The 56436-nt window shown below is 73.6% G+C and carries 44 protein-coding genes; 16 read left to right on the top strand and 28 right to left on the bottom strand.

Features of this window, described 5'->3' with window-relative positions; all coding sequences use genetic code 11:
• The 4 genes from AB0K80_RS02340 to AB0K80_RS02325 form a co-directional block, all read left to right on the top strand.
• The coding region (locus AB0K80_RS02340) for a UTRA domain-containing protein (protein ID WP_365664913.1) at positions 1-246 on the top strand (246 nt) is incomplete at its 5' end.
• Positions 247-579: 333 nt separating this feature from the next.
• The gene (gene ettA, locus AB0K80_RS02335) at positions 580-2244 is read left to right on the top strand and encodes an energy-dependent translational throttle protein EttA (protein ID WP_365664911.1); all 1665 of its coding nucleotides are present in this window, start codon (positions 580-582) and stop codon (positions 2242-2244) included.
• Between the two features lie 2 nt (positions 2245-2246).
• Positions 2247-2669 (top strand): thioesterase family protein, encoded by a 423-nt coding sequence (locus AB0K80_RS02330; RefSeq protein WP_365664909.1) that lies wholly within the window; start codon positions 2247-2249, stop codon positions 2667-2669.
• Complete coding sequence (locus AB0K80_RS02325; protein ID WP_365664908.1) at positions 2666-3334, top strand: hypothetical protein; 669 nt, start codon at positions 2666-2668, stop codon at positions 3332-3334. The genes AB0K80_RS02330 and AB0K80_RS02325 overlap by 4 nt, the downstream gene beginning before the upstream one ends.
• Before the next feature lie 32 nt (positions 3335-3366).
• Here AB0K80_RS02325 and AB0K80_RS02320 read toward each other — a convergent pair whose 3' ends face one another.
• From AB0K80_RS02320 to AB0K80_RS02265, 12 genes are all read right to left on the bottom strand, one after another.
• The gene (locus AB0K80_RS02320) at positions 3367-4323 is read right to left on the bottom strand and encodes an ABC transporter ATP-binding protein (RefSeq protein WP_365664907.1); all 957 of its coding nucleotides are present in this window, start codon (positions 4321-4323) and stop codon (positions 3367-3369) included.
• Positions 4324-4372: 49 nt separating this feature from the next.
• Positions 4373-7081: an FtsX-like permease family protein gene (locus tag AB0K80_RS02315; protein ID WP_365664906.1), complete on the bottom strand. Its 2709-nt coding sequence runs from the start codon at positions 7079-7081 to the stop codon at positions 4373-4375.
• A gap of 76 nt (positions 7082-7157) precedes the next feature.
• Positions 7158-10448, bottom strand: coding sequence for an ABC transporter permease (locus AB0K80_RS02310; RefSeq protein WP_365664904.1), 3291 nt, complete (start codon positions 10446-10448; stop codon positions 7158-7160).
• A gap of 108 nt (positions 10449-10556) precedes the next feature.
• The gene (locus AB0K80_RS02305; RefSeq protein ID WP_365664903.1) at positions 10557-10970 is read right to left on the bottom strand and encodes a globin; all 414 of its coding nucleotides are present in this window, start codon (positions 10968-10970) and stop codon (positions 10557-10559) included.
• A 114-nt stretch (positions 10971-11084) separates the two neighbouring features.
• On the bottom strand, positions 11085-12500 hold the full coding sequence (locus AB0K80_RS02300; RefSeq protein WP_365664901.1) for an FHA domain-containing protein: 1416 nt from the start codon (positions 12498-12500) through the stop codon (positions 11085-11087).
• 21 nt (positions 12501-12521) lie between these two features.
• Positions 12522-13868: a VWA domain-containing protein gene (locus tag AB0K80_RS02295; RefSeq protein ID WP_365664899.1), complete on the bottom strand. Its 1347-nt coding sequence runs from the start codon at positions 13866-13868 to the stop codon at positions 12522-12524.
• Between the two features lie 99 nt (positions 13869-13967).
• Complete coding sequence (locus AB0K80_RS02290; protein WP_365664897.1) at positions 13968-15035, bottom strand: protein phosphatase 2C domain-containing protein; 1068 nt, start codon at positions 15033-15035, stop codon at positions 13968-13970.
• Between the two features lie 3 nt (positions 15036-15038).
• Positions 15039-17573 carry a tetratricopeptide repeat protein gene (locus AB0K80_RS02285; RefSeq protein ID WP_365664895.1) on the bottom strand — a complete coding sequence of 845 codons (2535 nt, stop codon included), beginning with the start codon at positions 17571-17573 and terminating at the stop codon, positions 15039-15041.
• Positions 17570-18913, bottom strand: coding sequence for a hypothetical protein (locus AB0K80_RS02280; RefSeq protein WP_365664893.1), 1344 nt, complete (start codon positions 18911-18913; stop codon positions 17570-17572). Before AB0K80_RS02280 ends, AB0K80_RS02285 begins: the two co-directional genes overlap by 4 nt.
• A gap of 35 nt (positions 18914-18948) precedes the next feature.
• On the bottom strand, positions 18949-19995 hold the full coding sequence (locus AB0K80_RS02275; RefSeq protein WP_365664972.1) for a glutamate ABC transporter substrate-binding protein: 1047 nt from the start codon (positions 19993-19995) through the stop codon (positions 18949-18951).
• A gap of 29 nt (positions 19996-20024) precedes the next feature.
• Positions 20025-21401 (bottom strand): hypothetical protein, encoded by a 1377-nt coding sequence (locus tag AB0K80_RS02270; RefSeq protein ID WP_365664970.1) that lies wholly within the window; start codon positions 21399-21401, stop codon positions 20025-20027.
• Positions 21402-22325: 924 nt separating this feature from the next.
• A complete protein-coding gene (locus AB0K80_RS02265) occupies positions 22326-23426 on the bottom strand; it encodes a mechanosensitive ion channel family protein (RefSeq protein ID WP_365664892.1) in 1101 nt (366 codons plus the stop codon).
• Between the two features lie 317 nt (positions 23427-23743).
• Between AB0K80_RS02265 and AB0K80_RS02260 the strand changes: the two genes are divergently transcribed.
• Complete coding sequence (locus tag AB0K80_RS02260) at positions 23744-24280, top strand: HNH endonuclease (RefSeq protein WP_365664890.1); 537 nt, start codon at positions 23744-23746, stop codon at positions 24278-24280.
• A gap of 146 nt (positions 24281-24426) precedes the next feature.
• Here AB0K80_RS02260 and AB0K80_RS02255 read toward each other — a convergent pair whose 3' ends face one another.
• The 4 genes from AB0K80_RS02255 to AB0K80_RS02240 form a co-directional block, all read right to left on the bottom strand.
• Positions 24427-25815 carry an FtsX-like permease family protein gene (locus AB0K80_RS02255; RefSeq protein WP_365664888.1) on the bottom strand — a complete coding sequence of 463 codons (1389 nt, stop codon included), beginning with the start codon at positions 25813-25815 and terminating at the stop codon, positions 24427-24429.
• Positions 25812-26498: an ABC transporter ATP-binding protein gene (locus AB0K80_RS02250; protein WP_365664886.1), complete on the bottom strand. Its 687-nt coding sequence runs from the start codon at positions 26496-26498 to the stop codon at positions 25812-25814. The genes AB0K80_RS02255 and AB0K80_RS02250 overlap by 4 nt, the downstream gene beginning before the upstream one ends.
• A complete protein-coding gene (locus tag AB0K80_RS02245; protein WP_365664884.1) occupies positions 26495-27028 on the bottom strand; it encodes a PadR family transcriptional regulator in 534 nt (177 codons plus the stop codon). Before AB0K80_RS02245 ends, AB0K80_RS02250 begins: the two co-directional genes overlap by 4 nt.
• A gap of 82 nt (positions 27029-27110) precedes the next feature.
• Positions 27111-30395: a beta-N-acetylglucosaminidase domain-containing protein gene (locus AB0K80_RS02240; RefSeq protein WP_365664882.1), complete on the bottom strand. Its 3285-nt coding sequence runs from the start codon at positions 30393-30395 to the stop codon at positions 27111-27113.
• A 284-nt stretch (positions 30396-30679) separates the two neighbouring features.
• On the opposite strand from AB0K80_RS02240, the gene AB0K80_RS02235 reads away from it, so the two are divergent.
• From AB0K80_RS02235 to AB0K80_RS02225, 3 genes are read left to right on the top strand one after another with little or no spacing between them, the layout of a single operon-like run.
• Positions 30680-30970: a hypothetical protein gene (locus tag AB0K80_RS02235; RefSeq protein WP_365664880.1), complete on the top strand. Its 291-nt coding sequence runs from the start codon at positions 30680-30682 to the stop codon at positions 30968-30970.
• Positions 30971-33082, top strand: a complete 2112-nt coding sequence (malQ, locus tag AB0K80_RS02230; protein ID WP_365664879.1) for a 4-alpha-glucanotransferase — start codon at positions 30971-30973, stop codon at positions 33080-33082. It begins immediately after the preceding gene.
• A 47-nt stretch (positions 33083-33129) separates the two neighbouring features.
• Positions 33130-33405, top strand: coding sequence for a hypothetical protein (locus AB0K80_RS02225; protein WP_365664877.1), 276 nt, complete (start codon positions 33130-33132; stop codon positions 33403-33405).
• A gap of 130 nt (positions 33406-33535) precedes the next feature.
• On the opposite strand, the gene AB0K80_RS02220 is transcribed toward AB0K80_RS02225, so the two are convergent.
• The gene (locus tag AB0K80_RS02220; RefSeq protein WP_365664876.1) at positions 33536-34117 is read right to left on the bottom strand and encodes a TetR family transcriptional regulator; all 582 of its coding nucleotides are present in this window, start codon (positions 34115-34117) and stop codon (positions 33536-33538) included.
• A gap of 163 nt (positions 34118-34280) precedes the next feature.
• Between AB0K80_RS02220 and AB0K80_RS02215 the strand changes: the two genes are divergently transcribed.
• The gene (locus AB0K80_RS02215; RefSeq protein ID WP_365664874.1) at positions 34281-35798 is read left to right on the top strand and encodes an FAD-dependent monooxygenase; all 1518 of its coding nucleotides are present in this window, start codon (positions 34281-34283) and stop codon (positions 35796-35798) included.
• Between the two features lie 10 nt (positions 35799-35808).
• On the opposite strand, the gene AB0K80_RS02210 is transcribed toward AB0K80_RS02215, so the two are convergent.
• Positions 35809-36318 (bottom strand): MarR family transcriptional regulator, encoded by a 510-nt coding sequence (locus tag AB0K80_RS02210; RefSeq protein ID WP_365664872.1) that lies wholly within the window; start codon positions 36316-36318, stop codon positions 35809-35811.
• A 139-nt stretch (positions 36319-36457) separates the two neighbouring features.
• On the opposite strand from AB0K80_RS02210, the gene AB0K80_RS02205 reads away from it, so the two are divergent.
• Positions 36458-37462: an EamA family transporter gene (locus tag AB0K80_RS02205; protein ID WP_365664870.1), complete on the top strand. Its 1005-nt coding sequence runs from the start codon at positions 36458-36460 to the stop codon at positions 37460-37462.
• A gap of 115 nt (positions 37463-37577) precedes the next feature.
• On the opposite strand, the gene pepN is transcribed toward AB0K80_RS02205, so the two are convergent.
• Positions 37578-40163, bottom strand: a complete 2586-nt coding sequence (gene pepN, locus AB0K80_RS02200) for an aminopeptidase N (protein ID WP_365664868.1) — start codon at positions 40161-40163, stop codon at positions 37578-37580.
• Between the two features lie 202 nt (positions 40164-40365).
• On the opposite strand from pepN, the gene AB0K80_RS02195 reads away from it, so the two are divergent.
• Positions 40366-40842: a DUF1203 domain-containing protein gene (locus tag AB0K80_RS02195; RefSeq protein WP_365664867.1), complete on the top strand. Its 477-nt coding sequence runs from the start codon at positions 40366-40368 to the stop codon at positions 40840-40842.
• 89 nt (positions 40843-40931) lie between these two features.
• Here AB0K80_RS02195 and AB0K80_RS02190 read toward each other — a convergent pair whose 3' ends face one another.
• On the bottom strand, positions 40932-41948 hold the full coding sequence (locus AB0K80_RS02190) for an aspartate-semialdehyde dehydrogenase (RefSeq protein WP_365664865.1): 1017 nt from the start codon (positions 41946-41948) through the stop codon (positions 40932-40934).
• A gap of 341 nt (positions 41949-42289) precedes the next feature.
• Here AB0K80_RS02190 and AB0K80_RS02185 point away from each other — a divergent pair, with 341 nt between their 5' ends.
• Entirely contained in the window at positions 42290-42829 is a 540-nt protein-coding gene (locus AB0K80_RS02185; RefSeq protein ID WP_365664863.1) for a sigma-70 family RNA polymerase sigma factor, read from the top strand.
• 1 nt (position 42830) lies between these two features.
• Positions 42831-43571: a hypothetical protein gene (locus AB0K80_RS02180; protein WP_365664861.1), complete on the top strand. Its 741-nt coding sequence runs from the start codon at positions 42831-42833 to the stop codon at positions 43569-43571.
• Positions 43572-43650: 79 nt separating this feature from the next.
• On the opposite strand, the gene AB0K80_RS02175 is transcribed toward AB0K80_RS02180, so the two are convergent.
• The 3 genes from AB0K80_RS02175 to AB0K80_RS02165 form a co-directional block, all read right to left on the bottom strand.
• Entirely contained in the window at positions 43651-44022 is a 372-nt protein-coding gene (locus AB0K80_RS02175) for a hypothetical protein (RefSeq protein ID WP_365664859.1), read from the bottom strand.
• A gap of 457 nt (positions 44023-44479) precedes the next feature.
• Positions 44480-44812, bottom strand: a complete 333-nt coding sequence (locus AB0K80_RS02170) for a hypothetical protein (RefSeq protein WP_365664857.1) — start codon at positions 44810-44812, stop codon at positions 44480-44482.
• A 100-nt stretch (positions 44813-44912) separates the two neighbouring features.
• Positions 44913-45887 carry a helix-turn-helix transcriptional regulator gene (locus tag AB0K80_RS02165; protein ID WP_365664855.1) on the bottom strand — a complete coding sequence of 325 codons (975 nt, stop codon included), beginning with the start codon at positions 45885-45887 and terminating at the stop codon, positions 44913-44915.
• A 344-nt stretch (positions 45888-46231) separates the two neighbouring features.
• On the opposite strand from AB0K80_RS02165, the gene AB0K80_RS02160 reads away from it, so the two are divergent.
• On the top strand, positions 46232-47032 hold the full coding sequence (locus tag AB0K80_RS02160; RefSeq protein ID WP_365664853.1) for a hypothetical protein: 801 nt from the start codon (positions 46232-46234) through the stop codon (positions 47030-47032).
• A 241-nt stretch (positions 47033-47273) separates the two neighbouring features.
• Here AB0K80_RS02160 and AB0K80_RS02155 read toward each other — a convergent pair whose 3' ends face one another.
• On the bottom strand, positions 47274-50570 hold the full coding sequence (locus AB0K80_RS02155) for a S8 family serine peptidase (protein WP_365664851.1): 3297 nt from the start codon (positions 50568-50570) through the stop codon (positions 47274-47276).
• 236 nt (positions 50571-50806) lie between these two features.
• The gene (locus AB0K80_RS02150) at positions 50807-51349 is read right to left on the bottom strand and encodes a CGNR zinc finger domain-containing protein (RefSeq protein WP_365664849.1); all 543 of its coding nucleotides are present in this window, start codon (positions 51347-51349) and stop codon (positions 50807-50809) included.
• A 115-nt stretch (positions 51350-51464) separates the two neighbouring features.
• Here AB0K80_RS02150 and AB0K80_RS02145 point away from each other — a divergent pair, with 115 nt between their 5' ends.
• A complete protein-coding gene (locus AB0K80_RS02145; protein WP_365664847.1) occupies positions 51465-51908 on the top strand; it encodes a VOC family protein in 444 nt (147 codons plus the stop codon).
• Positions 51909-51928: 20 nt separating this feature from the next.
• Positions 51929-52816: a pyridoxamine 5'-phosphate oxidase family protein gene (locus tag AB0K80_RS02140; RefSeq protein WP_365664968.1), complete on the top strand. Its 888-nt coding sequence runs from the start codon at positions 51929-51931 to the stop codon at positions 52814-52816.
• A 10-nt stretch (positions 52817-52826) separates the two neighbouring features.
• On the opposite strand, the gene AB0K80_RS02135 is transcribed toward AB0K80_RS02140, so the two are convergent.
• The 3 genes from AB0K80_RS02135 to AB0K80_RS02125 all read right to left on the bottom strand — a co-directional run bounded on the left by AB0K80_RS02135 (position 52827) and on the right by AB0K80_RS02125 (position 56359).
• A complete protein-coding gene (locus AB0K80_RS02135) occupies positions 52827-54590 on the bottom strand; it encodes a TIGR03767 family metallophosphoesterase (RefSeq protein WP_365664845.1) in 1764 nt (587 codons plus the stop codon).
• Positions 54591-54801: 211 nt separating this feature from the next.
• Positions 54802-55293, bottom strand: a complete 492-nt coding sequence (locus AB0K80_RS02130; RefSeq protein WP_365664843.1) for an NUDIX hydrolase — start codon at positions 55291-55293, stop codon at positions 54802-54804.
• 28 nt (positions 55294-55321) lie between these two features.
• Positions 55322-56359: a hypothetical protein gene (locus tag AB0K80_RS02125; protein ID WP_365664841.1), complete on the bottom strand. Its 1038-nt coding sequence runs from the start codon at positions 56357-56359 to the stop codon at positions 55322-55324.
• Between the last annotated feature and the right edge of the window lie 77 nt (positions 56360-56436).

Genomic DNA, 56436 nt, shown 5'->3' with positions numbered 1-56436 from the left:
GCCGGGGCGGGAGTCGTGAACCGCATGGCGGCGATCGGCGTCACCGTCAGCCATGCCGTGGAGCAGCCGGAGCCACGACAGGCGACCGCCGAGGAAGCCTCACTTCTGGGCATCCAGAAGGCGGCACTCGTCACGCACATCCGGCGGACCTACTACAGCGACGACGGGCGGCCCGTGGAGACGGCGGACATCGTGGTGCCCGCGGCTCACTGCGAGATCGTCTACGAAATCCCGATCAACCGGTAGGCGCATGCTTTTCGAGTGCGGGATACGGCGGTCCAGCTGTGTGCGTTGACGTCCTTGAGCGGCGACGGTGGTCATCCCTGCGATCACGCGCAGTAGTAGCGGAACCCCCCGATGTGGGCTGCCGAGTGATCATCCCTGGGCCGTCCCTGGGCCGTGCGAGGGTGCCCGAGGCCGACCAATGGCGACCGACAGTGACAGGCAGGTCTCCGCCGCCAAGCGCGAAGCCCCAGGTCAGCGCACCCCTACCCTTCGCGTTTCCACCCAGGGCTAGCCGTACGGCAAGATGGGGTGTATCTGCCCACTGCCAGATTTCAAGCTGCCGGACGGTTTCTCTTGGCTGAGTACATCTACACCATGCGCAAGGCGCGCAAGGCGCACGGCGACAAGGTCATCCTTGACGACGTCTCCCTGAACTTCCTGCCTGGCGCGAAGATCGGTGTTGTCGGCCCGAACGGTGCCGGTAAGTCCACGATCCTGAAGATCATGGCGGGGCTGGAGCAGCCGTCGAACGGTGACGCCTTCCTCGCGCCCGGCTACAGCGTCGGCATCCTGCAGCAGGAGCCCCCGCTGACCGAGGACAAGACCGTCCTGGAGAACGTCCAGGAAGGGGTCGCCGAGATCAAGGGCAAGCTCGACCGGTTCAACGAGATCGCCGAGCTGATGGCGACCGACTACTCGGACGCGCTCCTGGAGGAGATGGGCAAGCTCCAGGAGGAGCTCGACCACGCCGAGGCCTGGGACCTGGACGCCCAGCTCGAGCAGGCCATGGACGCGCTCGGCTGCCCGCCCGGCGACTGGCCCGTCACCAACCTCTCCGGTGGTGAGCGCCGCCGCGTCGCGCTGTGCAAGCTGCTGCTCCAGCAGCCCGACCTGCTGCTGCTCGACGAGCCCACCAACCACCTCGACGCCGAGTCGGTGAACTGGCTGGAGCAGCACCTGGCCAAGTACCCCGGCACCGTCGTGGCCGTCACCCACGACCGGTACTTCCTCGACAACGTGGCCGGCTGGATCTGCGAGGTCGACCGCGGCCGGCTGCACGGCTACGAGGGCAACTACTCCAAGTACCTGGAAACCAAGGCCGCCCGCCTCAAGGTCGAGGGGCAGAAGGACGCCAAGCGGCAGAAGCGCCTGAAGGAAGAGCTCGAGTGGGTGCGGTCCAACGCCAAGGGGCGGCAGGCCAAGTCCAAGGCGCGTCTGGCCCGCTACGAGGAGATGGCCGCCGAGGCCGAGAAGATGCGGAAGCTGGACTTCGAGGAGATCCAGATCCCGCCGGGGCCGCGGCTGGGCAACGTGGTCGTCGAGGTCGAGAACCTCAGCAAGGCCTTCGGTGAGAAGGTCCTGATCGACGATCTCAGCTTCACGCTGCCGCGCAACGGCATCGTCGGTGTCATCGGACCGAACGGCGCCGGCAAGACCACGCTGTTCAAGATGATCCAGGGCTTCGAGCAGCCCGACTCCGGCACCATCAAGGTCGGCGACACCGTCAAGATCTCCTACGTCGACCAGAGCCGCGAGAACATCGACCCGAAGAAGACGCTGTGGGAGGTCGTCTCCGACGGGCTCGACTACATCAACGTCGGCCAGGTCGAGATGCCGTCCAGGGCGTACGTGTCCGCGTTCGGGTTCAAGGGGCCGGACCAGCAGAAGCCGGCCGGGGTGCTCTCCGGCGGTGAGCGCAACCGCCTGAACCTGGCGCTGACCCTGAAGCAGGGCGGCAACCTGCTGCTGCTCGACGAGCCGACCAACGACCTCGACGTCGAGACCCTCAGCAGCCTGGAGAACGCGCTGCTGGAGTTCCCCGGCTGCGCCGTGGTCGTCTCCCACGACCGGTGGTTCCTCGACCGTGTCGCCACGCACATCCTCGCCTACGAGGGCGACTCCAAGTGGTTCTGGTTCGAGGGCAACTTCGAGTCGTACGAGAAGAACAAGATCGAGCGGCTCGGGCCGGACGCCGCGCGTCCGCACCGCGCCACCTACAAGAAGCTGACCCGGGGCTGATCTTGCGGCATCTCTACCGCTGCCCGCTGCGCTGGGCGGACATGGACGCGTACGGGCACGTCAACAACGTGGTGTTCCTGCGCTACCTGGAGGAAGCCCGGATCGACTTCCTGTTCCGCCCGGACAAGGAGTTCAAGCAGGGGTCGGTGGTGGCCCGCCACGAGATCGACTACAAGCGGCAGCTCGTCCACCGGCACGCGCCGGTGGACATCGAGCTGTGGGTCACGGAGATCCGGGCGGCGTCCTTCACCCTCGCCTACGAGGTCAAGGACGGCGACCAGGTCTACGTCCGGGCCTCCACGGTGATCGTGCCGTTCGACTTCGAGGCGCAGCGGCCCCGCCGGATCACCGCGGAGGAGCGTGCGTTCCTCCAGGAGTACATGGACGACGGCGCCGGCGAAGAGGCGGAGGCCGTCGCCGCATGACGGTGCTCCACCTCGCCGACGAGGGGGAGGCGGCGGACCTCGCCGCCTTCCTCTCCCGGCTGCTCCACTACGACCGCTCGGCCGCGGTGCGCCTGCAGGCGGCGGGCACGGCCCTCGCCGTCTTCGGGCGGCCGCCGTCCTTCGAGGTGCTGGCGGTCCGGGCGGTGCGGCTGGCGAAGCCGTACGAGAAGGGGATCGACGTCACGCTCGACGTGACCGTGTCCGCCGGTGAGTTGCTGGAGTCGGTGGACGAGACGGCGGCGACGGCCGTCGTACCGGCCGCGGTGACCGGGCCGCCGTGGGCCGGTGTGCTGCCGCCGCGCGGCGGCTGGCGGCCCGAGCCAGGGCTGCCCGCGCCGGACGCCCTGCGCGCGCTGGTCGCCGCCGCGGTCGCCGAGTTCCGCTCCCGTACGCAGGACCTGGCGCCCGAGGAGCGCACCCGGGCCGCACTCGACCGGATCGGGCGCGAGATCTGGTCCCGCACGGTGGGGGAGACCGGCCTGCCGGTACGGGCCGTGCACGCGGCCCAGTCGCTGGGGTTCCTGCGGCCCGAGGGCGAAGCGGGGCTGTTCGGCTCCGGCGCGTGGCTGCGGCTGCGCACGCCGTACGGGTCGATTGCGGTACGGCGGGCCGGGACCGGGGCGCTCGGCCTCAGCGTGCGCTGAGCCGGCTCTCCCCTGACGCTCCTGCCCGCTTCTCAGTCTGCCGCGCTGTCGTCCGGCCGCACCGCGATGTGGTCCGGCTCCAGTTCCAGCGCGACGCGGTCCCGCATGCCGAGCGCCCTGGTGTACTCGGCCGGCAGTTGCAGACGGCCCGCGCGGTCGAGCATGGCGTACTCGCGGGCGACCAGCCGCTCGTGCCCGGTCGTCGTGTCCACCTCGCTGCGGCGCAGCACCTCCGTGGAGGTACGGCCGTCGCGGATGGCGACCGTGCGGCGGACCTGGTTCGCCACCGCCTGGTCGTGGGTGACGATGACGACCGTCGTGCCGAGTTCCTGGTTCGCGGTGCGGAACGCGGCGAAGATCTGCTGCGCGGTCCGGGAGTCGAGTTCGCCGGTGGGTTCGTCGGCCAGCAGCACCGCGGGGTCGTTGGCGAGCGCCACCGCGATGGCGACGCGCTGCTGCTGGCCGCCGGACATCTGGTGCGGGCGGCGGTCCCGGCAGTCGGCCACGTCCAGCAACTCCAGCAGCTCCAGGGCGCGTCGGGTCCTGGCGCGGCGGGGGACGCGGGTGCCGCCGAGCTGCATGGGCAGGGTGACGTTCTGGGCGGCGGTCAGGTAGGGCAGCAGGTTGCGGGAGGTCTGCTGCCAGACGAAGCCGACCACCTCGCGGCGGTAGGCCAGGCGGTCCTTGGCGGTCATCGTGAGCAGGTCCCGGCCGGCCACCCGGGCCGCGCCGGCGGTGGGGGCGTCCAGACCGGCGAGGATGTTCATGAGCGTGGACTTGCCGCTGCCGGAGGCGCCGACCAGGGCCATGAGCTCGCCTTCGCGCACCAGCAGGTCGAGGCCCTGGAGGGCCTGGACCTCCACGCCGTCCGCGCTGAAGATGCGGACCAGGCGGTCGCAGGTGATCAGGGCGTCGTGGCCGTAGGAGGGCCGGTTGCGGCCGGCCGTGGCGCGCGCCGCCAGGTCGGTGAGGGTCGGGTGCGTCGTCATCGGGGCTCCTGGGCGGTGGTGACCGGTGCGGTGGCGAAGGCCGGATCGCTCATCTGGTGTCCCCCGCCCGCAGCTCGCGCACCGCGCCCCGCCGGCCCGTCCACCACGCCTGCCCCGCCGCGATGCCCACCGCCAGTACCACCACCGCGACCGCGGGGACCAGCAGCGACAGCGGGTCCGTGCGCAGGGGCGTGCGGCCCTGTGGTGACGGGGTGGAGGCCAGCGCGATGGTCGTCAGGTCGATGCCGGGCGCGAGGAGGCGGATGGCCGCCCAGGCCGTCAGTGCGCCGCCGGCCGCGGCGAGCAGGGCCTGGGGCAGGGACTCCAGGACCAGCAGGCGGCGGCCCTGGGCGCGGGTGAGACCCATGGTGCGCAGGCGGGCCAGGAACGCGGCGCGTTCGGGGGCGGCCCGTACCAGGGTGAGCAGCAGGGCCAGGGCGCAGTAGCCGGCGCCGGCCGCCACCGCCGCCGTGTAGACGCGCTCGGCGCCGGTCTGGAGGGGCGAGTCGGCATAGCGGGCGCGTTCCCGGGCGCGCAGCGCCAGCTGCGCGCCGCCGCCGGCCGCCGCACGCAGCGCGCTCGCCTGGAGGCGCTCGCCGGTCAGGAGCAGCGCGGTCGGGCGGGCGGCGCGGGCGGTCAGCGCCGCCCGGTCGACGACCAGGAAGTCCCTGCCGACGACCGCCGGTGTCCGGTCGCGTACCAGGGCGATGCGGACGGTGACGGTGCTCCCGTCCTCCATGCGCACCGGGAACGGCCCGGTGCCGTAGGTGCGGGCCACCCGGGGAGAGGCCAGGGCGGGGACCGCCGTCGCCTTCTCCGCCGTCGCCTTCCCCGCCGTCAGCCGGCCCGCGGGGAACGGCCCGAGTCCGGTGGCGCGGGCGAGGGGCGCGTAGCTCGCCGGGTCGACCCCCGCCACGGGGACCGACACCGCGCCGTCCCTGGGACTGGCGTGGTACGCGATGCTCACGGCGGCCAGTTCGCGGACGCCGGGGGTGCGGCGGACCCGGTCGGGCAGGCCGGACGGCAGGGCGTGGATCGACTCGACGCGGGCGTCCGCGCCGACGGCGAGCAGGGCCGCGCGGTCGCGGGCGTCGGCCACACCCGCCAGCACGGAACCGCCGAACGCGGCCGTGGTCAGCGCGGTCAGCAGCGCCAGCAGGGGCAGAACCGGGGAGGCGGCCGTACGGCCCGCGCGGGCCAGGGACAGCGGCCCCACCACGCCCCGCAGCCGCCCGGCCGGACGGGCCAGCCCGCGCAGCGGCAGCGGATACAGCCGGACCAGGACCAGCGCGGCGATCACCGCCACCAGCACCGGCGCCAGGGACACCAGCTGGTCGGCGGACGAGCCGGTGCCCCGTCTGCGCAGGGCCGCCACGGCCCCCACCGCCAGGGTCAGCAGCGTCAGTTCGGCGACCGTACGGCGGCGTGAGGGACGTACCGAGGTGACGTCCCCACGGGCGGTGTGGACGCGTACGGCGCGGTGCGCGAAGGCGGCGCGCAGGGGCAGCGCGGCGCAGGCCAGGAGCGCCACTGCCCCGGCGGCGGCCACCGCGTACGGCAGCCGGGCCCCGCCGACCGCGGCCAGCGCGACGGCCAGCCCAACGGCGGCGGCGGGCAGCGCCACGACGGCCGTCTCGGCCAGCAGCCGGCCGGCGATGCCGGGCAGGGAACCGCCGCGGGCGCGCAGCAGGGCGAGTTCGCCGCGGCGGCGGTCGGCGGCCAGAGTGCCGGCCATCACCAGGACCACGGCGGCGACCGTCGCGGTGCCGAAGGCGGCGACGGCGACGAGCGGGCCGATCGCGGAGCGCAGCTCCGCGTACCCGTCGAGCACGTCGTCGAGGTCGGTGCTCGCCGCCACGTCCGGGGCGGTGAAGGCGCGCGCCTCCTCCAGTCCCGGCCCGGACTCCAGGGCCGCGACGGCGGACTTCACCCGGGCCAGGTCGTGGGCGTGCAGGCCGGTGCCGGAGGGCGCCACCTGCCAGTACCGCCAGGGGTCCGCGGGTGTGCCCAGCATCGCCGGGGCCGCCTGCGGCGCCAGCAGCAGCGCGCCGAGCCAGTACCGCTTCGGATCGGCGTCCCGGGAGGGCAGCGGCACCAGGCTCGGGGTGCGCATCAGCGGGTACGTCGACCAGTACGCCCCGTCGGGCACGCGCGGTTCGACGATGCCGGTGACGCGCACGACGAGCGGGGCGCGGGCCACGCCGGGGAAGTGCACGACCGCCCCCACCCTGACCCGCAGGTGCCGGGCCGTCTCGGTGCTGACGGCGGCCTCGACCGCCGCGGTCGACGCGGTGACCTCGCCCCGTGCGCGGGGCAGCCGCCCGGCCCGCAGCCGGGCGTGGTCGCCGAGCGCGTTCTGCGCGGTGAGCACGAAACGCGCGGGCAGCCCGTTGGGCCGGGGCAGCCACGGGTCCGGCACCTCCTGCGCGTCGGCGGTGCGGACCCCGTAGGAGGACTGGCCCGGGTCGACCGGGACGCCACGTCCGGCCAGCGCGAGCACCTTGGCGTGCGGGCCGCGCAGCGCGCCCGGGCGCAGGGCCGCCTCCCGCTCGTCCTGCCGCAGGGTCACGGCGGGCTGCGGCGCGTACAGCTGCACGGTGGTGCGGGCGGGCCCGGCCGTCTGCACGGCCCGGCGCAGACCGGCGTCGCCGTACCGGTCGGCCGCGCGCGGCAGCGCGGCGGCCAGACACGCCGTCAGCGCAGCCAGCAACGCCAGGGCCGCCGCCGCACCGGGCGCGGCCCGCAGCCGGGTAGGCACCCACGGCGCGGCCACCCGCGGCCGTGGCAGCCGGGGCACCCGCGGTTGCGGCCGTTCCCGCGACACCCGTGTCACCTCACGCACCTCCCTGCTCCGGCAGCGACCGCAGCGACGCCACCGCGTCCGCCCGCCGCAGCGTCAGCACCGCCGTCACCAGCAGGGGCACGGCCGCCACGGCGGCCAGCAGCACCGCCACCCGCCCGGGCGGCAGCTCCACCAGCGCGTCCGGCACCGGCCGGGTGGCCTGCGGTGTCAGCAGGATCAGCGGGATCACCGCCCGGGCCAGGACCGTGCCGAACAGCGCGCCGACGGCCAGCGCCAGGCCGACCAGCACGCCGTGCTCGACGACGATCACCCGGGCCAGCCGCCGGCGGGAGGCGCCCAGGGCGCGCAGCACCGCGAACTCCGCGGCGCGCTCGCGCAGCGACCCGGCGGCGCTCACCGCGAACCCGACCGCCGTCAACGCCGCCGCCGCGACGGCCGCCGCGGCGAACGCGGCCTCCGGTCCCGCGCCGAACGGGTCGTCGCGCAGTTCCTCGGCGATCTCCGCCCGTACCACCACCTGGGACGGCTCCACGTCGGGCCGGGCGCGCAGGGCCGCCGCCACCGCGGCCGCCTCGCCCGGCGCGGTCCGCAGCCACCACTCGGTGGGCGGGACACCGGCCCCGGACCGCGCCTCGAGCACCCGGTTGGCGGCCCGCAGGTCCATCAGCAGCGCCCCGCCGTCGCCGGGACCGCCCGTGGACGTGGTCGGCAGGGCCCGCACGGACCGGACGATCCGCACCGGCACGGTGGAGCCGCCGAGCGTCACGGCCACCCGCTGCCCGGGGCGGGCGCCCGCCGAAGCCAGGTAGCGGTCGGTCGCCACGGCGGGAATCTCCCGCACGGCGGCCTGGCGGACCTGGAGCCGGACCGTCAGCAGGGAGGGCCGCCGGTAGGCCTCCGCCGGGACGTACCCGGTGCCGTACTCGACGGCCGGCGAGCCGGACGACACCAGGCGCGGCCGGGTCGGGCTCGTCCGCGCGTCGGGCGACGACACCGTGCTGCCGGTGCGCGAGGACGGCGTCCAGCCGGCGGACAGGGCCAGGCGCCGCGCGCGGCCGCCGGTGTCCGTGGCGGTCAGCGCGACCACCGTGAACCGGTGGTGCTCCGCGCGGTCCGCCGGCTGCGGCACGTCCAGCTGGAGCCCGGTCAGCGTCAGCCGCCCCGGAGGTGCCTCGGCGAGCGCGGCGAGGTCGAGGGACAGGGCGTGGCTGCGGCCGTCGGCGGGCAGCTGCCCGAAGGTGAGCTTGTACGGGGTGCCGTAGCCGTCCTCAAGGGTCGCCCGCACGTCGGCTGTCGTGCCCGGCCCCGCCGAGCCGCGCAGACGTGCCGTCAGCGTCAGGCGCGCGGTACCGGCCGGGACCCGTACGCCCGCCGTGGCGCCCTTCGGGGCCAGGCCCGCCAGCAGCGGCCGGACCGGCCCGCCGGCCAGGTCGGAACGCATCAGCACCGCGTCCGCCGCGTGCGCGGTGTCCAGCGCCAGCACGGTCGCCGTCCGGTCCCCGGACAGCGGCACGGTGGTACGGAACGCGGGGGCCGCCCGCGTCACGCCCGGCACGCCCGCGTATGCCTGGGTACGGCCCAGCTCGCCGTCCCCCGCGGCCAGCACACGCACCGGCACCCCAGCCCGGAAGTCGGCCTGGTCGCCCTGCGAGCGGTCCCAGGAGGCGCCCTGGCCGATCGCCAGCATGCCCAGCGCGACCGCGAGGACCAGCAGCAGCACCGGGCCGGCGCCGCGCATCGGGCGGCGGCTGAACTGCCAGCCGGCCAGTGCCCCGGGCAGCCCCCGGCTGCCCGCCGCCCGGCGTTCGGCGAGCCGGGCCACGGGCGGCAGCAGCCGCAGCGTCAGCACGGTGCCGGCCAGCAGGGCGAGCGCGGGGGCGGTGACCAGCAGCGGGTCGATGCCGAGCGCGCCGGAGCTGTCGGCGCTGACGGCGCCGGAGGTCTGCCGCTCCAGCTGCCAGTACGCGACGGCGGCCAGGGCCAGCAGCCCGACGTCCCCGCCCGCGCGCACCGGCCCCGGCAGCGACCGGGCCCGGCCGGTGCCGAAGGCCGACACGAACGCAGGCAGCGACACCGCCAGCGCGCAGGCCGCCGCGACCCCCGCCGCCACCAGCCACACCGTGCCGCGGCCCGCCACGGAAGCCACCGAGGTGTCCAGGCGCAGCCCCACCCGGGCCAGCGCCCCCTGCCCGGCCAGCAGCCGGGTCAACGGGCCCGCCAGCAGCGGGGCACAGGCCGCCGCGGGCACCGCGAGCAGCAGCGCCTCCAGGGCCGCGAGCCCGGCGAGCTGCGCGCGGGACCCGCCGCGCGCCCTCAACAGCCGTGTCTCGCCCGCCCGTTCGGCGCTCAGCAGCCGGGCCACGAGCACCAGCGTGCAGCCCGCGAGCAGGGCCAGTTGCAGGGCGACGATCAGCAGGGTGGAGCGGGAGACCAGCAGTGAGCGCTCGATGCGGTCCAGGACCGTGGGCAGCGACGTGCGCACCTGCGGCGTCCCGCCCAGCGCCGGGTCCTTCCGCAGCGCGGCGCCGCCCTCGCGCACCGCCTCGCGCAGCGCGCCGATCCGCCCGGCGGTCAGCGCCGAGAAGTCGGCCGACGCCAGCCACGCCGACGCCCCGGCGCTGACCCGGCCGCCGGAGAGCACGGACGGGTCGGTGAGCAGCGGCCCGTACGTCGTGAAGTCGACTTCGACGACGCCGCGGCCCCGCATGGGATCCAGCTGCCAGTAGGGCGCGGCGGGGGAGACGGGCCGGTACAGGCCGGTGATCCGCACCCGCGCGGCCGGGCCGCCGAGCCGGTCGGTCAGCGTCAGCCGGGCGCCGGGCCGGAGTCCGAGCAGCCGGGCGGCCGTCTCGGGGAGCGCCGCCTCGATCGTCCCGGAGCCCGGGCGGGGCATCCGCCCGGCGGTGATCCGCACCTGGGCGCGGTCCAGCACCGCGAAGTGCGTCAGGTCCGGGTCACCGGCCCGGGCGGCCGGGTCCTGTAAGGAGCGGGGCAGGGCGTACGGGCCGGAGCGGGGCAGGGCGCGCAGGGTGACCGGCAGCCCGTCGAAGACCTCCCGTGCCCCGGTCCGTACGGCCGTACCGGCGGCGGCGCGCGCGTCCGGCGGCACGTCGGCCTCCACGGTCAGCGTGGTGCCGGCGGCGTTGCGCGGATCCCGCAGGGCGTGGCGCAGGGCCGCGTCGCCGATCGCGCCCGCGTAGGCGGTGAGCGTGGCCAGCACCGCCGTGGTCAGCAGGACGGTGAGCAGCGCGGCGGCGAGCAGCGGGCGGTGCTCCCGCGCCCGTGCCGGGACCAGCCTCGCGACCCCTGCGACCCCCGTCACCCGGCCCCCCGCCGTTGTCCAGACCTGCGGGTGATGCTGTCAGAGGGAAGCGAGGCCGAGTAAGCGTCTGTCGGTCAGGCTTGACCGGATCGTGATCGGAAGCCGGTGTCAGTCCGGGGTGTTCACCATGGAGGCCGCCGCGTACGTCAGGTAGTTCCACAGCGTCCGCTCGTGCTCCTCGGACAGGCCGAGCTCGTCCACCGCGACCCGCATGTGCTTCAGCCACGCGTCGTGCGCCGCCCGGTCCACGGTGAACGGGGCGTGCCGCATCCGCAGGCGGGGGTGGCCGCGGTTCTCGCTGTACGTGGTCGGGCCGCCCCAGTACTGGATGAGGAACAGCGTCAGGCGCTCCTCGGCGGGGCCCAGGTCCTCCTCGGGATACATGGGCCGCAGGACCGGGTCCTCGGCGACTCCCTCGTAGAACCGGCGAACGAGCCGGCGGAAGGTCTCCTCCCCGCCGACCTGCTCGTAGAAGGTCTGCTCCTGAAGCGTGCCGCGCCGAATCTCTTTCACGCGCTCCATGGTCTCAGACGGGGCGACGTAGGTCCCAGGGCTTAGGACGAGGAGCGCTTGTGAGGGCTGGGCGACCCGGAGGAGCCGTGTGCCTGGCCCCTCCGGGCTGATCCCGGCCCTGCCTCAGGACTGGCGCCGGATCGTGATCGTCGTCCAGGCGCCCACGTGCACCCGGTCGCCGTCCTGGAGCGGCACCGGCACGAAGGGCGTGATCGGCTCCTCGGAGCCGTTGACCGTCGTGCCGTTGGTCGAGTTCTGGTCGACGATCGCCCAGCTGCCGTCCGGCTGCTGCACCAGCACCGCGTGCTGGTGCGAGACGCCCGGGTCCTCCGGCGGCACCGACAGGTCGATGTCGGGGGTGTCGCCGGTGGAGTGCCGGCGGCGGCCGATGGTGACCTGGTTGCCGGTGAGCGTGCGCTGCTGCTCGGGCGAGTACGCGGGCAGGTTCAGGCCCGCGGCCTCGGGGCCGGAGCGCTGCATCATGGCCATGAAGTACTCGCGGTCCGGGCCGATGGTCGCGGTCCAGGTCGCCGGCTGCTGGGGCTGCTGCGGCTGCTGCGGGAAGCCGCCGTGGCCCGGGCCGGGCGGGGCCTGGGTCGCGCCGGGCTGCGGATAGCCGTAACCGCCGCCCTGCGCCGGGCCGTTCGGGCCGCCGTGCCCACCGGGTCCGCCGTGCCCACCGGGTCCGCCCGGACCTCCGGGGCCGGTGGACGACGGCGGGGAGATGACCCAGTCGTCGTCACCGCCGCCGTAGGACGGACCGCCCGGCTGCGGCCGGCGGGTCTCCTGCGGGAACCCGGGCGGGGCCGGCGGGGCGGACTGCCGGAAGCCCTGCGGACCGCCACCGGGGCCACCGTGCCCACCAGGACCGGGACCTCCGGGGCCGCCGTGACCACCAGGACCGGGGCCGCTGGGGCCGCCGTGGTTGCCAGGACCGGGGCCGCCGGGGCCGCCGTGACCCCCGGGGCCGGGCGGCGGTGGGACCGGCCGCGACGGGTCGGCGCCGAACGGCGGCGGGCCGGGCGGGCCGGGCGGCGGGCCCGCGTGCTCGTTGCCGAACGGCGGGCCCGGCGGGATCGGCTCGGCGGGCCGGTTGACCTGCGAGGGACGCGAGCCCTGGTACTCGTAGGAGTCACCGCCGCCGAAGGACGGGCCGCCCGGGCCCGGCGGCTGGAAGCGCCCGCCCGGGCCGGGCGCCGGCGGGCGCGGCGCGGCAGGTGTGTACGAGGTCGCCGTGTTGGTCAGGAAGTTCCACCGGCACTCCTCGCAGAAGGGCGCACCGCCCTCACGCGGCGTACGGCACTGCGGGCACAGCTCCGGCTCGGGGTCCGGTACGGCGGACAGGTGCGGCGGACGCCCACCGGACGGGCCTCCGGGGCCCCCGGGACCGCCCGGGCCGCCGGGCGGCGGGAAGCCGTAGCCGCCGCCCGGCGGGGGCGGCGGGGGAGGAGGCGGAGGCACGGCACCGGCCATGCGGTGACCGCAGACCTCGCACCAGTCGTCGGAGCCCGACTGGTGTCCGTTCGGGCAGGTCGGCATGTCGGCGCTTCCCTCTCTACGTCACTTCTTCACACGAACAGTCTTGGTGGACCGGGTCTCGAGCGTCATCTCGTCGGCCTCCTCGACCTTCGCCTTCAGTCGCACAGTACCTGTCGCGGCATCGACCACGTCCACCACCTTCGCAAGCAGTTTCGCAGTATCCGCGTTCCCCGAGGCGCTGGCGAGCTGAACGGCCCGGCCCAGTTTGGCCGTTGCTCCGTCGATGTCTCCCGCTTTGCGCAGATCGAGCCCTTGCTGGATGACTTGTGCCAGTTCGGCCTGGCCCGTGTAGTGGGCGACCTGGGGGTTGATGGCGGTGGAGGCGGCCATGTCGTCCGTCCACACGGCCCTGACCAAGCCCTGGGCGCCGAGGTTCTGGACGCTGCCGTCGGGCTGCGGAATCACCAGGGAGACCCGGGCGGCGAGCATCTCCTGGCCGATGTGAGCGGCCGGCACCTCGACGCAGATGTGGTAGTCGCGGGACTCGTCCCCCCAGGACCCCAGCGGGTAGTCGCCCGCGCGGGGCCCCGCCTCGGTGCGCCGGCCGGTCAGGTCCTCGACGGTGGGCGCGACCTGCTTGACGAACTTCACCGTGGTGTCGACCGGGGTCCACAGGCGCAGCGAGACGTCCGCGACCTCCTTGCCCATCGCCGTCTCCATCATGCGCGTGAAGTCGGCGGCGAGCCCGGCCGGGTCGGCGACGATGTCGGCGGTGCCGAGCAACGCCGAGGCGATGCCTGTGACTTCTTTCACTTCCCAGTCGGTGCCCACACCGCGTGCGTCGCAGGTGAAGCGCCCGGCGCACGCGTCGAGCGCCGCCTTGAGGTCCTTCGGCGACTCGTGTTCGTTGCGGCCGTCGGTGAGCAGGATGCCGTGCCGGATGGTGACGTCCGCGGCGGACAGCAGCCGGTCGGCGAGCCGGAGCCAGGTGCCGATGGCGGTGCCGCCGCCCGCGCTGAGCCGGCGCAGCGCCTGCTTGGCCTGTTCGCGGGTGGTGGCGTCGGCGACCGCGAGGCGCCCGCCGCCGGGATAGACCTCCTTGGCCACGTGTGTGCCGCCGATCACCGCGAAGTGCGTGCCGTCGCGCAGGGTGTCGATCGCGGCGGCCGTGGCGTCCCGGGCGTTGCGCATCTTGGTCGGCGGGTAGTCCATCGACCCCGAGCAGTCCACCATGATCGCCACCGCCGCGGACGGGCCCCGGCCCGGCGCGTACAGGTGGGGCGCGCCGACCGCGCTGCCGATGGTGCCGCCCCCGGAGGCGGTCACCGTGACGATGGCGTTGACCTCGCGGCCGCCCTCCGGCAGGTACTCGTTCTGGTACACGTCCACCGAGAACTGCGGCACGTTCGGTTTGGAGAAGTTGGCCATGCCTGCTTGATCCCCCTTGGAAAGCCCCCCGCCCGAGCGGGGCGCGACGGTGTGCGGACCGGTCCCCTCCGGTCCGCTGAGGCGTCCCCGTGCGCGGCCTCAGGCCGATCCTGCCCCCTGCGGCACCGCGGGGAACGGCACGAGAGCCACTGTTACGTTGTCGTGGCCCCCGCCGTCCAGGGCGTGGCCGACCAGCACCCGGGCGCTGTGTAGCGGGTGCGCGGCGGCGTCCAGGGGCAGGACGCGGGCCATCTCCTCGGCCGCCTCGGCGTAGTTCCACAGGCCGTCGGTGCACACCACGACCACCCCTGGCCGGTCCGGCTTGAAGGACGCGGTGTGCGGCTCCAGTTCGTAGGCGTCCGCGCCGAGCCAGCCGGTGATCGCGTGGGCGCGTTCGTCGGCGTAGGCCTCGGCCTCGTTCATCAGGCCCGCCGCGACCATCTGCGCGGCCCACGAGTCGTCCTCGGTGAGCCGGGCCGCGGGCGCGCCGCGGTCCGCCGGCACCCAGTAGGCGCGGCTGTCGCCGACCCAGCCGACGACCAGCAGGCCGTCGGTGACCACCGCGCCGACCAGGGTGCAGGCGGGGGCGTTCTGGTGCGGGGCGTGCTCGCGGGCCGTGGCCGGTTCGTTCGCCAGCGAGTTGACGGCGCGTGAGGCGGCGACGATCGCGTCGTGCATGGCCTGCTGCGGGTGGGTGCCGCGCGGCAGGGCGGCCAGCAGGGACTCGCCGGCGGCCCGGGAGGCGGCGGCCGAGGCGTCGTCGGGGCGGGTCGCGGAGGACACGCCGTCGCAGACGATCGCCACCGAGGCGGGCGGCGCCGTCGGCAGGGGCGGCTGCGCGGGGGGTGCGGCGGGCGGCGGTGCCTGCGGCGGGACCGGCAGTGACGTCTGCGGTGGTGCCTGCGGGGGCAGGACGGGACCGGCCGGGCCGGCCGGGCCCGGGGACTGCCAGGCCATGCCGGCGGGCGGAGCGGGCGGCGGCTCCGGATACCCCTGGACCGGAGCGCCCGGGGGCGGCACCGAGCCGTTCATGGCGATCGTCGGGTTGTCCTCGGGCCGTGCCGGCACGGCGGACAGGTCGTATCCGCACGCGCCGCAGAAACGGTCACCCGACTCGAGGGGTTCCTCGCAGCTTGGGCAGGCGGACAACTGGGGCATCTGCGACATCAACTACACCCACGTCCGGGGGCGGTAACGGTTGGCACGTTCCACCAGGTCGATCCTCTCCTCGCCGCCCCGCGCGAGCCGGGCCAGCGTGCGGTACGAGCGCTCCAGGCCGAAACGCAGCCCCCGCTCGTCCAGGCCGCTGCCGAGCAGCGTCCGTCCCCCGGCGGCGGTCGGGGCGGAACCCTGGCCCCCGGAGAGTACCCAGTCCAGCGCGCAGCCGAGGACTTCGGCCGACAACTGCTCGCGCCGCGCCGGATCCAGACCGTACGCCTCCAGTGCCTCCACCTGCGCCGCGGCGGCCGTCAGATCGTCCAGGAACGTCCCGTCGGCGGCACTCGCCGTGCGCTGCCTGAGCCGGGCCCGTACGGCGGCCACCCGCGCGGCCGTGTAGTGGATGGAGGACTCCGGCACCGACTCCAGCGTCCGTACGGCACCCGTCCGGTCGCCGGTCGCCAGCTGGACGCGGGCCAGGCCGAACGCGGCGCTGACGTAGCTCGGGTCGGTCGACCACACCAGGCGGTAGTACTCGGCGGCGTTGTCGAGCTGCCCCAGCACCTCCGCGCACAGGCCGAGCGCCAGCTTGGGCGCGATCTCGCCGGGGAAGGCGTCGTAGATCGCGTCGAAGGCGAGCGCGGCGCCCTCGTGGTCGCCGGTCACCAGGGCGGCCACGCCCCGGTACCAGACCACCCGCCAGTCGTCCGGCTGCTCGTTCTCAAGGGCCCCCAGCTCCCGCAGTGCGGCGGCCGGGACGCCGGTCTCCAGCCAGGCCCGGATCTGCCGCAGCCGCGTCTCGGCCGACGGGGCCGGAGCCGCCGCGAGCGCGCCGATCAGCTCGGCCGGGGCGGAGGTCATCAGACCCGCCAGGAATCCCGCGTTCGGGTCGGCCGGGTCGATCCGCGGGACGGGCAGGGCCAGCGCGGCGGCCTCGGTGGCCACGGGCCGGACGATCCCCGCGCCCCCGGGCAGCGCGGCCGGCACCGCGGGCGTGGGGGCGAGCGCGGTGGCGGCCCTGCGCCGGCCGGGCGCCGTGCGCGCCCCCAGCCGCGACACCTCCCCGTCCAGCTTCGGGAACAACTCCGTGTCCGTCACCTTCAGTTCGGGTCCGAACAGGGTGGACAGCGCGGGCCGGGCGCGGCCCGTCTGGAGGGAGACGACCTCCCGCAGCACCCCGGTGAGCTGCTCGCTCATCTCCTGCGCGGAGGCGAACCGGCGCCCCGGGTCGGGGTCGGTGGCACGCACCAGCAGGCGGTAGAACGACTCGTACTGCCGGAAGACCTCGATGCTGTCCGGGTCGGGCAGCGAGTCGGCGTAGACGGTCGTGTAGCCCTGGAAGTCGAAGGTGAGGACCGCGAGCGTCCGGGCGACCGTGTACAGGTCGGACGCGACCGACGGGCCGACCTCGGCGACCTCGGGCGCCTGGTAGCCGATCGTGCCGTAGATCGCGGACTCGTCGTCGTCCATGCGGCGTACCGCGCCCATGTCGATCAGCTTGAGCTGGTCCTCGGTCTGGATGGCGTTGTCGACCTTGAAGTCGCAGTACAGCAGGTTGCGGCTGTGCAGGTGGCCGAGCGCCTCCAGCGCCTCGATGCCGTACGCGCAGGCCTGCTCCACCGGCAGCGGGTCGCGCTTGCCGCCGGGTGTGCGGCGGGCGTTGGCGATCTCCTTCAGGGACTTGCCGCCGACGTACTCCATGACGATGTAGCCGTCCAGGGAGCCGGTGCGCTGGTCCAGGTGCTCGACGAAGTTGTAGATCCGCACGATGTTGGCGTGCTCGATCTCCGCGAGGAACCGCCGCTCGGAGATCGCGGCGGCCATCGCGTCCTGGTCGCCGGTGTCCAGCAGGCCCTTGAGCACCACCCAGCGGTCCGACACCGCCCGGTCCACCGCCAGGTAGATCCAGCCCAGGCCGCCGTGCGCGAGGCAGCCGACCACCTCGTACTGGCCGTGCACCACGTCCCCGGCCCTCAGCTTCGGCACGAACGAGTACGGGTGGCCGCACTTGGTGCAGAAGCCCTCCGTGCGCCCGGGCCTGTCGCCCCGCGCCCGGCCGACCGGCGCCCCGCAGTCCGAGCGCGAGCAGAACCGCTTGCGCTCGGGCACCTCGGGGTTGTCCAGCACCATCGCGCGCGGGTCGGGCCGCGGGATCGGCGGGACCTGCACCAGCCCGGCGCCCAGCCGTCCCCGCGCCGACGTGCCGGCGGTGGAACCGGAACTGCGCACCGACACCGAGCGGCCGGTGGACCTGCCCGACAGCGACCGCGACAGCCGCCCCGAGACCGAACGCCGCGACTTCGACGACTGCGACGACGTACGCGCGCTGCGGCCGCTGGTGCGGGAACTGCCGCTGCCCTTGGACGCCCGGGAGCCTCTCGAACCCTTGCCGCCGCCGGTGACGCCGGTCGGGAGCGAACCCACCATGCTGTTCGCCGACACGACCGGGGCGAGGCCGCACGTGTCGCAGTACAGCTCGCCGCCGCCCACGTCCTCGTACGTCCCGTCGCAGCCCGGGCGCTGACATGCCCGCTGTGCCTGACTCATGACGCCGGCTCCCCCCTGTCGTCGCTCATGCGCCGGAACCCCCCGCGATCCTCCTGAGGCGCGGTGCCGAGCAGTTCGGCCGCGGCCTGCTGGTAGCGCAGCACGGCCTGTTCGGCGGCGCGCAGGTCGCACGGCGCGCTCCACAGCATGCGTCGGGCCTTCTCGTACCGCTCCACCAGCAGCGGGTCCTCCGCCAGGCCGTGCCGGGCCACCTTCGCCTTGTACGCGTCGAGGCGGCCGCGCAGCTCTGCCCGGACCGCCAGGGGCGCGGTGACCGCGGTCAACGACTCGCGGGCGCGGACCAGTTCGTCCTCGGCCTTCTCCTCCAGCGACTCCAGCAGCGGGGACAGGCGGTGCCACTGGCCCTGTCTGCGGTACTCGGCGGCCGTGGCCAGCTGCTCCTGCAGCGCGGTCGGCGGGCCGCTGACGACCGGCACCTCCGTCGCGGCGATCTTCGCCAGCACCTCGCCGCGCGCGGTGCGCGCCTCGGCGAGCGTACGGTCCGCGCGGGACAGCAGGTCCCGCAGCTTCACGATCCGCTTCTCCGCGTCCTGACGCACCGTCAGCACCGCGTCGATCTCGCGGCGTACGTCCTCCAGGGCGCGTGCCTCACGGTCGTACACCGTGGTGTCCGGCTTGCCGCCGCCCGGCGCGGAACTGCCCTCGGCGGGGATCCAGAACGCCAGCGGGTCGGAGATCACCTGCTCGCGCAGTTTCGTCAGGGTGCGTGTGATGCGCTCCAGGTCGTCGCCCGCCGGGTGCTCGCCGGGGCGCACGCCCACCGAGTGCGCGAGCCGGCGGGTGCGCTGGAGCTCGGCGGCCAGTAAATCGATCCGGGCGGGCAGCGCCGACCAGACCGCGTCGGCGGCGACGACCATGTCGAGCGAGCGCGCGTACAGCTCGTTCATCCGGTCGACCAGACCGGCCAGGGAGTACCGCTCGCTGAGCTTGCCCGAAACGCCGTGCAGCGTGGGCGCGTTGGCGGTCGCGCTCGCCGATCCGGCGACGGTCACGGACTCGCCGCGCAACAGCTCCGTCAGCTCCACCAGGTCCTCGCGGCTGGACCAGCGCCGCCGGGCGCGGATCTCGCGGGCGGTGCGCAGCGCGTCCGCGTACGCGTCGAAGTACGTCCACAGCAGCGTGATCGACGCCTCCGTGGCCGTCCACCGCTCCTTGGTGACGCCGGTGAGCTCGGCGCCCTCCAGGAGTCTGCGGCCGGCGTGGTCCTGGAGGGCGAGGAGCGAGGTCTCGATCGCCTCGTGCTCGGCGCCGAGCCGCGCCAGCGCACGGTCCACCTCGTCCCGGTCCATCACCGGCCCGGTGGATTCCGTGACGCCCATCGATCACCTCTCGTCGCTTGGTTCAGGCGGTTCGCTCAGCTGGTGCGGAGGTACTCCGGCCGGGGCGGTTCCGACTTCGCCGCGTCGTCCCCCAGTGTGGCCGACAGCCACCGCTCGTACGACGCCTGCCAGCCCTTCGCGCCGTCCTTGCGGTACTCGACCAGGATCTGGTTCACCCGGCGCACCAGATCGTCCGCGTCCTTCTTCATCGCCACCCCGTAGTACTCGGTCGTGAAGGCCTCGCCCTTGAGGCGGACCGTCGGGTCCTGCGCGGCCTGGCTCGCGGCGAGCGCGCCGTCGGTGACCACGGCGTCGACCTCGCCGAGCTGCAGCCGCACCAGGCAGTCGAGCTGGTTGGGCACGGTGGTGGAGATGTCGGCGGAGGCGGGCAGGTCCCCCTTCTTCTTGTCCTCCTCCAGGGTCGTGTACGCGGTGGAACCCGTCGCCGTGCAGATCCTCTTGCCGGCGAGCGTGCCGTTGTAGCCCGTGACCGGCGAGGACTTGGGGGCCAGCACCTGCTGGCCGGTCCTGAAGTAGGGCGCGGAGAAGGCGACGTCGGCCAGGCGCTTGCAGGTGATCGTCATGGTGCGGACCACCATGTCGACCCGGCCGGACTGGATGGCCGGGATGCGCTGGTTGGTGGGGATGGCCTTGAACTGGACCGCGTTCGGGTCGCCGAGGATGTCCTGGGCGATCCGGTGGACCAGGTCGATGTCGAAGCCCTCCAGGTCGGCGGAGGAGCCGCCGTTGGGGTTGCGGTAGCCCCAGCGGTAGCTGTTCTGGTCGACACCCACGACGAGCTTGCGCTGCCCCGGCGGGCGGTTCTTGATCGCCTCGATCGTCGGGCCGTCCGCGGAGGACGGGGACAGGGTCTGCTTCTCGGGGTCCGGGCAGTCCTCCCCGGCCTTCGCCCGGGTGGCCTGGGCGGTGCGCTCGACGGCCGTGCCCGGGGTGTTCTCGGTGGCCGGTGCGGCCAGCGGCAGCAGCAGGGCGAACGCCGGCACCACGGCACACACGGCGGCCGCCATCGCCCCCACACCGCCCCAGCCCCGCAGGCCGGCTCGCAGACGTCGTGCTCGCATCATCAGGCCCCCCTTCGTCTCGGCCCTGCTCACCGGTACTCCGAGAGCCTGCGGCCGATGCCCAGCACCGCGCCGGCCGCGCCCAGCACCGCGAGGACGGCGGCGCCCACCGGCAGCCCGGTCAACGCGTCCCGGCCGTCGCCGGCCGCCCGCTCGAACTCCTTCTCCTCGTGCCCGAGTGCCAGGCGCAGATGGTCGTCGACACTGTCGAAGCACTCACCGGTCGCGTCCTTGGCGCCGATCACTCGGTCCAGCGCCGCCTGGTAGTTGCCGCTGCTGTCCTGTTCGCGGGCCGCGGCATGGCGCTTCTTCCACTCCGCCATGTTGCCGGCGGCCTGGGTCACGGGCGCTTTTCCGGCGTCGTCGTCCGCGAGGTCGGCGGCGGCGGTCAGACCCTTGCCGAGCGCGGTCATGTTCTCCTGGAAGAACGAGTCGTACAGGTCGTCGCCCGACTTCGTCGTCTCCGCGCCGCGCGCCACCAGCGTCAGGTTCTCGTTGCCGCGGGCCTTGAGGGAGGCGATGCGGGCGTCGTGCAGCACGTTCAGCGAGCGGACGCCGTGGTCGTAGGAGTCGTTCAGGCCGGCGCGGGCCACGCTGTGGCCGACGACCAGCCAGAGCAGGACCACCGTGGTGGCGGCCGTGGCGGCCACCAGGCCGTGGTTGAGGACGCGGTTGGTGCGGAGGTAGGTGCGGTGCTGCGCCCAGGCGAGCGCGCCCAGCGCGACGACGCCGAGGGCGATGGCCGCCCAGGGGTACGGGGTGGCGTCCCCGTAGTCGGCGCGCAGGCGCTGGTTCTCCTTCGTGTACAGGTCCTCCGCCGCCGGGAGCATCTGGTTCTGCATCTTGTCGTTGGCGTACCGCAGGTAGGCGCCGCCCACGGGGAAGCCCTGGCGGTTGTAGGTGCGGGCGCGTTCGACCAGGCCCTTGTACTCGGGCAGCAGCCGGTTGAGTTCGGCGACGGTCTTCGCGGAGGGGGAGTGGGGCTCCGAGTTGGCGGCGGCGTTGACGAGTTTCGCGGCGGCCGTGCGGATGTCTCTCTCGTAGCGGTCGCGGCTCGCCTTGGTCTCCTGGCCGCCCGCCAGGAAGCCGCTGGAGGCGGCGGTGTTGGCGTCGGCGAGGGAGCGGTAGATGTCGGCCGCGTCGGAGCTGAGGGGCTGGCTGCGGGTGAGGACGTCGTCGGCGGCGGCCGCGCGGTCGGTGGTCTGCCAGGCGGTGACGGCGCCGAAGGCGAGCACCAGGAGGGCGAGGACGGCGCCGATGATGCGCAGCCGGCCGGGTTCGGTCACGGCCGCCGCGCGCAGCTGGTCGAGGCCCTCGGCGAAGGCGGTGCGGCGGGGTTGGGCCGCCGGGGCGGGCGGGGGCGGAGTGCTGTGGGCCCTGGCCGGCTGCGGTGGCACGGCCGGCAGGGTGGGCAGGCCGGTGGGTGGTGGAGCCGCGTTGCTCGTCGGCGGTTGTGTCACTGCTGACCTCCCCCATGGTCATCCGTCGCCGCAAGTATCGCTGCCCGGACTGACATCCGCACCGCCGTCACCCGATCTTGATGCGATCGCAGCGGCGTTGCCGCCTGTTGAGGAAAACGCCAGGCGGAACTGTTCGGTTCCCTCCGGCCGGCGTCCTGGGCGGACGAGGCCGGGCGGGAACTGCCGCGCGCGTGGGTTCCGGAGCGACCCCATCGCGCCGCCGCGCCGCCGCCGCGTCGGTGTACGGGGGTTTGGCTGCGGGCTGTCGTGTGGGAGGGGTCTGGCCGCGCGCCGCTGTGCGGGGGTTCGGCTGTCGGCTGTCGCACGAGAAGGGTCTGGCTGCGCGCCAGGTGTACGGAGGACCTGGGTGTCGGCCGTTGTCCGGGAGGGGCGTGGTCGCGCGCCGCTTTACGGGGGTGTGGCTGCCCGGTGTCGTGCGGGAAGGTCTGGCGCTCGCCCTCGCACGGAAGGGGTCTGGTCGTCCGTTCGCCGCCCGGAAGGGGGCTTCGCTGCCCGCCAGGCGTACCGGGGGCCTGGCTGTCCGCGAGCCGTACGGGGGTCCGGCTGTCCGTCAGCCGTACGGGGTGGGTCTGGCTGCCTGCCGTCGTACGAGTGGGTCTGGCCGCCTGTTCGACGTACGAGAGGGGGCTGGGTGCCCGTCAGCCGTACGGGGTTTGGCTGCCCGGCGTCGTGCGGGAGGGGCTGGCCGAGCGCCGCTGTGCGGGGGTTAGGCCGCCGGCCAGCCGTGCGGAGGAGCCGGCCACCCGCCGCCTGCGCAGGGTCTCGCCGTCCTCCGCCGTGCGGAGGGCCCGGCCGCCTGCCCCCCTCGAAGGCGGCCGGGGCGTGTGCCGCCCTACGGGACGGGTGCTGTCACTTGACGGCGGGCCGCTGCGCCTGCAGCGGTGAAGCCGCCTCCGCCTGGGGCGAGCCGGAGTTCGCGTACGCCGACGGGGGTGCCACCGACGCCGTCGGGTCGGCGGCCGGGGTCTCCTGGGCGGGGGCGGTGGCACCGCCGACGATCGGGATGTCCGCCGCGCCGAACGCGCGCTTGATGCGCCAGCGCAGTTCGCGTTCCACGGTGAGCGACTTGCCCGGCATCGTCTTGGCGGAGATCCGCACCACCATCGAGTCAAGCAGGACGCTGTCCAGGCCGAGGACCTCGATCGGGCTCCACAGGAGCTCGTTCCAGGGCTCCTCCTTGCTCATCTTCTCGGCGACCTCGTCGAGGGTGGCCTTGACCTTGTCCAGGTCCTCGTCCGCGCGGACCGTGACGTCGACGTTGGCCGTGGCCCAGCCCTGGGAGAGGTTGCCGATGCGCTTGACCTCGCCGTTGCGGATGTACCAGATCTCGCCGTTGTCGCCGCGCAGCTTGGTCACCCGCAGGCCGACCTCGATCACCTCGCCGGAGGCGACGCCCGCGTCGATGGTGTCGCCGACGCCGTACTGGTCCTCCAGGATCATGAAGACGCCGGAGAGGAAGTCGGTGACCAGGTTGCGGGCGCCGAAACCGATCGCCACGCCCGCCACACCGGCCGAGGCCAGCAGTGGCGCCAGGTTGATCTGGAACGCGGACAGGACCATCAGGGCCGCGGTGCCCATGATCAGGAAGCTGGCCACCGAGCGCAGCACCGAGCCGATCGCGGCGGCCCGCTGCCGGCGGCGCTCGGCGTTGACCAGCAGCCCGCCCAGCGCCGTACTGGCGCCCGTGGTGTCGGCGGGGCGGTTCATGCGCTCTATGAGCTGGGTGATGGCCCGCCGCACCGCCACTCTCAGCACTGCCGCTATCACCAGGATGAGCAGCACCCGAAGACCGATCGCGAGCCAGGTCGACCAGTTCTGCTCGATCCAGCTCGCGGCGTTCGTCGCGCTCTCCTGGGCGTCCTGGAGCGTGGGCACGGCCGGCGCCTGGTCCCCCGAGGGGGACGGCGACGGCGAGGCACCGGCGGCCAGTAGGACGGCGGACAAGGACACGGCAGGTACCTCCAGGTGCAGCGGTCTGCCCCGTACGGCGCGGCGGTCAAGTCCGCCGAGATCACAGGAAGGTCACCGTACGGGCAGAACCACCACACTAACGGGGCATTGTGTGTGCCCCCGCCGATTGTGTGAAGGAGAGACCGGGCTCACCTGGGCTTGAACAGGCCATGATCCGGGGGATGAATCAGGGTGTGGTCGAAAACACTCCCAGCCCGTTACCGGGACATGGTGGCGCGGTCACCAGGCATGAGGGGAGACTGACTACGAATCGTCCCGGCGCGAGCCACGCGCCGCCGGCGTCCAAGGAGGCATCCGTGCCGCATGTCCTGGTCCTCAACGCGTCGTACGAGCCACTCGGCGTCGTACCGCTCCGCCGCGCGCTCGTCCTCGTCCTCGAGAACAAGGCCGTCTGCCTCGAGGAGTCCGGCGCCTATCTGCACAGCGCAACCGTCACCGTCCCCGCACCCAGCGTGGTCCGGCTCAAGCGATTCGTCCGGGTTCCCTATCGGGGGCCCGTTCCTCTGACCCGCCGCGCGCTGTTCGCCCGTGACGGGGGCCGGTGCATGTACTGCGGTGGCGTCGCAACCAGCGTCGACCACGTCATCCCGCGCTCGCGCGGGGGCAAGCACGTCTGGGACAACGTGGTGGCCTCCTGCCGCCGCTGCAACCACATCAAGGCCGACCGCCACCTGTTCGAGCTGGGCTGGCGGCTGCGCCACAAACCCGCCCCGCCCACCGGTCTGGCCTGGCGCATCATCGGCACCGGCCACAGGGACCCGCGCTGGCTGCCGTACTTGCAGCCGTACGGCGCGGACGACGCGCTGGCCCGGATCGACGGCATCTCCGCCTGACGACGATCCGGGCCTTCGTCTTGCCCGTACCGGCGGTGCGCCCGCACGGGCGGTGTGCCGTACCGGCGGTGACCCGTGCTCGCGGGCAGGGAGCCGGCCCCGGGGACACCCCCGTTCCCCGGGACCGGCGGCTGGTGTTCCCGCGCTCACGCGTAGCGCAGTTCCCCGGGGCGCAGCGAGCGGTGGAGCAGGGGCAGGGAGGTGGCTGCCGCCAGGAGGCAGGCGGCGTAGATCACCGGGGGCAGGAGCACGGATCCCCACGGGACGGTGAGGCCGCCGCCGTGCCCCACGAGTGAGGCGTAGCCGATGCCGAGCGCCGCGCCGGAGGTACCGGCCAGCAGGACGGCGGGGGCCAGCGGCAGCGCGGTCTCCAGGAGCAGGGCCCGCACGAGCACCGCGCGCGGCACTCCCGCGGCGGACTGGGCCGCGAGGCCCCGGCGGCGGGTGGCCAGGGACTCGGCGGTGCCGACCGCGAGACCGGACAGCGTGATGAGGAGACCGACCGCGAGGGCGGCGGCCGTCAGGTCGAGGCCGGTGGTGTAGTAGGACCGGCTCTCCGACAGGCGGGTGCCCGAGTCCAGCAGTTCCAGCAGGGCGTGCCGGACGCCCAGGAAGCCGCTGCCCACGATGGTCACCAGCAGCACCGCCGCGTGCGTACGGGCCGCCGCCCACGGGTCGTCGCGCAGCCGCTCCGCCGCGATCAGCACCGCCGCCGAGCGGGCCCGGGCCGCGAGCCACCGACCGAGCAGCCGGGACGTGGCCCCGCTGAGCCACACCGCGCCCGCGCCCACCGCCAGGACCACCCCGAGCACCCTCAGGGCCGACTCCCCGTCCGGCCGGTTCGGCGCGCCCGGCGACGTGGCGGTCACCGCCAGCAGCGCCACCACCCCCACCAGCAGCACCCCGGCCAGGAACAGCAGCGCCGGTCCCCGCCCCGTACGGGGACCGCCCACGCGGCGTACCCAGCCCAGCGGCGAGGCCACCACCCGGCGCAGTGCCAGGGCGCCCGTCGCCGCGGCCAGCACCGGCACCGCGACGGCGACCAGCGCGATCGCCGCCCAGGTCAGGGCGGCCGGCCGGTGCCACAGACGCAGCAGGAACAGGACGGAGAAGACGGTGGCGAGCGCGGAGCCCAGCAGGCAGGCCAGTCCGGTCTCCAGCGCGGCGATCCTGCGCACCTGCCAGGGCGACGCCCCGGCCAGCCGCAGCCCGGCCAGCCGCCGGTCGCGGTGCACGGCCCCGATCCGGGCGCACTGCCCGAGGAACCCGAGCACCGGGACGAGCAGGAGGAGCAGGCCGACGATCACCCCGGCGCGGGTGCCGGGCTCGTCCAGCAGTCCCGCCCCCACGGGCGCCCGGTGACTGCCCCGGACCGAGGCCAGGGTGGCCGCCGCGAGGGCGAAGCCGGTGGCGAGGGCCGCGCCCGTCGCCGTGAGCGTGATCCGCCACCACTCCCCGCGGTCGGAGCCGTGGGTGAGCAGCCAGGCCAGCCGCAGGTCGGACCGCAGGGACCGCAGTGCCGCAAGGAACCTCATGCCGTCACCCCCAGCGGGGTCAGGGCGCCGTCACGCAGCTGGGCTTCCCGGTCCGCGTACGCCGCCACCTGCGCGTCGTGCGTGATCAGCAGCACCGCCGTGCCCGACTCGCGGGCCGTGTGCGTCAGCGCCGCCATCACCTGCTCGCTCGCCAGCGAGTCCAGCGCCCCCGTCGGCTCGTCCGCGAAGACCACCGCAGGGCCGGTGACCAGCGCCCTTGCCAGCGCCGTACGCTGCGCCTGGCCGCCGCTCATCTCGCCCGGCCGCAGCTCCTCCTGGCCGCGCACCCCGAACCGCTCCAGCCACTCGGCGGCCCGCTCCCGGGCCTCGGCGCGGCCCGCGCCGCCCAGCATCAGCGGCAACGCCACGTTGTCGAGCGCGGTCAGCTCGGGGATGAGCTGCCCGAACTGGAACACCACGCCGAATGCGGTGCGCCGCAGCTCGCTCAGCCGCTTCTCCGGCAGCTCCTCCAGCCGCTCACCGCCGTACCTCACCGTGCCCTCGTCGGGGCGGACGATGCCGGCCAGGCAGTGCAGCAGCGTGGACTTGCCGCTGCCGCTCGCGCCGGTCACGGCGAGGATCTCGCCCCGGTGCAGGTCCAGGGAGGCACCGCGCAGGGCCGGTGTCCTGCCGTGCGCCTTGACCAGGCCACGGGCCGTGAGAAGGGGCTCCGGTGTGCTCATGCTGCGTCGACCTCCGCGGTCAGGGTGGTGAGCCGGGCCGCCGTGGTGGACATCCAGCGGAGGTCGGCGTCGAGGTGGTTGAGGGCGAAGTCCGCCGAGAGGACGGTCGCCAGATCCGCGCCCTTGGCGGACTTCACCGCCGTGAGCTCGCGCATCCGCTCCATGTGGGCGGCGCGCTGGGCCCGCAGGTAGGCCTCCGGGTCGCCGCCCGACAGGATCGACACGACGACCTTGGCGAAGATCTCGTTCGTCACGAACGGCGCGGGCGGGGCGATCTCGGCCGCCCACCGCGCCAGCTCGTGCCCGCCCGCCTCCGTGGCGCGGTACAGGGTCCGCTCCGGGCCGCCGTCCGAGTCGGTCCCCTCGACCTCGGCGAGGCCGTCCCGGACCAGGCGCTGCAGGGTCGTGTAGACCTGCCCGTACGCCAGCGGACGGGCCTGGGGGAAACGTTCGTCGTGGCGTCGCTTGAGGTCGTAGCCGTGGCTCGGACCCGAGGCGAGCAGCCCCAGCAGGATGTGGCGGGTGCTCATGGCGATCATTATGTACTGCGTACATGTACTGAGTGAATAGTGGGGTGGAAACAGGTCGTCGGCCCTCCCGAGGCGACGGTCCTCAGAGCGTGACGGCGTACGCCTCCACCGACCACAGCGAGTACCCGTACGGCGTGGCCCGCCGGACACCCCGCACGCGCACGTACCGGACGTCCTGCTCGTCCAGCCGCACGGTCTCGCGTCCGCCGCGCCCCTCGCGCACCGCCGCCGCCGTGCGCCAGCGGCGGCCGTCCGCGGAGACCTGGACGCGGTACGCCGACGGGTACGCGTCCTGCCAGTGCAGGACGACCTTGCCCAGCCGCACCGGCCGGGGCAGTTCCACCTGCCACCAGGCGCCGTCGTCGACGGGGGAGGACCAGCGGGTGTCCGGGTCGCCGTCGTTGGCCGCCGACGCCGGGAAGCCGGGGGTCTCGTCGGCCGAGGAGCTCGCCCGCCCGGCGCGGGCCAGGTCGGGCCCGCCGGTGCGCGGCACGGCCCGGACGGTGAGCGCCCGGGTCGTGCCCCCGAACCCGAGCCGGATCGCGTACGACCGCATCGGCCGTGTCCCCTCCGGCACGGTGACCTCGACCGGGACGTCCACGGTGGCGCCCCGCGCGATCGCCAGCGGGGTGCGCGGCACCCGGACCCGGACGCCCTCGGGCGCCTCGACGGTGAGCCGGCCGCGGGCGTCGGCGGGGCGCAGCGAGCCGGCCCTGAGGGTCAGGCGCTCGGTGCCGCCGATCTCGACGTCGGTGCGGTCGTGCGGCAGGTCCAGGGCGGCGGCGGGGGAGTCCGCGAACCAAGGGACCAGGTGCCGTACCCGGGAGGAGCCCGTGACGCGGACGGCGTCCACGCGTCGGCCGACGCGCAGTTCGGTGGCGCCCGTCCCGGTCAGGTCGCCCGCGCGCCGCCAGCCCGCGCCGGGGGCGTGCACCTCGACGGTTCCGCCGGCGCCGGGGTCGGCCAGGACCGTCACGGCGGCCAGCGGGCGGACCCGCGGCAGGCGCAGCGTGCGGGTGCCGGGCTGGTCGCCGGGGGCGGTCGGCGGCTCGTGGTCGATACCGGCCCACGCCTCGTACGCCCGCTGCGCCCGCCGCAGGAACGGGTCCAGCACGCCCTCGCCGACCGTCACCCGGGCCGTCTCCAGCCGGGCCCGCAGGCGGCCCAGCGTGCGGTACGCCGTCCAGGCCGCCGCCGCGTCCCCGGCGCTCTGGGCGCGCAGCATGTCGAGCGCCGTCGTCCCGGCCTCGCCGTAGCGCGCCAGTTGCTCGCTCCAGGGGGAGACCTCGGCGCCGAGGGCGGTACCCGCGAGGCGCCCGGGCAGCTCGCGCAGCACGGCGAACGCGCCACGCAGCCGCCACGCGGCGTCGCTCTCGCCGGCACCCGGGCGGTACGCGCCGCCCGCGTGCCGGCCGTCGGCGGCTGGGCCGCCCGCGCCTCGGTTGTTCGGGTTCCGGTTGTTGGCGCCTCGGTTGTTCGGTGGCCGGTTGTCCGCGCGTCGGCCGTCCGCGTTCCGGTTGTCTGCGGCTTGGTCGTTCGAACGCCGGTCGTCCGCGCCCCGGTCGTTCGGGCCTCGGCCGTCCGCGCCCTGGCCGCCCACGTCCCGGGCGTCCGCGCCTCCGCCGTCCGCGGCCTGGCCGCCCACGTCCCGGTCGTCCCCGCCCCGGCCGCCCGACCACCGGTGGTCCGTGTCCTGGCCACTCGCGTCCCGACCGCCCGCGCCCAGGTCACCGGCGCTCCGGCCACCCGCGCCCAGGTCACCGGCACTCCGGCCACCCGCGCCCAGGTCACCGGGGCCCGCGCCCCGCCCCTCCGTCCCGTCCGCCCGGTCCCGGTCGCGCCAGAACGCCGCGATCAGTGGGCGCAGGTAGGCCGACTCCTCGGCGCCCAGGACCGAGGACGCGTCGTTGCCGGCCAGGGCGGCCAGGGCCTGCGCGCGGCGGGCGTCGCCGGCCGCGAGGTCGGTGATCGCGGCGTGCCAGGACTCCCGGGGGCGGTAGCCGCGCGGGTTCCAGGCATAGTCGGCGGCCGTGAACAGCGGGATACGGGACGCCTCCGGCTGCGCCATCGCGTTGGCCAGCAGACCGGCCGAGCCGGCCGCCACGGCCGGTTCCCGGCCCTGGTAGGGGCCGAGGAAGAGGCGGCCGGGGGCGTAGTCGTTGACCGGGTAATTGTCCAGGGTGACCAGGGGGTGCCGGAACACCGCCCGGGCGCCCGCCAGTTCCCGGCCGGTGATGGTCCGGGGCACCACCCCGACCCCGGTCCAGGCCACCTCGACCCCCTGGTCCAGGGCGGCCGCCAGGGCCCGCCGGTACGCGGTCGTGCCGTCCTCGTAGTACTCGGTCGGCATCAGCGACAGGGCGGCCGAGCCGGGGTGGCGTTCCGCCAGGTGCCGGGCCACCGCGTTGGCCACACGGGCCTGGGCCCGCGCCGCCGCCCCGGGCCCCGAGCCGAACCGCCCGGCGTCGGCCGCGCAGTGCCACTCGCTGTAGCTGACGTCCTGGAACTGGAGCTGGAAGGCCCGGAAACCCAGGGCCCACATCGCGTCCAGCTTGCGCGTCAGCGCCCGCAGGTCGGCGTCCGAGGCGAGGCACATCGCCTGCCCGGGCGCCACCGCCCAGCCCAGCGTGACGTGGTTGCGCCGGGCCCGCTCGGCCAGCTCCCGGAACTGAGCCCGTCGCCCGGCCGGGTACGGCTCCTTCCAGCGGGCCTGCCGGTACAGGTCGTCGCCGGGGGCGTACAGGTAACGGTTCTGCTTGGTGCGGCCCAGGAAGTCCAGCTGCGCCAGCCGCTGCCGGTGCGTCCACGGGGTGCCGTAGAAGCCCTCGGTGATGCCGCGCACGGGGGTGCCGGGCCAGTCCCGCACGTCCACCGCCCGGATCGTGCCGCCGGGCCGCAGCAGTTGGCGCAGCGTCTGGACGGCGTGGAACAGGCCCTCCTCGTCCGCCCCGGTGAGCGAGACCGTGCCCCGGCCGGCGGTCAGCCGGTAGCCGCCGGCGGGCAGGGCGGCACCGCGCGAGGTGCCCGTTTCCACCCGTACGGCCAGGGCCCCCGGTCGCCGCGCGGACGTGAACCGGCGTGCCCCGGCCTGCCGCAGCAGCTCCCGCAGGGCGTCCAGGGCGTACGGGTCCGCCGCCGCGTCGGCGATGAGCGCCACCTCGCCGGTGACCTGGACGGGGGCGCCGTTCGCCCGCAGCGACCGGGGACGCGGCCAGACGGAGGGGTCCGCCTCGGCGGTCCTCGGGGCGGGCGTCGCCGAGAGCCCGGGCACGGGCGGGACCGCCACCGCGCCGGGCCCGGAGCCCAGGGTCGCGGCGACGACGGCGAACGCGAGCGCGGCTGCCCTCTTCCCACGCCGCAGCGGCACAGGCCCCCTCCTGACGGCTCGACGTCCGTGTCGTGGTCGTGGACGTCCGTGTCCTTCTCGTGATCGAGAACCTCGAGCCCACCATCCGCCCGGGCAAGTGTCAACGACAGTGGCCGCTGTGACTGATTTGCCGTAATCGGGGGACAGGAGATCCGGAATAGGGGGACAGAGATGAGGACAGATTGTGACCAAAGCTACGTTGTTGGTGCTGGGGCGTCTGTCGTCGCGCCCGCTGGGTAGGGCTGCCGGTAGCCCGCCGAAGCCCTACTGACCGAGGAGGCCCCGTGGCCGCACCGGCACACCTTCCGCCCCAGGCGCCGTCCAAACGCAGGGCGGACACGTCCGTCGAGTCCCGGATGGCCAGGCCCGCCGCACTCCGGGTGGACGGGTCCGCCCCGCCCGAAACCCCGCACTTCTGCGTCTTCAGCGCCGAGGGCACCTGCGTGGAGGCCCCGCTGACCAGTGAGCCGCCGCTGCCCGACGCCGAACCCCTCACCAGCGAACCGCCGCTCTTCGACGCCGCCCCCCTCACCAGCGAGCCCCCCGCCGCGATCCCGGACTTCACGAGGCCCTAGATGACCAGCCCCCGGCCGTCCGAACCGCCCTCCGAGGACCTGTCCCGGCTCGCCGCCCTGCACGGCGTCGCCACCTCCTACAGCCCCTCCCCGGACCGTACGGTCGCGGCCTCGGCCACCGCCGTCACCCTGGCCCTGGCCGCCCTCGGTGTCGACGCGGGCACCCCGCAGGCCGTGCGGGAGGCGCTCGCCGCCCGCGAGCGGGAGGTGGCCGAACGGCTGCTGCCCCCGACCGTGGTGTGCTGGAGCGGCGGCACCCCGGCCGCGCTGGCCGCCCTGCCCGCCGGTACCCGGCTGCGGGTCGCCACCGAGCAGGGCGAGACCCGCTCCGCCGTCGAGCACCTCCCGCCCGGCGTCCACCGGCTGACCGCCACCGCCCCCGACGGCCGCTCCGCCGACGCCCACCTGATCGTGGCCCCGCCCCGGCTGCCCACCCCCACCGGACGGTCGTACGGACTCCTCGTCCAGCTCTACTCCCTGCTGTCCCGCCGCTCCTGGGGCATGGGCGACCTCGGCGACCTCGGAGAGCTGGCCGCGTGGGCGGGCCGGGCGCTCGGCGCCGGATTCGTCCAGGTCAACCCGCTGCACGCGGCCGTACCCGGCGCCCCCACCGACCCCTCCCCGTACCGCCCGTCCTCCCGCCGCTTCCCCGACCCGATCCACCTGCGCGTCGAGGAGATCCCCGAGTTCGCCCACGTCGAGGAGCCGCAACGGCTGCGCGCGCTGCTGGAGCGAGCCGGCCGGCTGCGCGCCGCCATCCTCGGCGAGGGCGCCCTGATCGACCGGGACGCGGTGTGGGAGCTCAAGCGGGAGGCGCTGGAACTGGTGCTGGACGTGCCGCTGGGCCCCGGCAGGCGCGCCGCCTACTGCGACTTCCTCGCCGAACAGGGCCAGGCTCTGGAGGACCACGCCACCTGGTGCGCGCTCGCCGAGGTGCACGGCTCCGACTGGCACCGCTGGCCCACCGGCCTGCGCGACCCGCGCTCGGCCGACACCGCCCGCGCGCGCAGCGGCCTGATGGACCGCGTCGACTTCTGGTCCCGGCTCGCCTGGCTCACCGACGGCCAGCTCCGCGCGGCCCAGCGCGCGGCCCGCGAGGCCGGGATGCCGGTGGGCATCGTGCACGACCTCGCGGTCGGCGTGCACCCCGGCGGCGCCGACGCCTGGGCACAGCAGGACCACTTCGCCGCCGGCATGTCGGTGGGCGCCCCGCCGGACGCGTTCAACGCACGCGGCCAGGACTGGGGCCTGCCGCCCTGGCGCCCCGACCGGCTCGCCGAGTCCGGCTACGCCCCCTTCCGCGACCTGCTGCGCGCCCTGTTCCGCTACGCCGGCGCCCTGCGCATCGACCACGTCATGGGCCTGTTCCGGCTGTGGTGGGTGCCCCAGGGCCACCCGCCGACCGAGGGCACCTACGTCCGCTATGACGCCGAGGCCATGCTCGCCGTCCTCCTCCTGGAGGCCTCCCGGGCCGGGGCCCTGGTCATCGGCGAGGACCTGGGCACGGTCGAGCCGGGCGTGCGCGAGACACTGCGGGAACGCGGGGTGCTCGGCACGTCCGTGCTGTGGTTCGAGCGCGACTGGGAGGGCGACGGACAGCCCCTGCCGCCCGAGAGCTGGCGCGCCGACTGCCTGGCCACCGCCACCACCCACGACCTGCCGCCCACCGCGGCCCGCCTCACCGGCGAGCACGTCGACCTGCGCGACGGCCTGGGCCTGCTCACCCGCCCGCTGGAGCAGGAGCGCGCCGAGGCCGCCGCGGACACCGCCGAGTGGCTGGCCGTCCTGACCCGGCTCGGACTGCTCCAGGGCCCGGGCGGCACCGACGTCTCCTCCGAGGAGGCCGAGATCCAGGCCGTCCACCGCTTCCTGCTGCGCACCCCGGCCCGCCTGGTCGGCGTCTGGCTGCCGGACGGCGTCGGCGACCGCCGCCCGCAGAACCTGCCCGGCACGTGGGACCAGTACCCGAACTGGCGGCTGCCGATCGCCGACGCGCAGGGCAAGCCGATGACCCTGGAGGAACTGGCCGCCTCACCACGGCTGCACGCGTTGATCGAGGTGCTGCGCTCCGCGCCCGGACCGGCGGCACCCGGCCCGCCGGGCTCCTTGTGAGGCACCCCGGGCGCGCACCCGTTCCGGGCGTTGGATACTTTGGCACCGTGGACAAGAAGAACGCCCTGCGCGCCGGCGCCCTGGCCGCCGGTACGACGCTGATGATGCTGCTCATGTCGTCCCCCGCGTTCGCGCTGACCCGCGACGACGGCGACGACCCCGGCAAGGGCCTGAGCGTCATCGAGACGCTGGGCCTGTTCGTCGTGGCCCCGATCGCGCTGTTCGTGATCATCGCCGGCCTGGTGATGGCGCTGGACAAGTCCCACAAGAAGAAGGACGTGACCAGCTCCAACATCCGGACCAAGGCCGAGGCGAAGGCCTGACGCAGGGCTGCGTCCCAGCCGCCGCGCACCTCGTGAGGGCGCCGTCGCGGCGTACGTACACGTCTTCCGACCGTGCGTATGCCGCGACGGCGCCCTCGCCTGTCCTGGCGCGGGATGCGGCGGCCCGGATCTACGGATGCGGTGCCGTGAGGTAGCGCTGCACCGTCGGGGCCAGCCACGCCACGATCTCCTGGCGGGGCAGCGCCACCGCGGGCGGGAACCGCAGGACGTACCGGGCGAGCGCCAGCCCGAGCAGCTGCGCGGCCGTGAGCGCGGCCCGCGTCGGCACCTGCTCGGGGTCGGGGCACAGCTGCCGGGCGGCCGGCAGCACCTGGTCCGTGAAGATGCCCTGCATGCGCTCGGCCCCGGCCTGGCTGGTGGCGCCGACCCGGAGCAGGGCGGTGAGCACCTCGTTCTCCTCCCACAGGGTGAGGAAGTGCGTCACGAGGACGTGCCCGGCCTCCGAACGCGGCACCGCCCGCAGGTCGGGCAGCTTCAGATCGACGGCGACGGCCGCCGCGAAGAGGCCCTCCTTGCTGCCGAAGTAGCGCATGACCATCGACGGGTCGATGCGCGCGTCCCTGGCGATGGCGCGGATGGTGGCCCGCTCGTAGCCGTCGGCGGCGAACCGCTCGCGGGCGGCGTCCAGGATGGCGGCACGGGTGGCGTCGGAGCGGCGGGCGGGTGCCGCCGGGCTGCTGTGGTCGAGCATGCCAACGAGCGTAGGCCAACGGATGTGGGCCAACAAGTGTTGACGCACCCTGGTGAGCTCTCGTAGTTTAGTCAACAAGCGTTGGCAAACAGCAGTTGGCAAACGGCAGTTGGCAAACAACCGTTGATATCCGCCCCGCCGCGTCGGCCCCAGGGAGGCCCTGATGCACGGCACCGCCCGCTCCGTGATCGTCGTAGGTTCCGGCCCGACCGGGCTGCTCCTGGCCGGGGACCTCGCCACCGCCGGTGTCCCCGTCACCGTCGTCGAGAAGCGCCCGCACCAGGTCAGCAACCTCTCGCGCGCCTTCGTCCTGCACGCCCGCACCCTGGAGCAGCTCGACGCCCGGGGACTGGCCGGCGAACTGGAGCGGGTGGGCCGGCGGCTCGAAGGGTTCCGCCTCTACGGCCGGCTCTCCCTCGACCTGTCCGCGCTCCCCTCCCGCTTCGCCCACCTCCTGGTCCTGCCGCAGTACGAGGTGGAGAAGGCCCTGGAGCGGTGGGCGTCCGAGGCGGGCGCCGAGTTCCGTTACGCCACCGAGGTGACGGGGCTGACGCAGGACGACGAGGGGGTGACCGTTAAGGTGCGCGGTCCCGGCGGCGGCACGCAGGCGCTGCGCGCGGCGTACGTGGTGGGCTGCGACGGCATGCGCAGCACCGTACGGAACGCGGTCGGGCTGCCGTTCCCCGGGCGCTCGGTGATCCGTTCGGTGATGCTCGCGGACGTGAAGCTGGCCGAGGAGCCCGGGGAACTGCTCACCGTCAACGCGGCCGGCGACTCCTTCGCCTTCCTCGCCCCCTTCGGCGACGGCTACCACCGCGTCATCTGCTGGGACCGCGGTCGCGACCTCCCCGACGACGCGCCCGTCGGCCTCGACGAGATCAGGGCGACCACCCGGCGCGCCCTCGGCCGTGACTTCGGCATGCACGACCCCCGCTGGATGTCCCGCTTCCACAGCGACGAGCGGCAGGCACCCGCCTACCGGGCCGGCCGGGTCTTCCTCGCCGGGGACGCCGCGCACGTCCACACCCCGGCCGGCGGGCAGGGCATGAACACCGGCCTCCAGGACGCCGCCAACCTGGGCTGGAAGCTGGCCGCCGTCCTCCGGGGCCACGCGGACGACCGCCTCCTCGACACCTACCAGGCCGAACGCCACCCCGTCGGCCGGACGGTGCTGCTCAGCAGCGGCGGCATCGTGCGCGCCGCGATGGCCAAGCGGCCCTGGGAGATCGCGCTGCGCACCCTCGCCACCGCCCTCGTCGGCACGGTCGGCCCGGTACGGCGCAGGGCGCTCGGCCAGGTCACCGGCATCGGTTACCGCTACCCCGCGCCCCGCGGCTCCCACCGCTTCACGGGCCTGCGCGCACCCGACCTGGCCCTGGCCGACGGCGGCCGGCTGTACGAGGCCCTGCGCGGCGGGCGATTCGTACTCGTCCTCCCCGCCGAACTCGCCGCACCCGCCGAACCCGCGGAACCCGGGGAGCCCGGACGGCCCGCGCACCACCCTGTGGAGCTCGCGGCGCACGCCGGGCGCGCGGACCGGCTGGCGGTGGAGCGCTGGGCGAGCGACCGTCGTACCGCCGTGCTGGTACGGCCGGACGGATACGTGGCGTGGGCCGCGGACGCGCCGGACCTCCGGGCGGTCGAGACGGCCCTCGCCGCGCACGTGGGCCCGGCGCGATAAGGCACGCCCCTTACTTCTCGGTGGCCAAGAGCAGTTCCCGCAGCAGGCCGGCCAGCTGGCCGGCCTGCTCGGTGTCCAGGGCCGACAGGGCCTCCGTCTGCACGGCCAGACCCGCGCCGACCGCCTCGTCGACCAGCTCCAGGCCCTGCGGGGTGAGGGTGACCTTCAGGCCGCGGCGGTCGTGCGGGTCGGGTGAGCGGCGCAGCAGCCCGGCGCGTTCCAGCTTGTCCAGGCGGCCGGTCATACCGCCGGTGGTGAGCATCAGGGTGGCCGAGAGCTGGCGGGGGGAGAGCGTGTAGGGCTCGCCCGAGCGGCGCAAGGTGGCCAGGACGTCGAACTCACCCCGCGAGACGCCGAACGTCGCGTACGTCTTCTCGATCCGGTCGCCCATCGCGCGCGAGAGGCGGGAGATACGGCCGAAGACCTCCATGGCGGTGGTGTCGAGGTCCGGCCGGACCGCCGCCCACTGGCCGATGATCGCGTCGACGGGGTCCCTGCGCTGGTCGGGGCGTTCGCTCATGGCACGAGTATCGGCCGCGTTCGGGTCAGCCGCAAGAAAGTGGCTTGACGGAAAGTTGCTTAGCGCTAAGCTACTTATAACTGACCTACTCACCCCGGGCACCTCCGGCCCGGTTCCGCCGCCTCGAAGGGTGCGACCCATGCGACCCGTCACCGCCCACCGCGCCACGCTCGTCGCCGTCACCGCCCTCGCCCCCGTCTCGTGGGGCACCACGTACGCCGTCACCACCGAGTTCCTGCCGGCCGACCGGCCTCTGTTCACCGGCCTGATGCGTGCCCTGCCCGCCGGGCTGCTGCTGCTCGGGATCACCCGGGTGCTGCCGCGCGGGGCCTGGTGGGCGAAGGCGGCGGTGCTCGGCGCCCTCAACATCGGCGCCTTCTTCCCGCTGCTGTTCCTGTCCGCCTACCGGCTGCCCGGCGGCATGGCGGCGGTGGTCGGCTCGGTCGGGCCGCTGTTCGTCGCCGGTCTGTCGGCGGTGCTGCTCGGGCAGCGGCCGACGGTGCGCACGCTGCTCACCGGGGTCGTGGCGGCGTTCGGCGTCAGCCTCGTCGTGCTGCGGGCCGCGGGGGCGCTGGACGCACTCGGCGTGCTCGCGGCCCTGGCCTCGACGGCCTCCATGTCCGCCGGCACGGTGCTGACCAAGCGGTGGGGGCGCCCCGAGGGGGTGGGCCCGCTGGCGCTCACCGGCTGGCAGCTGACCGCCGGCGGCCTGCTCATCGCCCCGCTCGCCTTCCTCGTCGAGGGCGCACCGCCCGCACTCGACGGCCGCGCGGCCGCCGGCTACCTGTACCTCGCCCTGGCCAACACGGCGGTCGCGTACTGGCTGTGGTTCCGGGGCATCGGGCGGCTCACCGCCACCCAGGTCACCTTCCTCGGCCCGCTCTCCCCGCTGACCGCCGCGGTCGTCGGCTGGGCGGCCCTCGGGCAGGCGCTGACGCCGGTGCAGATGGCGGGCATGGTGCTGGCCTTCGCGGCGACGGTGGCGGGTCAGATCACGCCGCGCAAGCAGACCCCGCTCGCCGCGCCGCCCCGCCCGGCGGCCCCGGCCCCGGCCCCGACTCCGGCCCCGACTCCGGCCCCGGCCCCGACTCCGGCCCCGGCCCCGACCCCGGCTGCGGCGGCGGCCAGGGCCGGGCACCCGTAGGCAGCCGCGTCCCGCGCGCGAAAGGGGCGTCCGGTGCACCACCGGACGCCCCTCACCGCCTATGACGGTCACGCGGTACCGCTGTCCCGCGACGGCAGCCGCCGCCGCACGGCGATCACTGCGCGGCAGTCGCCGCCGCGTCCGCCTGCTGGGCGCGCAGTGCGCGCTCCACGCCCGCCCGGGACTCCGAGACCAGACGGCGCAGGGCCGCGTTCGGCTCGGCGGAGGCCAGCCAGGCGTCCGTCTTGTCCAGGACCTCCTGGGAGACCTGGACCGACGGGTACAGGCCGACCGCGATCTGCTGGGCCATCTCGTGGGAGCGCGACTCCCAGATGTCCTTGACGACCTCGAAGTACTTGTCCGTGTACGGCGCCAGCAGCTCGCGCTGGTCGGTCTGGACGAAGCCGGAGATCACCGCCTCCTGCACGGCGTTCGGGAGCTTGTCGGAGTCGATGACCGACGCCCACGCCTCCGCCTTGGCCTGCGGAGTCGGCCGCGCGGCCCGGGCGGTCGCCGCGTGGCGCTCACCGGCGGCCGTCCTGTCCCGCTCGTACTCGGCGGCGATCTCCGCCTCGCCGAACCGGCCCACCGCCGCCAGCCGCTGCACGAACGCCCAGCGCAGCTCCGTGTCCACCACCAGGCCCTCGACGCTTCGCGAGCCGTCCAGCAGGCCCTCCAGCAGGTCCAGCTGCTCCGGCGTACGGGCCGTCGCCGCGAACGCCCGCGCCCAGGCCAGCTGGTGGTCGCCGCCCGGCTGCGCGGACCGCAGGTGGGCCAGGGTGGCCTCGGTCCAGCGGGCCAGCAGCGTGTCGCGGGCGGCCGGGTCGGCGTACAGGTCGATCGCCAGCTTGACCTGCCGCTGCAGCGACTGCACGACACCGATGTCGGACTCCTTGCCGATGCCCGACAGCACCAGCGAGAGGTAGTCGCGGGTGGCGAGCTCGGCGTCCCGGGTCATGTCCCACGCCGACGCCCAGCACAGGGCACGCGGCAGGGAGGCCTCGAAGTCGCCGAGGTGCTCGGTGACGACCCTCAGCGACGCCTCGTCCAGCCGGACCTTGGCGTACGACAGGTCGTCGTCGTTGAGCAGGACCACCGCCGGGCGGCGCTTGCCGGCCAGCTGCGGTACGGGCGTCAGCGCACCGTCGACGTCCAGCTCGATCCGCTCGTCGCGGACCAGCTTGCCGCTGTCGCCGTCGAGCTCGTACAGGCCGACGGCGATGCGGTGCGGGCGCAGGATCGGCTCGCCCTTGGCGCCGGCGGGCAGGGCCGGGGCCTCCTGGCGGATCGCGAAGGAGGTGACGACACCGTCGGCGTCCGTCTCGATCTCGGGACGCAGGACGTTGATGCCGGCCGTCTCCAGCCACTTCTTCGACCAGGTCTTCAGGTCCCGTCCGGAGGTCTCCTCCAGCGCGCCCAGCAGGTCGGACAGGCGCGTGTTGCCGTACGCGTGCCGCTTGAAGTACGCCTGTACGCCCCGGAAGAACTCGTCCTCACCGACGTACGCCACGAGCTGCTTGAGCACGGAGGCGCCCTTGGCGTACGTGATGCCGTCGAAGTTGACCAGCACGTCGTCCAGGTCGCGGATGTCCGCCATGATCGGGTGCGTGGAGGGCAGCTGGTCCTGCCGGTACGCCCAGGTCTTCATCGAGTTGGCGAACGTGGTCCACGAGTGCGGCCACTTCGAGCCGGGCGCGGCGGCCTGGCAGGCGATGGAGGTGTAGGTGGCGAACGACTCGTTCAGCCACAGGTCGTTCCACCACTCCATGGTCACCAGGTCGCCGAACCACATGTGGGCCAGCTCGTGCAGGATGGTCTCGGCCCGCACCTCGTACGCCGCGTCGGTCACCTTGGAGCGGAAGACGTACTGGTCGCGGATGGTGACCGCACCCGCGTTCTCCATCGCGCCCGCGTTGAACTCCGGCACGAACAGCTGGTCGTACTTCTTGAACGGGTACGCGTAGTCGAACTTCTCCTGGAACCACGCGAACCCCTGCCGGGTCACCTCGAAGATCGCGTCCGAGTCGAGGTACTCCGCGAGCGAGGGCCGGCAGTAGATGCCGAGCGGCACGCTCTGCCCGTCCTTCTCGTACACGCTGTGCACCGAGTGGTACGGGCCGACGATCAGCGCGGTGACGTACGTCGAGATGCGCGGGGTCGGCTCGAAGACCCAGACGTTGTCCTGGGGCTCCGGGGTGGGCGAGTTGGAGATGACGGTCCAGCCCTCGGGCGCCTTCACGGTGAACTGGAAGGTCGCCTTCAGGTCCGGCTGCTCGAAGCTGGCGAAGACCCGCCGGGCGTCCGGCACCTCGAACTGGGTGTACAGGTAGGCCTGGTTGTCGACCGGGTCGACGAACCGGTGCAGGCCCTCGCCGGTGTTGGTGTACGCGCAGTCGGCGACGACCCGCAGGACGTTGCGGCCCTTGAGCAGGCCGGGCAGCGCGATCCGGGAGTCCTGGAACACCTCGGCGGGGTCGAGGGCGTCCCCGTTCAGCACGACCTCGTGCACGGCCGGGGCCACCAGGTCGATGAAGGACTCGGCACCGTTCTCGGCGGCCACGTCGAAGCGCACCGTGGTCGCGGACCGGTAGGTGCCGCCCTCCTGCGCGCCGGAGAGGTCGAGATCGATCTCGTACGAGTCAACGGTGAGCAGCCTCGCGCGCTGCTGCGCCTCTTCGCGAGTCAGGTTTGTGCCAGGCACGCGGTCATCTCCTCGGTGCACCTCGTATGTGTCGGTCTGGCCATCCTTCCATGCGCATGCGGCGATTCGGGGTGCTCAGGAGCTCGCCTCGGGCAACGGGAGGGGAAACCCTCTACCAGGGGACCCCCACACCGGCCTCCTCCGGAACACCACGTCGGGATTCCGCCGGTGATCCGGTCCGGCCGGCGCGACCCTGGGCCGTATGACGACGTACCTCGTACAGCCCATCCCGGCGCCGGTCCTCGAGGAGCTGCGCACCGCCGACGACGCCGGCCGGCCCCTGGTCCCGGTCACCGACGAGGAGGGCGGCGCCCCGCTGCGCTGCTGCCTGCGCCACAGCGAGCCGGGTGAACGCATCGCGCTCGTCTCCTACGCGCCCCTGCGCCGCTGGGCGGCTCGGACGGGCGCCGACCCGGGCGCCTACGACGAACAGGGACCCGTCTTCGTGCACGCCGAGGAGTGCGCGGGGTGGCGGGGCGGCACGCCGCCCTTCACCCACAGCCACCGCGTGCTGCGCCGCTACTCGGGCGAGGGGCACATCCTGGGCGGGGAGCTGGTGGAGACACCCGAGGCCTTCACGACAGGCCTCGTCAACGCGTTCGACGACCCGGCCGTGGCGCTCGTCCACGTCCGGGCCGTCGAGTACGGCTGTTTCCTCTACGAGGTGCGCAGGCCGTAGGGCCTGTCGTTTGGATCATTCCGGCGTCGCGGGCTCGGGTCAGTCCGAAGGCGCCGCAGGCCGGGCCGGACTGATCCAAACGACAGACCCTAGCCGCGCAGCTCCGCCGCCACTAGCTCCGCGATCTGGACCGCGTTCAGCGCGGCACCCTTGCGGAGGTTGTCGTTGGAGACGAACAGGGCCAGGCCGTTGTCCACCGTCTCGTCGCGGCGGATGCGGCCCACGTACGACGGGTCCTTGCCGGCCGCCTGGAGCGGGGTGGGGATGTCGGACAGCTCCACACCCGGGGCGTCCTTGAGCAGCTCGGTCGCGCGCTCGGGGCTGATCGGGCGGGCGAAGCGGGCGTTGACCTGGAGGGAGTGGCCGGAGAAGACCGGGACGCGCACGCAGGTGCCGGAGACCTTCAGGCCGGGGATCTCCAGGATCTTGCGGGACTCGTTGCGCAGCTTCTGCTCCTCGTCGGTCTCGTTCAGGCCGTCGTCGACGAGGTTGCCCGCGAAGGGCAGCACGTTGAAGGCGATGGGGCGCTTGTAGACGCCGGGCTCGGGGAAGTCGACCGCCTCGCCGTCGTGGGTGAGCTTGTCGGCGTCGGCGACGACCTTCTGCACCTGGCCGTGCAGCTCCGCGACGCCCGCGAGGCCCGAGCCGGACACCGCCTGGTAGGTGGCGACGACCAGGGCTTCGAGGCCGGCCTCCTCGTGCAGCGGCTTCAGGACCGGCATCGCGGCCATGGTGGTGCAGTTGGGGTTGGCGATGATGCCCTTGGGGCGGTCGGCGATCGCGTGCGGGTTCACCTCGGAGACGACCAGGGGGACGTCCGGGTCCTTGCGCCAGGCCGAGGAGTTGTCGATCACGACCGCGCCCTGCGAGGCGACCTTCTCGGCCAGCGCCTTGGAGGTGGCGCCGCCCGCCGAGAACAGCACGATGTCCAGGCCGGTGTAGTCGGCGGTCGCCGCGTCCTCCACCGTCACGCCGTCCAGGACGGTGCCCGCCGAGCGCGCCGAGGCGAACAGGCGCAGCTCGTCGACCGGGAAGTTCCGCTCCGTGAGGATCCTGCGCATGACCGTGCCGACCTGTCCGGTGGCTCCGACGATTCCGACCCTCACAGCGACTCCCTGTCCTACGTCCTACGTCTCTTTGCGTGCTGGTGCCTGGCCGAGGCTTTTCCATGATGCGGCCCACCCCGGCCCGGCTGTCCAGTTTTTTGGACCGGGTGCCCGGCACATGGGACGGCGCGGCCCGGCCGAGCGGCGCGGAGTTGCGGCCCTCGCCCCTGCTGAGCTGCAGAAATTCACGCACCGGGCGTTCCGCACCGCAAGCTCGCCTGCCCGGCGTGTCACCCGGACACACGGCGATGTGACGTACGCCTCTGCACCCGCCCGGCCTCCGGCCGAACGGAACGGCCCGGTGCGGCGTCGTAGGAGAAACACGGTGAGGGGGGTGGCGTGTGCTGTGGGGACGGGCCCGGCGCGGCCGCGGAGCGGACGCCGGTGAGGGCGACGATCCGCTGGACGCGGCCCAGGAACGCCGGGTGCGGGCGGTGCTCGCGCTCGGTGGCGTACCGCAGGCGGACCTGCCGGACGGGGTGCAGCAGGTCCGCCTGCGGCTGCTGGAACGTGCCGCCAGTGGGCAGGAGGCGCCCCGGGACGTCTCGGCCTGGGCGGCGGTGGTCGCCTCCCGCCTCGCCATGGACTGGCACCGGGCCAAGCGACGCCAGGAGCGGCTCGGGGAGCGGCTGGCGTCCCTGCGCCAGCCCGAGCACACCCCCTCCGGCGAGGACACCCGCCTGCTCTCGCTGGCGGTCGCCCGGGGCCTGGACGAGCTGCCCGCCGCCCAGCGCCAGGTGCTCGTCCTGCGCTTCTACGCGGACCTGCCGGTGCGCTCCATCGCCGAGCAGCTGGGCGTTCCCGAGGGCACGGTCAAAAGCCGGCTGCACACGGCCGTACGGGCCCTGCGCGCCCGGCTGCACGAGGACGAGGTGGTGTGACGTGACCGCACACGCGAGCGGCGCGGGCGAAACCCCGGTGGACCCGCTGATGGCCGCGCTCACGGACGACCCGCTGCCCGAGGCGGCCCGCGCCGACCCCGCGTTCATGGCCGAGCACCGGTCGGCGGTGGCCGACGTGGCGCTGATGCGGGAGCAGCTCGCCCTCCTCGCCGACGCACTGGCGCAGCCGGCCGAGCCAGCTCCGGTCCGCACCGGCACAGCCGTTCGGGCGCGGTCGCCACGCCGCCGCGCCCTTGCCGTCGCCTTCGGCGCCCTCGCCGTGGCCTGCGCCGGCGTCCTGGTGGCCGGCTTGGGCTGGCTCGTGGTGCGGTCGGTGAGTGGTGTCGACGACAGCGGTGCCGGCGCGAGCCAGGTGGACTCGGGCGCCAAGAGTTCCACCGTCCCGAGCGAGGCCTACCATCTCGCCTGCGTCGCCCGTCTGGTCGCTGAGGGCACGATCACCGCGGTGGAGCCCGTCCCCGGCACCGCTCAGCAGCGCGTCACCCTCCACGTGACCCGCTACTTCAAGCCGGAGAAGGGCGGTGCGGAGATCAGTTTCGTATGGGAGGACTTCCTCGAACCTCGCCCCAGCAAGGGTCAGAACGTACTCGTCGGCATCCCGCACAGCACAGCCGTACCCGACAAGTGGATCGTCGGCCGGCGGGAGATAGCCGAGGAACGCGCCTGGATCACCGAGGCACTGGCGCAGACGCGCCGGGCGAGGTGCGAGGGGGACGGCTGACGCGCGCGGCGCCGCTGTCGGAAAAGCCGAAGGAGTGGGCACGCCACGTACGTGCCCACTCCTTCGACGCCTCCAGCGGCTAAGCGAGGACGATCCGCCTGCTGACCTTGTCCTCGGGCGTCCCCTCGGCACCGACCTGGACCCACACGCTCAGAGTGATCGTGCGGCCCGGGCTCACCCGGACCGTGGCTCGGGCGCAGGCGTTGCCGGCGCCGTCCGTGTCCGCCACCTGCACGGGTGACTCCCCCGGCGTTCCGGTGCTGAGCTGGGCGACGGCGCGTTTGCCGTCCGCCGCGGTGTCACAGACTTCGAGCACGCCGGTGGCCGTGTTGTACGAGGCTGTCGCGCCGCCGTTGCTCACGTTCAGGGAGGCAGCGGAGGCGGGAGCCTGTGCGGCGGTGAAGGCCAGCAGCGCCAGTGCGCCTGTCACGAAGCAGTGCTTGGTTCGCATGGAGATCTCCTGTTGTGTGCCGTATGGATTTCTGATGTGCGGATCACTTTGTGCGAGATGAGAACTGGTCAGTCCCAGACCCAGCCGTCCGGCTCGTCGCTCACAGGGGTGGACACGTGGCCGCTCCCCGGGGCGGAGGGCGTCTCACCGTTCGTCGGCCGAGCCGTGGCCGAATACGAGGTATCCGGTGCCCCGGTCGAGGGCAGGGAAATGAACGCAATGGCCATGGTCGCTATGACGCCGATCATCTTGACGGCGGATGCCGCTGGGCGATTTCTCATTTCCCCACCCCGGTTGAATGCCGATTGGTCTCGGTGCAGCCGGGCGCGGCACGGGGGTCAGCCGCCGCGCTTTTCCGGTGCGTGTAAGAAATCATCGGCGGCTCGGGGCTCCTGTGTCAGCACCAATCCGTGGCCTGCGGAGGACATGACACTCACATGCCAGCCGCCTCCGTCGCTCACCAGTCGGGTGGCGATCCGTGTTCCTCTACGGCCTCCACGGTGAGAAAGAAATCCCCTTCACATCGGGCCAGAGACCAGCCCCGAAACCGCTCCTCGCCCAGCCAGGAACGAGACGCGGCACGTGCCATGTCTTCCGCCTCGCTGAGATTCCGGGCCTCGACGAAGAGCATGACCGTCAGACCCACCCCGGTGCGTCGAAGGGTGATGTGCGCGACAGCCGATGGCGAGGTCTTTAACAAGTGTCGTGAGACAGGGATGAGTTGAGGGGCATCAGCCAGCTCGGTGAGGGCAGCGGCGGGGGGCGTCAGAACGGCCTTGACGGCGAACACGGTTCGATCCTGAGGGTCGCTGAGCCCATCCGTGCTCGTCCTGGCATGGCAGCAGGCTGCCATTGCAGGATCCGGCCAGTCCGGCCGGTCCGCCGGACGGTTACAGCCACCCTCGCCGGGCGGCCTCGACCCCTGCCTGGAACCGGCTCTGTGCGTCGAGGCGTTCCAGCAGCGCCGCCATGTGCCGGCGCACTGTCCTCAGTGACACGCCCATCTTGCGGGCGATGCCCTCGTCCGTCAGCCCGGCGCAGAGCATCCTGAGCAACGCGCGTTCGCGGTCCGTTGGCGCGTCGCCCTGGCCGCTTCCCACGCACGTCTCGAGCGGCCTGGCCCGCTCCCAGACCATTTCGAAGAGCTCTCCCAGGGCTGCGACCACACTGGGGCAGCGCACGAGGAAGGCGCCCTGTCCGCTGTCGTTGACGTCGATGGGAACGATGCCCGCGGTGTGGTCGCAGAGAATCATGCGCATCGGCAGGACCGGCACGGTTCGCGTCGCACCGCCCAGTGAGGCCAGCCAGGTCGCGTACTCGACGGTCGCGGGGTCGTTGCGCACGCTTTCCAGGAAGACGGTGCGGATACCGACGCCGCGTGCCAGGTTCTGCTCGTCCAAGGGGCGGCCCGCGGCCAGCGCGGCGGGGCTCAGCGCCCCTCCGGGAACGAAGGTGCGCACTTCCGACTCGGCCTGCTGGGACAGTTCCGTCAGCCGCACCCGCACGGATTCCACGCCGGTCAGGCGCTCGATGTCCCCGCTGCCCCGGCCCGTAGTCAGCGACATGTACTCCGCGGCCAAATCGGCGAGAGCCACCCGCTCCCGGGAGAGATGGGCGCGCCGGACGTCCAGTTCGGCCTCCAGGCGCCGCAGGGCAGGGGTGAGCGCCACTTCCGGGTTGACGGGGATGAAACCGCCGTTGCTCTCTGAGCGTTCGTGGAGCAAGGAACGGTCGGTCAACTGGTCGAGGGCGGAGCGCACCTCGTCCACAGAGAGCCGGGTGCTCCGGGCGATGTCTGCCAGTCCCCACTCCGGATGCTGCAGCAACGCCCGGTAGACGGCTTGTACTTCGGTGCTCAGACTCACCGTCTCCGGCACTCTTCCCCCCCGGGTTCGGCCTGGGTAACGCTGTGGTCGCGTTGCAGTGTAAGCCGGGAGCCACACCGTCGACAGCGCCTTTTCCGCCTTCCTCGCGCACGGCGTCCCGAGCCGGTGTGCCCGCCGAGTCAGGCCGGCCCGGGTCCTTGGCAACCGCACGGGCTTTGCGTCGGGTGATGCTCCCCGCCGACTGGCCGCAGCGTGCCAAGGCCGCTGAATGCCAGGGTGAAATGCTCGTGCGGGCTGCGGAGGCGTTCTAGATTTCTCGACGTCGAACGGCGGCCAGGAATTCCGCGCCGTATCACCCATCAGATTTCAGGAGTGGCTCGCCCATGTCCGTTTCGCGTTCTCTCCGGAACAACCTCGTCAAGTCCGCAGTGGTATTGAGCGCCGTAGCCGCGCTTTCCGCCACTGCGCCGGCAGCGCATGCCGCCGGAACTCCGGACCCGGCCGTGGTGGCCGCGCTCCAGCGTATTCAGAACGGAACGTGGACCGACGCCGACGCCCAACTGATCGGCAGTATTCCGGAGCTGGCCGCGACGACGCCGGATCCGCGTGTCGCGCCCAAGACGACGGTGGAGGAGATCGAGTACGTCGTTCTTCCCGACGGCACCATGCAGACCACCGGCACCGCGGGGCTCTCCTCCGCGGACGCGGCCACGGCCGGGACCAGCAACGGACTCAAGAAGCTGCTGTCGGCCGACGCGGGCGACACCTCTGTGGACGACGTCGTGGAAGTGCCCGAGGAGACCGAGGCGGCGGCTTCGACGGCCGGGGTGCGAGCGGCCGGGGGTCGGTGGAAGTGGACCCACGTCACGGTCACCAACTACAGCTACATGGGCAAGGTGATCTACAAGTACCACCACAAGGCGCAGTTCAAGTACGACGGGTCCAAGGTCACGGCATGGGCCAACCGGTCCGACTACACCTCGAACGAGCAGGACGTCGTTCAGGTCGGCGAGCGAATGCGTAACGAGAAGAGCAAGGTTCCGGCCAAGTCGGCGACCTCGCTCATGAAACGGCGTATCGACCTCTGTGCGCCCGTCTACGGTTGCTACGCCACCAACTACCCCTGGTCGAAGATCAAGGTGAAGGGGACCGGTGGTACGTCCTTCACCAGCTCCAACAAGTGAGGAAGTTCCCTGGTGGTCAGGCTTCTCCTGAAGGTTCTCGCAACGGTCGCGGTGTTCGCCGGTCTGCTGGTCCTGCTCGGTAGCGGGTTCGGGACCGTGGAGATCACCGTCTGGACGCTCCTGCTGGCCGCCGCTGTCGCGGTCGTCTTTTTGTGCACCGTTTTGTTGGGGTGTGGGACGGGGGGGGGGTGGTTTGTTTTGCCCCGGCCCCGCTCCTCCCCATGCGGTCGGGATCCGGCCGCTAGGGAGCGACCTTGTCGATGACGACCGTGCTCGTCCCCGCCACCGTGCCGCGGCCGTTCACGAGCTGGAGTTCACCGAAGAACTTCCGGCCTTCGGGGGCCGCGCTCTTCACCAGTACCTGGGCGGTCACCTTCGCCGACTGGCCACTGGCCAGCTTGACGGCCTGCGAGGCATCGACGTCCACCGCGCCGAGCGAGGGCGCGAAGTACACGTCCTTGTAGCCGTACGTCGTCGAGCCGGAGGGAACGGCATAGCCGTCGACGACGATCGTGTACGTGCCGGCCGCCGGCTTGGTCAGGCTGACCGACTCCTCCGAGTCACCGTCGGCGGACTGCCCGACGACCTGGCCGTCCTTGAGGACCGCGAGGTCGAGGTCGGCCTTCGGGTCGGACACGCCTCCGATCGTCACCTCGAGACGCTCCGCACCCTCGGGGAGCGTGAGGGTGGACTGCTGCGACTCGCCGTGCGCGATGGTCTTCTCGGTCAGCAGGCCGGAGCCCAGGGAACTGCCCTTCAGCCTGCCGTCGATCGCGGCAAACCTGTTGGTGACGGTCCAGTCCGCCTGGACCGGGGTGCCGGTCTTGGCTTCGGGGATGATCTTCTCCGTCGGCTCGAAGACCGCGCCGAGCACGGCGACGTCCAGCTTGTAGGGGTTGTCGAGCAGCGGCGACGTGCGGCGCGACTCGACCTCGATCTCCCACACGCCCGGCTGCGGGTTCGCGTACGAGCGCAGGTCGGGGCGGCAGGTGTTGGCCGGGTTGGAGTAGTTCGGGTAGCAGTTGGGCGTCCCCGTCGGGTCGGACGGGACGCCGTACGGGTGGATGGCGATGAACCGGGTCTGGCTCTTGTCCGCCAGCCCGCCCAGCGCGATCTCCAGCGTCTTCGCGCCCTCGGGCACGGTGACGAAGTACGACGTCGTGCTGTTGCGCTGCTGCGTGCCGGACGCCGAGAAGGTGTACTTCAGCGGCGCGGAGACGATCACGGTGTTGAGGATCTGCTGGTCGATGCCCTCGGTGCGCGGGTCGTCGACCTCGAGGATCGCGCTCTTGATGCCGGCGGACGGCGCCTTCGCGGCGATCTTCACGGTGACCGGCTTGTTCAGCGGCAGCGCGACCTTGTCGGAGCCGGCGATCCGGAAGGTGCCGCCGGCGTTGTTGTGCAGGTGCAGCTCGTGGCGCAGCGCCTTGGCGGGGCCGGAGGTGCGGGTGATGGTGACCTCGTAGGTCCTCTTCACGCCGGCCTTCAGGCCGCCCTCACGGTCGTAGATGCCGGTGCCGTAGCCGGGGGTCTTGAGCTTGTCGTCCATCGCGGTGTCGACCGGCGCCTTGACCGTGTAGGTGTGGGCGGTCGCGTGGTCCTTGATGGCGTCCCAGGCGTCCTCGATGTCGATCAGGCCCGCGCCCTCCTCGTACGCCTGCACACCCTTGATGTGCTTGGCGGTCGAGGTCAGTGCCGTGCGCAGCGTGGCGGGCTTGAGGTCGATGCCCTTGCGCTTGGCGGCGGACAGCAGCAGCGCGGAGGCGCCCGCGGCCTGCGGGGAGGCCATCGAGGTGCCCTGGAGCATCGAGTAGCCGGCCGGGAGGGTGTAGCCGGCCTCGGCGACCGGGGAGCCCGGCAGCCAGGTCTGGGTGGTGTTGATCGCGGCGCCCGGGGCGACCAGCGTCGGGGCGAAACCGCCGTCCTCACGCGGGCCGCGCGAGGAGAACGGCATCATCGCGTACGGCTTGCGCACGATCGAGCCGTAGTTGGCGGCCCAGGTCTCCTTGGAGATGGACGCGCCGACCGAGATGACCTTGTCGGCCAGGGCGGGGTCGCCGATGGTGTTGACGCCGGGGCCGGAGTTGCCCGCGGAGATCACCAGCTGCACGCCGTACTCGTCGATCAGGCGGGTGTACAGCTCGGCGCGCGCGTTGTTGCCGTCGTTGAGCGGCGGCAGGCCGCCGATGGACATGTTGACGATGTCGACGCCGCGCTTGGTGACGAGGTCGATCATGCCCTCGGTGAGCGCGACGTTGGTGCAGCCGCCGGACCAGGTGCAGGCCCGGGAGGAGACGATCTTCGCGCCCGGGGCGGCGCCGTTCATCCTGCCGCCGAACAGGCCGTTGGCGGCGGTGATGCCGGCCACGTGCGTGCCGTGCTCGGACTCGATGACGCCGATGTTGACGAAGTCGGCCTTGGCGCCGGCCGCGTTGTAGACGACGTCCTTGCGGATCTCGACGACGAACGGCTGCCGCTCGGCGACGTCGGTCGCCGGGTTGTCGGTGCCGAAGTAGCCGACCTGGAAGCCGTCCTTGTACGGCTTCATCGGGGTGTCGTCGCCGAAGTCGTGGTTGTCGTTGAGGTCGACGCGGACCGTGCCGGCCGCGGCGTCGTACAGCACGCCCCAGTCGTCGGTGGTGTCGCCGTCGCGGTTGGCGTCACCGGCCGCGTCGCCGCCGGTGGTGTACGACTCCTTGAACACGCTGACCTGGTAGGAGCCGGCCGGGGCCGTCCAGGTCTGGCCGCCGAAGGTGAACGCCGGCCCGGAGACCGAGGTGACCATCGGGCGCCAGGTCTGGTCGTTGTCGACCAGCGGGTCGGTCGCCGTCACCCAGTCGACGATCTTGCGCTCACCGGTGGTGGTCTTCTGCAGGGCCGGGTGGCCGAGGTCCACGCCGGAGTCGAGGATGCCGATGGTGATGCCGCGGCCGTCCGCCTTCGGGTGGTCCTCGACGAAGTCCACGGCGCCCGTCTCGAAGGACGGGTTGTACGGGTTCTTGGCGGGCGTCTTCTTCCCGGGACCCGGGTAGGCGGCGGTGCCCCCGGCGCCGGCGGCCTTGGCGGTGTCCGCGCTTGGCGCCGGGTCGTCCAGCGGGATCTCCTCGCGCAGGTCGATGCCGTGCACGGAGGACAGCTTGGCGGCGGCGGCGATGGCCGAGTCCGCCTTGGCGGTGGGCACGGTGGCGCGGACGTAGCCGAGCCGGTCGTAGGTCCGGCCCACCGAGCCGCCCTTGACCGCGTCCAGCTGCTCGGCGACCTGCTCGGTCTTGCCGGGCGCGGTCGCGATCATCATCGTGACGTTCTTGTCGCCCTCGGCCTTCGCCTCGGCGAGCAGGTCCGCGTCGTTCGAACCGAGCTTGGCGTGCGCGGACTTGACGTCCCCGCCGGCCGGGACGGCGGCGGAGGGACCGTCGGCGGCGAAGGCCAGGGGTATCGGCCCGGCCGCACAGAGCGCGGCGACGACACCCGCGGCCACGGCGATGCGTGCCACGCGTCTCGTGCCCGGTATCGGGTCGCGCTGGGGGGTGAGGGTCATCGGCATCCCTTGGTGTAAAGGAACGAGCGGTGAGCGACCGGGTCCGATCGGCTCCGGCCGCAACGGCCCGGGAAAAAGCCCCGGATGACCGCACAGCTTTACGCAAGGGGACGTTGTTTGGGGAGCGTTGACCCAATCGAAATGGATGCATGGGGAAAACCCCCTATGCCCCGCGGGGAGATGAGTCCCGAAACGGACAAGTCGCCCGCCCGCACCACAGCCGGGTAAAGCCCCCGTCAGGTGTCCTTCGTACGGGCGTAGTGGCGCGAGGCCTTCGCGCGGTTGCCGCAGGCCGCCATGGAGCACCAGCGGCGGGTGCCGTTGCGTGAGGTGTCGAAGAAGTGCAGGATGCACGCCTCGTGGGCGCAGCCGCGGATCCGGTCGGGCGCGGTGGTCAGCAGATCCAGGTAGTCGCGGGCGGCGAGCCAGGCCGGACCCCAGGAGGCGTCGTCGAACTCCGCCTCCTCGCCCGGCCCTTCGGGGGTGAGGGTGGCCCGGATGCGCCCGTGTGCGAGGACGGCGTCGACGAGCGGGGCGCCCTCCTCCAGTGACCCGTCCACGGCCTTCTTCAGCGCGTCCCGCGCCCGCAGGACATGCCGCAGGGTCGTCGCGTCGGCGGTGAAACGCCCGTCGAGCCCGTTCGCGCGCAGCCACACCGCCAGCCCGTCGGTGTCCGTGAGCAGATCCTGCACGGCGCCCTCCCTCATCCACCGGGTGTTGAGCAGATCGAGGGCGAGGGGTTCGCCGGTGAGCGGACGCGGGTCGCGCGGGGCGGGCATGGGGACTCCCTTCGGATCTAACCAGTCAAGAGTACGTGACCGGTTGACCCTCGCCGCATCTAACCACTAACGTGCATATCAACGGTTAGACAGTCTCGGATCGCTGGGAGCAGCCATGACCTTGCGCACCGGCCACATCGGCCTCAACGTCACCGACCTCGACCGCTCGCTCGCCTTCTACCGCGACGTCCTGGGCTTCGCGCTGATCGGCGAGGGCAAGGAGGAGGACAGGCGGTACGCGTTCCTCGGCGACGGCGAGAAGCTGCTGCTCACGCTCTGGCAGCAGGCGGGCGAGCCGTACGCGGCCGACCGCGCGGGCCTGCACCACCTGGCCTTCGAAGCCGGCTCGATCGAGCGGGTCAGGGAGTACGAGACGGCCCTGAAGGCGTACGGGGTCGACTTCGCCCACGAGGGCGTGGTAGCCCACGGCGAGGGCGCGGCCTCCGGCGGCATCTTCTTCCACGACCCGGACGGCACACGCCTGGAGATCTCGGTGCCGAGCGGCGCGGAAGGCGCCCCGGCCCCCAGCGAGTCCGCCCCGACCTGCGGTTTCTTCTAGTCATGGGGGTCACCGACGTCATGGACGTCTACCACCCCGGCTCCCGCGCGGTGCAGGACCGGGTCGGTGTCCGCGCGGTCGCCGACCACGTCGGCCGGTCCATCGGCCAGGGCATCAAACCCGTGGCCGCGGCCTTCCTGGAGCTCCAGCCGCTGCTGATCGCCGGCGCGGCCGACCCGGCGACGGGCAGGGTGTGGGCCTCCCCGCTGACCGGCACCCCCGGCTTCGTACGGGCCACGGGCCCGCGGCAGATGTCGGTCACCGGCGGCCCGCGCCCCACGGACCCGCTCGCGACGGCCCTGGCCACCCACGGCACGCCCCTCGGCACCCTGGCCCTGGACCCGCGCACCCGCCGCCGCATGCGCCTCAACGGCCGGCTGCGCCCCACGGATGGGGGGTTCGCCGTCGAGGCGGACCAGGTGTTCTCCAACTGCCCCAAGTACCTCCAGAAGAGGGACAGGTACGAGACGGTCGCCGAGCGGACCCCCGGCCCGCCCCGGTACGGCCGCGAACTCACCGCCGCCCAGGCCGGCTTCGTCCAGGCCGCCGACACCTTCTTCGTCGCGACCGTGCACGACGGCGGGGCCGACGTCAGTCATCGCGGCGGCAACCCCGGCTTCGTCCGCGTGCCCTCACCCCGCGCGCTGACCTGGCGCGACTACCCGGGCAACGCCATGTTCCTCACCCTGGGCAACCTGGCGGCGGACCCCCGCGCGGGCCTGCTGTTCCTTCACTGGCGGACCGGCACGACCCTCCAGCTCACCGGCGAGGCCCACACGGAGTACGGCGCGGACGGCGAGCGCCGGGTCCGCTTCACCGTCACGGAGGTGGTCGAGACACCAGGCGCCGTACCACTGCGCTGGTCGGCACCCGTGTACTCGCCGGCCAATCCCGACCCGGCGGAATGACGCCCCGGCATCAGCCCTTCTTCAGCACCAGCTCCGTGTTCCGGTCCTGCGGGTCGCCCCCGAGCGTCCTGCTCGCGCCCGGCGCGTTGTAGGACAGCTCGCGGTACAGGGCCGCCAGGCCGGTCTGGGAGAGGTCGGCGAAGTCCGTGCGGTGCGGGGCCGAGGACTCCACCAGCGTGGTGAACAGGGACAGCGTGCCGTCCTTGTTGTCGGTGATCTCGATGATCCGGGCCAGCTGGGGATAGTCGACGTGGGAGGCGGTGGAGATCTCCCAGAAGGAGCGGCCGCCCGCCCCGGCGTGCGGGGTGACGACGTTCTTGTGGATGTGGCCGTTGACCCAGGCCAGCACGTTGCGGTGGCGGCCGAGCAGGGCGAGGACCTCCTGGCCGTTGTGGCGGCGCTCGTCCGGGCGGGCCGGATCGGGCCGGGTGTTGCGCATGGTCTTGCTGGTGTGGTGGCTGAAGACCACCGCGTAGGAGTCCTTGTGCTGCTTCAGCGTCCGCTCCAGCCAGTTCAGCTGGGCCGTGCCGACGGACCCCTCGTAGTGGCCGCCGGGGTCGGTGGTGTCCAGGCTGATGCCGATGACGTCGTCGGCGATGCGGAAGGCGTAGTACTGGGTGCCCGCGTCCAGATTGGCGGAGGAGTAGCCGTGGCCCACCGGGCCCAGGCCCCGGTAGGCCGGGTCCAGGTGGGCCTTGAGGTAGTCGGCGGGGGTGAAGGGGGCCCGCTTCTCGTCGGGCGTGACCGAGCGCATGGACCGGGCGTGCGCCTTGAGGAAGCCGGCGTACTGCACGCCCCGCGGGTCCTTGTCGTTCTTGATGGCGTCCTGGAGCTTCCTCGCCTCGGCGGCGGGCAGGCTCATCAGCTTCCTGCCGCCGACGGCCAGCTCCGTGAGGGAGGAGTCGCCGTGCGAGGCGTAGCAGCCGAGCGGCAGGGAGTCGTGGTTGCCGACCGTGGAGTACCAGGGCAGGTTCAGCCCCGGGCTGCGCACCTCGCGGATCGCGGCCTGCAAAAAGCCGTCCAGGCGCGGGAAACCGAGCTGCTTGTCGGCGTCCCGTACCGCCGCGTCGGGCTGCCAGTACAGCTTCAGGCCGCTGTTCTGCACACCCTCGTACCGGTGCGGGTCGCCGGTGTTGGGGGTGATCCGGCCTCCGCTCATCACCGTCAGGAACCACTCCAGCTCACAGGTGGCGTTGTTGTCGGTGTTGTCGCCGGTGGTCATGGCGAAGTGCAGCGGGGCCCCGGTGACGGGCGCGCCGCGCAGCGCGTTGATCCGCTCCACCAGGGCGATCGCGCCGTGCACGGTCAGCGCCTCGTGGGGCCGCCAGGCGTGCGCGTCGGCGGAGCGCAGGTACTCCAGGCGCAGCGGGTGCTGGGCGTCGATGAGGTGCAGGTCGGTCAGCTGCACGAACGCGGCGAGCGCCGTACGCCGGCCCGCGCGGCCCGGCCTGGGCGCGGCCAGATCGTCGCGCACTACCCGCTTCCAGCCCGGGCCGTCCGCCAGGCGCCGGTAGCCGGAGCCGCCGCGCGCCGTGGCCACGGAGGCGAGGGTGGTGCCCTTGGTGTACGGGGCGAGCGGCGCGGCCGGCGCCTGCCGCGAGGAGGCCAGCACCGAGTCCTGGGCCGCGGCGGCGGTGCCGGTGGCGGCCTGGCTGTCGGCGGGCCGCAGGGCGAAGCCGACGCCCGTGGACAGGGCGACCGCCCCGGTGGCGGCGAGAACGGAACGACGGTGGATCCCCGGCACGGAACCGGTGACTGAGCGTGTGCGCGACATGGCGCGATCTCCCCGAGTGCGAACGCGTCGGCAGTGGCCGCGGGGCGCTCGCAGCCGCGAACATCCCGCTCGTACTGGATCGTTGGCAGTCGGGATGGCCTGCACGTGAACGCGGCGGCAACGGGCAGCGCCGATCACCGTACGTGGATCTTGGCTCACCCGCCGGTCACCCGGGGCGTCGGCGACCTCTTCCGCGTCGGCCGGGAAGCGGTCACTTCGCGTTCATCTGCCGGGGTACCCCGGCCTCTTCCTCCCCGGCCGTCCCTCGTCCCACGGCGGGCCGCTCCCGCCACAGCCGCAACCCCGAATCGAGCACTTCGGCCCGGGCCAGGTCCGCGACGGCGTCCAGGTCGTGCCAGGCGGCCATGTCGGTGGAGCCGCCGGTCTCGTGCCGCAGCTCGCCGCCCGTGACCCGGGCCTCGTAGAAGACGCGCAGGCCGTGGAAGTCGGCCTTGGCGCCGAACGGACGGGGGTAGACGCGCTGGAAGGACTCGATGCCGAGGAGGGCGACCGGCTCGACGGCGTAGCCGGTCTCCTCGTCGGCCTCCCGGACCACGGTGTCGTACGGGTCCTCGCCGTGCTCCATGCCGCCGCCCGGCAGCGTCCACAGTTTCGTGCCGTCCCGGGCCACCCACCGGGCCAGCAGGATCTGCCCGTCGCGCACGCACACGGCGTAGGCCGCCACCCTCAACTCCTGTCGCATCCCCGGACATTACCCACCCGCCCGCGCGCTACCGCGGCAGCACCACCACGTACGCGGCCGGGTCCCGGTCGCCGGAGGCCATCAGCGCCGTGCGGATCACCGTCGCCTGCTGCTCCATGGCGTCCCGCAGCTTCCTGGGCGTGACGTACACGACCGTGATGCCCAGCCGTTCCAGGTGCTCCCGCTTGCGGACGTACTCCGCCCCCAGTGCGTCGTCGTCCTGGCGGGGCGCCCGGGTGTCCAGCTCCACCGCCACCGCCTGCTCCGGCCAGTAGGCGTCCAGGCCGCCGAGGTACGGGCCGCCGGGCAGCCTGAGGTCCACGTTCCACACCGGGTCCGGCAGGCCGTACGCGCGCACCATCCGGTACAGCCGGTCCTCCGCGATCGCCCGGCCCTCGGCCAGCAGGGAGTCCACCGCCTCCACCACGTGCGGGCGGCTCAGCAGCCGCGCCTGGTTCAGCTCCCGCACCACCGCGGCCGGTTCGCAGTGCCCGGCGCGCACCGCCTCGGTCAGCAGCCGGCGCACCATCCCCGCGTCCTCCAGCCCGGCCACCGCGTCGGCCAGCGCGCGCGGCACCGGGGCCACCGGCAGGCCTGTGACCTGCTGCGGGGCGGGCAGCGAGGCGGCGCGCACGATCCGCGCGCAGCCCGTCGAGCGCAGCCGCCGCAGCCGGGGCACCAGGACGTCGACGACCTCCAGGGACGGCAGCGGGGGAGCGGAGGCGAAGCCGTGCAGGGTCAGCGCGGCCAACCCGGTGATCATCGCCTCGGTGTACACCGGGGGCGGGGCCTCGTCCGCGCCGGGCTGGACCGGTACCCCGGTGCCCCGCTCCCGCGCCGTGTACAGCAGCACCGCGTGCAGCCGCTCCTCGCTGGTCGGCGGGCCCGGGTGGAGCAGGACGACGCCCGGGAGGAACTGCTGCCAGGGGCCGCCGGGCCGGCACTGCTCGGTCGTCGCGGCGGCCGTCACACCGTGCGAGCGCAGCTGCGCGACGGTCATCACCCGGTGCCGGCCGTGCGGCAGGTGGCGCAGGGGGCGGGGGGAGAGCGGGGTGTTGTGGTTCATGTCCCGGAATCTCCCGCACCCGCTCCCCTCTTTAACCGTTGTTACAGGTCCGTCGACATATGCGGACAAGGAGGCCC

Origin of the sequence: Streptomyces sp. NPDC052682, assembly GCF_040678435.1 — a bacterium.
Lineage (GTDB): Bacteria > Actinomycetota > Actinomycetes > Streptomycetales > Streptomycetaceae > Streptomyces.
This window is presented reverse-complemented; position numbering and strand designations above follow the sequence as displayed.

What these genes read in the sequence shown, in the direction of transcription:
- AB0K80_RS02325 (WP_365664908.1), top strand. Translation starts at nt 2,666, where the DNA reads ATGACGGTGCTCCACCTCGCCGACGAGGGGGAGGCGGCGGACCTCGCC.
- AB0K80_RS02320 (WP_365664907.1), bottom strand. Translation starts at nt 4,323, where the DNA reads ATGACGACGCACCCGACCCTCACCGACCTGGCGGCGCGCGCCACGGCC.
- AB0K80_RS02305 (WP_365664903.1), bottom strand. Translation starts at nt 10,970, where the DNA reads ATGGAGCGCGTGAAAGAGATTCGGCGCGGCACGCTTCAGGAGCAGACC.
- AB0K80_RS02300 (WP_365664901.1), bottom strand. Translation starts at nt 12,500, where the DNA reads ATGCCGACCTGCCCGAACGGACACCAGTCGGGCTCCGACGACTGGTGC.
- AB0K80_RS02295 (WP_365664899.1), bottom strand. Translation starts at nt 13,868, where the DNA reads ATGGCCAACTTCTCCAAACCGAACGTGCCGCAGTTCTCGGTGGACGTG.
- AB0K80_RS02290 (WP_365664897.1), bottom strand. Translation starts at nt 15,035, where the DNA reads ATGTCGCAGATGCCCCAGTTGTCCGCCTGCCCAAGCTGCGAGGAACCC.
- AB0K80_RS02285 (WP_365664895.1), bottom strand. Translation starts at nt 17,573, where the DNA reads ATGAGTCAGGCACAGCGGGCATGTCAGCGCCCGGGCTGCGACGGGACG.
- AB0K80_RS02280 (WP_365664893.1), bottom strand. Translation starts at nt 18,913, where the DNA reads ATGGGCGTCACGGAATCCACCGGGCCGGTGATGGACCGGGACGAGGTG.
- AB0K80_RS02275 (WP_365664972.1), bottom strand. Translation starts at nt 19,995, where the DNA reads ATGCGAGCACGACGTCTGCGAGCCGGCCTGCGGGGCTGGGGCGGTGTG.
- AB0K80_RS02255 (WP_365664888.1), bottom strand. Translation starts at nt 25,815, where the DNA reads ATGAGGTTCCTTGCGGCACTGCGGTCCCTGCGGTCCGACCTGCGGCTG.
- AB0K80_RS02250 (WP_365664886.1), bottom strand. Translation starts at nt 26,498, where the DNA reads ATGAGCACACCGGAGCCCCTTCTCACGGCCCGTGGCCTGGTCAAGGCG.
- AB0K80_RS02245 (WP_365664884.1), bottom strand. Translation starts at nt 27,028, where the DNA reads ATGAGCACCCGCCACATCCTGCTGGGGCTGCTCGCCTCGGGTCCGAGC.
- malQ (WP_365664879.1), top strand. Translation starts at nt 30,971, where the DNA reads ATGACCAGCCCCCGGCCGTCCGAACCGCCCTCCGAGGACCTGTCCCGG.
- AB0K80_RS02220 (WP_365664876.1), bottom strand. Translation starts at nt 34,117, where the DNA reads ATGCTCGACCACAGCAGCCCGGCGGCACCCGCCCGCCGCTCCGACGCC.
- AB0K80_RS02215 (WP_365664874.1), top strand. Translation starts at nt 34,281, where the DNA reads ATGCACGGCACCGCCCGCTCCGTGATCGTCGTAGGTTCCGGCCCGACC.
- AB0K80_RS02210 (WP_365664872.1), bottom strand. Translation starts at nt 36,318, where the DNA reads ATGAGCGAACGCCCCGACCAGCGCAGGGACCCCGTCGACGCGATCATC.
- AB0K80_RS02205 (WP_365664870.1), top strand. Translation starts at nt 36,458, where the DNA reads ATGCGACCCGTCACCGCCCACCGCGCCACGCTCGTCGCCGTCACCGCC.
- AB0K80_RS02195 (WP_365664867.1), top strand. Translation starts at nt 40,366, where the DNA reads ATGACGACGTACCTCGTACAGCCCATCCCGGCGCCGGTCCTCGAGGAG.
- AB0K80_RS02175 (WP_365664859.1), bottom strand. Translation starts at nt 44,022, where the DNA reads ATGCGAACCAAGCACTGCTTCGTGACAGGCGCACTGGCGCTGCTGGCC.
- AB0K80_RS02160 (WP_365664853.1), top strand. Translation starts at nt 46,232, where the DNA reads ATGTCCGTTTCGCGTTCTCTCCGGAACAACCTCGTCAAGTCCGCAGTG.
- AB0K80_RS02155 (WP_365664851.1), bottom strand. Translation starts at nt 50,570, where the DNA reads ATGACCCTCACCCCCCAGCGCGACCCGATACCGGGCACGAGACGCGTG.
- AB0K80_RS02150 (WP_365664849.1), bottom strand. Translation starts at nt 51,349, where the DNA reads ATGCCCGCCCCGCGCGACCCGCGTCCGCTCACCGGCGAACCCCTCGCC.
- AB0K80_RS02145 (WP_365664847.1), top strand. Translation starts at nt 51,465, where the DNA reads ATGACCTTGCGCACCGGCCACATCGGCCTCAACGTCACCGACCTCGAC.
- AB0K80_RS02140 (WP_365664968.1), top strand. Translation starts at nt 51,929, where the DNA reads ATGGACGTCTACCACCCCGGCTCCCGCGCGGTGCAGGACCGGGTCGGT.
- AB0K80_RS02135 (WP_365664845.1), bottom strand. Translation starts at nt 54,590, where the DNA reads ATGTCGCGCACACGCTCAGTCACCGGTTCCGTGCCGGGGATCCACCGT.
- AB0K80_RS02130 (WP_365664843.1), bottom strand. Translation starts at nt 55,293, where the DNA reads ATGCGACAGGAGTTGAGGGTGGCGGCCTACGCCGTGTGCGTGCGCGAC.
- AB0K80_RS02125 (WP_365664841.1), bottom strand. Translation starts at nt 56,359, where the DNA reads ATGAACCACAACACCCCGCTCTCCCCCCGCCCCCTGCGCCACCTGCCG.